The organism is Streptomyces reniochalinae (genome assembly GCF_003323735.1).
GTDB classification, from domain to species: domain Bacteria; phylum Actinomycetota; class Actinomycetes; order Streptomycetales; family Streptomycetaceae; genus Streptomyces; species Streptomyces reniochalinae.
Genome location: NZ_QOIM01000057.1, coordinates 115,343 through 173,013, shown reverse-complemented (window position 1 = coordinate 173,013; position 57,671 = coordinate 115,343). Strand labels below are relative to the sequence as shown.

The 57,671-nt window shown below is 70.8% G+C and carries 41 protein-coding genes (2 of these 41 running past the window's edge); 30 read left to right on the top strand and 11 right to left on the bottom strand.

The annotated features are described in order from the left end of the window. A protein-coding gene (locus DQ392_RS33460; protein ID WP_114019454.1) for a sensor histidine kinase crosses the window boundary here: on the top strand, positions 1-73 show its end. It extends 1,376 nt beyond the left edge of the window; only the last 73 of its 1,449 coding nucleotides appear in the window; its start codon lies beyond the left edge, outside the window; it ends in the stop codon at positions 71-73. On the opposite strand, the gene DQ392_RS33455 is transcribed toward DQ392_RS33460, so the two are convergent. Continuing rightward, positions 52-1,086, bottom strand: coding sequence for a TAXI family TRAP transporter solute-binding subunit (locus DQ392_RS33455; protein WP_114019453.1), 1,035 nt, complete (start codon positions 1,084-1,086; stop codon positions 52-54). The genes DQ392_RS33460 and DQ392_RS33455 overlap by 22 nt on opposite strands. 201 nt (positions 1,087-1,287) lie before the next feature. Here DQ392_RS33455 and DQ392_RS33450 point away from each other — a divergent pair, with 201 nt between their 5' ends. The 3 genes from DQ392_RS33450 to DQ392_RS33440 all read left to right on the top strand — a co-directional run bounded on the left by DQ392_RS33450 (position 1,288) and on the right by DQ392_RS33440 (position 4,388). Continuing rightward, positions 1,288-1,827: an ATP-binding protein gene (locus DQ392_RS33450; protein WP_114019452.1), complete on the top strand. Its 540-nt coding sequence runs from the start codon at positions 1,288-1,290 to the stop codon at positions 1,825-1,827. A 95-nt stretch (positions 1,828-1,922) separates the two neighbouring features. Beyond that, complete coding sequence (miaB, locus tag DQ392_RS33445) at positions 1,923-3,467, top strand: tRNA (N6-isopentenyl adenosine(37)-C2)-methylthiotransferase MiaB (protein WP_114019451.1); 1,545 nt, start codon at positions 1,923-1,925, stop codon at positions 3,465-3,467. A 213-nt stretch (positions 3,468-3,680) separates the two neighbouring features. Further along, entirely contained in the window at positions 3,681-4,388 is a 708-nt protein-coding gene (locus DQ392_RS33440; protein ID WP_114019450.1) for a class III extradiol dioxygenase subunit B-like domain-containing protein, read from the top strand. Positions 4,389-4,590: 202 nt separating this feature from the next. Here the strand turns inward: DQ392_RS33440 and DQ392_RS33435 are convergent, their stop codons facing one another. Both DQ392_RS33435 and DQ392_RS33430 read right to left on the bottom strand, forming a co-directional pair. Continuing rightward, positions 4,591-4,863, bottom strand: a complete 273-nt coding sequence (locus tag DQ392_RS33435) for an antitoxin (protein WP_114019449.1) — start codon at positions 4,861-4,863, stop codon at positions 4,591-4,593. Between the two features lie 45 nt (positions 4,864-4,908). Then, complete coding sequence (locus DQ392_RS33430; RefSeq protein ID WP_114019448.1) at positions 4,909-5,157, bottom strand: hypothetical protein; 249 nt, start codon at positions 5,155-5,157, stop codon at positions 4,909-4,911. Between the two features lie 374 nt (positions 5,158-5,531). On the opposite strand from DQ392_RS33430, the gene miaA reads away from it, so the two are divergent. The 6 genes from miaA to hflX all read left to right on the top strand — a co-directional run bounded on the left by miaA (position 5,532) and on the right by hflX (position 14,670). Then, positions 5,532-6,503: a tRNA (adenosine(37)-N6)-dimethylallyltransferase MiaA gene (gene miaA / locus DQ392_RS33425; RefSeq protein WP_114019447.1), complete on the top strand. Its 972-nt coding sequence runs from the start codon at positions 5,532-5,534 to the stop codon at positions 6,501-6,503. A gap of 339 nt (positions 6,504-6,842) precedes the next feature. Continuing rightward, positions 6,843-7,277, top strand: coding sequence for a hypothetical protein (locus DQ392_RS33420; protein ID WP_342774989.1), 435 nt, complete (start codon positions 6,843-6,845; stop codon positions 7,275-7,277). Between the two features lie 222 nt (positions 7,278-7,499). Further along, positions 7,500-8,384 (top strand): diaminopimelate epimerase, encoded by an 885-nt coding sequence (dapF, locus tag DQ392_RS33415; protein ID WP_114019445.1) that lies wholly within the window; start codon positions 7,500-7,502, stop codon positions 8,382-8,384. Between the two features lie 163 nt (positions 8,385-8,547). Continuing rightward, positions 8,548-11,223, top strand: a complete 2,676-nt coding sequence (locus DQ392_RS35660) for a RelA/SpoT family protein (RefSeq protein ID WP_245982297.1) — start codon at positions 8,548-8,550, stop codon at positions 11,221-11,223. Between the two features lie 151 nt (positions 11,224-11,374). Next, positions 11,375-12,973: a M1 family metallopeptidase gene (locus tag DQ392_RS33400; RefSeq protein WP_114019444.1), complete on the top strand. Its 1,599-nt coding sequence runs from the start codon at positions 11,375-11,377 to the stop codon at positions 12,971-12,973. Positions 12,974-13,170: 197 nt separating this feature from the next. After that, positions 13,171-14,670 (top strand): GTPase HflX, encoded by a 1,500-nt coding sequence (gene hflX, locus DQ392_RS33395; RefSeq protein ID WP_114019443.1) that lies wholly within the window; start codon positions 13,171-13,173, stop codon positions 14,668-14,670. A 143-nt stretch (positions 14,671-14,813) separates the two neighbouring features. Here the strand turns inward: hflX and DQ392_RS33390 are convergent, their stop codons facing one another. Both DQ392_RS33390 and DQ392_RS33385 read right to left on the bottom strand, forming a co-directional pair. Further along, positions 14,814-16,025, bottom strand: a complete 1,212-nt coding sequence (locus tag DQ392_RS33390) for a trypsin-like serine peptidase (RefSeq protein WP_114019492.1) — start codon at positions 16,023-16,025, stop codon at positions 14,814-14,816. Between the two features lie 147 nt (positions 16,026-16,172). Next, positions 16,173-17,396 carry a trypsin-like serine peptidase gene (locus DQ392_RS33385; protein WP_114019442.1) on the bottom strand — a complete coding sequence of 408 codons (1,224 nt, stop codon included), beginning with the start codon at positions 17,394-17,396 and terminating at the stop codon, positions 16,173-16,175. A 289-nt stretch (positions 17,397-17,685) separates the two neighbouring features. On the opposite strand from DQ392_RS33385, the gene DQ392_RS33380 reads away from it, so the two are divergent. The 4 genes from DQ392_RS33380 (at position 17,686) to DQ392_RS33365 (ending at position 25,211) form a co-directional block, all read left to right on the top strand. Further along, positions 17,686-19,914: an IucA/IucC family protein gene (locus DQ392_RS33380; RefSeq protein WP_245982291.1), complete on the top strand. Its 2,229-nt coding sequence runs from the start codon at positions 17,686-17,688 to the stop codon at positions 19,912-19,914. A gap of 40 nt (positions 19,915-19,954) precedes the next feature. Beyond that, positions 19,955-20,944: a GNAT family N-acetyltransferase gene (locus DQ392_RS33375; protein WP_114019441.1), complete on the top strand. Its 990-nt coding sequence runs from the start codon at positions 19,955-19,957 to the stop codon at positions 20,942-20,944. A 249-nt stretch (positions 20,945-21,193) separates the two neighbouring features. Continuing rightward, complete coding sequence (locus tag DQ392_RS33370) at positions 21,194-22,996, top strand: IucA/IucC family protein (RefSeq protein ID WP_425470690.1); 1,803 nt, start codon at positions 21,194-21,196, stop codon at positions 22,994-22,996. Positions 22,997-23,228: 232 nt separating this feature from the next. Next, positions 23,229-25,211, top strand: coding sequence for an ATP-dependent DNA helicase (locus DQ392_RS33365; protein ID WP_114019439.1), 1,983 nt, complete (start codon positions 23,229-23,231; stop codon positions 25,209-25,211). 180 nt (positions 25,212-25,391) lie between these two features. On the opposite strand, the gene lexA is transcribed toward DQ392_RS33365, so the two are convergent. Beyond that, the gene (gene lexA, locus DQ392_RS33360; protein ID WP_114019438.1) at positions 25,392-26,189 is read right to left on the bottom strand and encodes a transcriptional repressor LexA; all 798 of its coding nucleotides are present in this window, start codon (positions 26,187-26,189) and stop codon (positions 25,392-25,394) included. Positions 26,190-26,924: 735 nt separating this feature from the next. Here lexA and nrdR point away from each other — a divergent pair. From nrdR to DQ392_RS33325, 7 genes are all read left to right on the top strand, one after another. Beyond that, positions 26,925-27,548 (top strand): transcriptional regulator NrdR, encoded by a 624-nt coding sequence (nrdR, locus tag DQ392_RS33355; RefSeq protein ID WP_114019437.1) that lies wholly within the window; start codon positions 26,925-26,927, stop codon positions 27,546-27,548. Between the two features lie 188 nt (positions 27,549-27,736). Then, the gene (locus DQ392_RS33350; protein WP_114019436.1) at positions 27,737-30,640 is read left to right on the top strand and encodes a vitamin B12-dependent ribonucleotide reductase; all 2,904 of its coding nucleotides are present in this window, start codon (positions 27,737-27,739) and stop codon (positions 30,638-30,640) included. A gap of 312 nt (positions 30,641-30,952) precedes the next feature. Beyond that, positions 30,953-31,561 carry a YdbC family protein gene (locus DQ392_RS33345; RefSeq protein ID WP_114019435.1) on the top strand — a complete coding sequence of 203 codons (609 nt, stop codon included), beginning with the start codon at positions 30,953-30,955 and terminating at the stop codon, positions 31,559-31,561. A 54-nt stretch (positions 31,562-31,615) separates the two neighbouring features. After that, the gene (locus DQ392_RS33340) at positions 31,616-32,275 is read left to right on the top strand and encodes a histidine phosphatase family protein (protein WP_114019434.1); all 660 of its coding nucleotides are present in this window, start codon (positions 31,616-31,618) and stop codon (positions 32,273-32,275) included. A gap of 12 nt (positions 32,276-32,287) precedes the next feature. Beyond that, on the top strand, positions 32,288-33,412 hold the full coding sequence (locus DQ392_RS33335; protein ID WP_181856681.1) for an ADP-ribosylglycohydrolase family protein: 1,125 nt from the start codon (positions 32,288-32,290) through the stop codon (positions 33,410-33,412). Between the two features lie 167 nt (positions 33,413-33,579). After that, on the top strand, positions 33,580-34,257 hold the full coding sequence (locus DQ392_RS33330) for a ribonuclease HII (protein ID WP_114019433.1): 678 nt from the start codon (positions 33,580-33,582) through the stop codon (positions 34,255-34,257). 108 nt (positions 34,258-34,365) lie between these two features. Further along, positions 34,366-34,989 carry a hypothetical protein gene (locus tag DQ392_RS33325; protein WP_114019432.1) on the top strand — a complete coding sequence of 208 codons (624 nt, stop codon included), beginning with the start codon at positions 34,366-34,368 and terminating at the stop codon, positions 34,987-34,989. A 121-nt stretch (positions 34,990-35,110) separates the two neighbouring features. Here DQ392_RS33325 and DQ392_RS33320 read toward each other — a convergent pair whose 3' ends face one another. Both DQ392_RS33320 and DQ392_RS33315 read right to left on the bottom strand, forming a co-directional pair. Next, the gene (locus tag DQ392_RS33320) at positions 35,111-35,581 is read right to left on the bottom strand and encodes a hypothetical protein (RefSeq protein ID WP_147266622.1); all 471 of its coding nucleotides are present in this window, start codon (positions 35,579-35,581) and stop codon (positions 35,111-35,113) included. 336 nt (positions 35,582-35,917) lie between these two features. Continuing rightward, positions 35,918-38,107: a RecQ family ATP-dependent DNA helicase gene (locus tag DQ392_RS33315; protein ID WP_114019430.1), complete on the bottom strand. Its 2,190-nt coding sequence runs from the start codon at positions 38,105-38,107 to the stop codon at positions 35,918-35,920. A 139-nt stretch (positions 38,108-38,246) separates the two neighbouring features. Between DQ392_RS33315 and DQ392_RS33310 the strand changes: the two genes are divergently transcribed. The 6 genes from DQ392_RS33310 to DQ392_RS33285 all read left to right on the top strand — a co-directional run bounded on the left by DQ392_RS33310 (position 38,247) and on the right by DQ392_RS33285 (position 49,055). Beyond that, entirely contained in the window at positions 38,247-39,452 is a 1,206-nt protein-coding gene (locus tag DQ392_RS33310) for a DUF4192 domain-containing protein (protein WP_114019429.1), read from the top strand. Positions 39,453-39,548: 96 nt separating this feature from the next. Then, complete coding sequence (locus tag DQ392_RS33305; protein WP_181856680.1) at positions 39,549-40,304, top strand: NUDIX hydrolase; 756 nt, start codon at positions 39,549-39,551, stop codon at positions 40,302-40,304. A gap of 123 nt (positions 40,305-40,427) precedes the next feature. Continuing rightward, on the top strand, positions 40,428-43,391 hold the full coding sequence (locus DQ392_RS36365; RefSeq protein ID WP_114019427.1) for an ATP-binding cassette domain-containing protein: 2,964 nt from the start codon (positions 40,428-40,430) through the stop codon (positions 43,389-43,391). A 206-nt stretch (positions 43,392-43,597) separates the two neighbouring features. After that, a complete protein-coding gene (locus tag DQ392_RS33295; protein WP_114019426.1) occupies positions 43,598-44,704 on the top strand; it encodes a FadR/GntR family transcriptional regulator in 1,107 nt (368 codons plus the stop codon). 1,415 nt (positions 44,705-46,119) lie between these two features. Beyond that, entirely contained in the window at positions 46,120-47,739 is a 1,620-nt protein-coding gene (locus tag DQ392_RS33290; RefSeq protein ID WP_181856679.1) for an RNA polymerase sigma factor, read from the top strand. A gap of 482 nt (positions 47,740-48,221) precedes the next feature. Next, positions 48,222-49,055, top strand: a complete 834-nt coding sequence (locus DQ392_RS33285) for a S1 family peptidase (protein WP_245982310.1) — start codon at positions 48,222-48,224, stop codon at positions 49,053-49,055. A gap of 336 nt (positions 49,056-49,391) precedes the next feature. On the opposite strand, the gene DQ392_RS33280 is transcribed toward DQ392_RS33285, so the two are convergent. Further along, the gene (locus DQ392_RS33280) at positions 49,392-49,622 is read right to left on the bottom strand and encodes a DUF7455 domain-containing protein (RefSeq protein WP_114019423.1); all 231 of its coding nucleotides are present in this window, start codon (positions 49,620-49,622) and stop codon (positions 49,392-49,394) included. A gap of 510 nt (positions 49,623-50,132) precedes the next feature. Between DQ392_RS33280 and DQ392_RS33275 the strand changes: the two genes are divergently transcribed. The 3 genes from DQ392_RS33275 to DQ392_RS33265 all read left to right on the top strand — a co-directional run bounded on the left by DQ392_RS33275 (position 50,133) and on the right by DQ392_RS33265 (position 54,659). Next, positions 50,133-52,256, top strand: coding sequence for a DNA gyrase/topoisomerase IV subunit B (locus tag DQ392_RS33275; protein ID WP_114019422.1), 2,124 nt, complete (start codon positions 50,133-50,135; stop codon positions 52,254-52,256). 253 nt (positions 52,257-52,509) lie between these two features. Continuing rightward, positions 52,510-52,974, top strand: a complete 465-nt coding sequence (locus tag DQ392_RS33270; RefSeq protein WP_114019421.1) for a DUF485 domain-containing protein — start codon at positions 52,510-52,512, stop codon at positions 52,972-52,974. Further along, complete coding sequence (locus tag DQ392_RS33265; RefSeq protein WP_114019420.1) at positions 52,971-54,659, top strand: solute symporter family protein; 1,689 nt, start codon at positions 52,971-52,973, stop codon at positions 54,657-54,659. Before DQ392_RS33270 ends, DQ392_RS33265 begins: the two co-directional genes overlap by 4 nt. Here the strand turns inward: DQ392_RS33265 and DQ392_RS33260 are convergent. Beyond that, a complete protein-coding gene (locus DQ392_RS33260; protein ID WP_114019489.1) occupies positions 54,637-56,418 on the bottom strand; it encodes a sensor histidine kinase in 1,782 nt (593 codons plus the stop codon). The genes DQ392_RS33265 and DQ392_RS33260 overlap by 23 nt on opposite strands. A gap of 369 nt (positions 56,419-56,787) precedes the next feature. Beyond that, on the bottom strand, positions 56,788-57,671 hold the 3' portion of the coding sequence (locus DQ392_RS33255) for a ferredoxin family protein (RefSeq protein WP_114019419.1). Its footprint extends 124 nt past the window's final position; only the last 884 of its 1,008 coding nucleotides appear in the window; its start codon lies off the right edge, out of view; the stop codon is at positions 56,788-56,790.

The following is a 57,671-nucleotide window of genomic DNA, read 5'->3' as shown; positions in this document are numbered from 1 at the left end:
GGGGCTGCGTGTGCTGATCACTATCCCGCGGGAGGCGCCGGAGGCGGCGGGTCAGGGTTTGGCCGAACGGTAGTAGCGCCGTGCCCCTTCGTGCAGCGGGACGGGGTCGGTGTAGATGGCGGTGCGCAGGTCGACCTTCTGGGCCGCGTGCACCTCGCGCCCTATCTGGTCCCTGCTCTTGATGACCGAGCGGGTGATGCCCTCCGTCAGCGCGGGGTCGGTGCGGTCCGTGGTCACCAGGAGGTTGGCGATGGCCACTGTCTTGACGGACCGGCCCCGCTGCACCGTCGGGTACGCGTCCGGCGCCATCACAGCAGCGCGGTAGTAGCCCGTTCTGCGCCCTTGTTCGTGCAGCCGCGGGAGCAGGTCCCCGAGCTGGACCAGCCGGATGTCCGTCCGCTCCGCCAGGCGCTCGATGGCGCCCGTCGGCAGTCCGCCCGACCAGAAGAACGCATCGAGCTTCCCCGCGGCCAGCAGGGCGGGCATCCGGTCGATGCCCTCTCGCACCGGATGGACGTCGTGCTCCATGTCCAGGCCCGCGGCCTGGAGCAGCCGGCTGGTCACCAGGGACACCCCCGAGCTCTTCTCACCGACGCCGACACGCATCCCCTTGAGGTCCTTGGCGCTGCTCACCGGGGAGTCCCTGGGCACGACCAGGTGCATGTAGTCGTCGTAGAGCCGGGCACAGGCCCGGATGCGCGAGGCGTCCTTGCCACCCTCCTGCTGGTAGGTGGCCAGTGCGTCGGAGGCGGTGATGGTGAAGTCCGCCTTGCCCGAGGCGACCCGTGCCACGTTCTGCACCGACCCCTGGCTGTGCTGCAGCGTCAGCTCCACCTGGGGCAAATCGCGGGCCAGCCGCTGTTTGAAGAGAGCGCCGTAGCGCTCGTACACGCCTGTCCGCACACCTGTGGCGAAGGTGATCTCGCCGCTGGGAGCCGGCGCGCGGGCGGGCATCAGCCACCATGCCAGCAGTCCGCACACCACGAGCACGGCGGCCGAGCCCCACAGGATGCGGGGGCGGCCGGCAGCGAGCCCGTCCGGACCGAACACCGGGCGGGAGGCGGTCCGCGGACGCAGGCTGGGCATGGAAGGGGATACTGCCAGCAAGTCGGGGGAGAGGGGAGTGGCCGGGCTCACGTGCGCCGCACGCGGACGGCCACCTGTCACGAAGTGCAATTTTCACACTGTCGCTTGCTGAGTGGAACGGTAGGGGCCATAGTGACAGGCAGACGACGTGTCACGGCCCCGCCGCGGGCCGGGACCAGCCCGACGGAAGGCGCCCCCCAGGTGTACGCCGCCCCCGCCCGCAGGGACCCCGCAGCAGCCTCCTCCACCGCTTTCACCGGCGGCTCCGGCAACCCGTCCGTGCCGCCCACGAACTCGTCCGACCCGGGCTGGCAGCTGAGATTTCCCGCACGGGAGCAGAACATCGCACGGGCGCGCGCCGCGTTCACCCGGTGGCTGGGTGAGCGGCACGATCCGCCGATACCCTCCGCGACAGCTGACGACGCGGTGCTGCTGCTCTCCGAACTGGCCACCAACGCCGTCGTGCACACCCGCTGCCTGCCCGAGGCCCAACTGGTCTGCCGTGCGGCAGTGGGGCCGCTTGGCACAGCCGCTCCGCTGCTCCGCCTCGAGGTCCACGATCCGGCCGAGGGCGGCGAGGAGCCACAGCTCCAGCAGGGCGAGGCCGCGGACGAGAGCGGTCGCGGGCTGTGCATCGTGGCCGCCCTCGCCGCCGACTGGGGGGTCCGGGCCTCTTCCCTGACCACCGGCAACACCGTCTGGGCGACCCTGCGGCTGGCGGACGAACCCGTCCCGGAGTGACCGAGCGGTGATCTGCCTCACAGTGTCCCGGCGGTCGCCTGGTGCGCCTGTCCCACCCGGCCGAGGGCGTCTGTGAGAACGCCTACCCTTGTGGCATGAGCAGTAGCGACCGGAGTCAGACAGCGGACGTCCACACGGCCGTCCAGGACGTCAAGGGGACGTACGAGGTGCGCACCTTCGGGTGCCAGATGAACGTCCATGACTCCGAGCGGATGGCGGGACTTTTGGAGGGCGCCGGATACGTACGCGCGCCCCAGGACGCCGACGCCGCAGACGTCGTCGTCTTCAACACCTGCGCCGTCCGCGAGAACGCCGACAACCGGCTCTACGGCAACCTCGGCCAACTCGCTCCGAAGAAGGCCGCGCGTCCCGGTATGCAGATCGCCGTCGGCGGCTGCCTGGCCCAGAAGGACCGCGACACCATCGTCAAGAAGGCCCCCTGGGTCGACGTCGTCTTCGGCACCCACAACGTCGGCAAGCTACCCGTGCTGCTGGAGCGGGCCCGGCTGCGCAGCGAGGCGCAGGTCGAGATCGCCGAATCCCTGGAGGCGTTCCCCTCCACGCTGCCCACCCGCCGCGAAAGCGCCTACGCGGCCTGGGTGTCCATCTCCGTGGGCTGCAACAACACGTGCACCTTCTGCATCGTCCCGCAGCTGCGCGGGAAGGAGAAGGACCGCCGGCCCGGTGACATCCTCGCCGAGATCGAGGCACTGGTCGACGAGGGCGTCACCGAGATCACCCTGCTCGGCCAGAACGTCAACGCCTACGGCTCCGACATCGGTGACCGTGAGGCCTTCAGCAAGCTGCTGCGCGCCTGTGGCCGTATCGACGGGCTGGAGCGCGTCCGTTTCACCTCGCCGCACCCCCGCGACTTCACCGACGACGTCATCGCCGCCATGGCCGAGACGCCCAACGTGATGCCGCAGCTCCACATGCCGCTCCAGTCCGGCTCGTCCCGCGTGCTCAAGGCGATGCGCCGCTCCTACCGGCAGGAGCGCTTCCTCGGCATCATCGAGAAGGTCCGCGCCGCCATCCCCGAGGCCGCGATCTCCACCGACATCATCGTCGGCTTCCCCGGCGAGACCGAGGAGGACTTCGCCGAGACGCTGCACGTCGTCCGTGAGGCCCGGTTCGCCCAGGCGTTCACCTTCCAGTACAGCAAGCGTCCCGGTACGCCCGCCGCCGACATGGCCGGGCAGATCCCCAAGGAGGTCGTCCAGGAGCGCTACGAACGCCTCGTGGAACTCCAGGAGGAGATCTCCTGGGCGGAGAATAAGAAGCAGGTCGGCCGCACCCTGGAGCTGATGGTCGCCGAGGGCGAGGGCCGCAAGGACGACGCCACCCAGCGGTTGTCGGGCCGTGCCCCCGACAACCGGCTGGTGCACTTCACCCGGCCGCAGGAACCGGTGCGTCCCGGCGACATGGTGACGGTCGAGATCACCTACGCCGCGCCCCACCACCTGCTCGCCGAGGGCCCCGCCAAGGCGGTGCGCCGCACGCGCGCGGGCGACGCCTGGGAGCGCCGTACCGCGGCCGAGGCCGCCCCGGGGCAGCAGGGCAGCGGCGTGATGCTCGGCCTGCCCACGGTCGGCGTCCCCGATCCGCAGTCCGCGGCCACCGGCGGCTGCTGCCCTGCCTGAACCGCGGACCGCGTCCGCCTGACCCACGGGCCCGCACCCGCCTGAACCGCCGGCCGCAACCCTCGCTCCGCGCGGGCGAGATGGGGCGCGCACGTCGCTGCCGGGCCGTCCACCCGTTCATGCCGTCACCCGTTCATGGGGTTCTCGCACGCGCGGGTGAGTCTCGGCCCGGGCTGGGTGGGAAGTGGTGTGCGGGCACTTAAGCTGCGCGCCATGCTTGTCGCCGCAGCAGTATGCCCCTGCCCCCCGCTGCTCGTACCCGAGGTCGCGGGCGGTGCCGCCCCCGAGATGGACGCCGCCCGCGCCGCCTGCTACGACGCCATCGGCGTCCTGGCGGCTGCCCGTCCCGACCGGCTCCACGTGATCGGCCCCGCCGAACAGGCCGGTCGGGGTGCCCATCCCCAGGGCGCCCGCGGCTCGTTCGCCGGGTTCGGCGTCAATCTCGAAGTGAGCCTCGGCAAGGGGGAGCCCGCCCGGCGCGACCTTCCGCCGTCCCTGGCGGTCGGCGCCTGGCTGCTGGACCGTACGGACTGGACGAGCTGCCCTGTGGAAGGGCTCGGCGTCGGTGAGCCCTTGACGCGGGCCCGCTGCCAGGAGGCGGGTGAGGAACTGGCGGCGAGCGCGGACCGTGTCGCCCTGCTCGTCATGGGCGACGCCAGCAACTGCCGCACACTGAAGGCCCCCGGCTACTTCGACGAGCGCGCCGCCGCGTTCGACGCAGAGGCCGCACGGGCCCTGGGCGCCGCCGACACCGAGGCCCTGCTCGCACTGGACGAGGAGCTGGCCTACGACCTCGGCGCGGCCGGACGCTCCTCCTGGCAGACGCTCGCCGGTGCCGCGCGGGGATCCGGGCTGGCCGGACGTCTCCTGTACGACGAGGCGCCCTACGGAGTCGGATACATCGTCGCCGGCTGGTCGTGACCACCCCGACCTCTTCCGGGCCCTGCGCCTGCCCGTGGCGGCCGGAAGCGGATCGGAACCGGCCCACACACAGCGCGGCCGAGGGTGCGCTCCACACCCCGGCCGCGCCGCTGTCGTAGTGCTGCGGCAGCCCGTGCGGCCGCTGCGAGGCGCCGGAGCCCGGCCGGTGCCCGTTGGCACCCCGGGGCGCTGGAGGCGTGGCTCAGTGGCCTGTGCTGCTCCCGCCGCCCGTCGGACCGGAACCGCTCCCGCCGCCTGTCGGGCCACCTCCCGAGCCGCCCTGGTCTCCCTGGCCGCGGCCTTCGTCGGCCAGCCGCTGGGCGGCGTCCTTGGCCTTCTGGGTTCCGCTGCTGATCTGGCTGCTGTACTTGCCCTTGGTCCTGGAGTCGGCGGCCTTCGCCGCCTTGTCCAGCCCCTGCTGGACCTTGTCGCCATGCTGGCCCAGCATGCCCTTGACCTTGTCCATGAAGCCCATCGCGGTCACCTTCCTGCCATGCCGTGCGGGCGGGGGCCGCACGGTCTAATTGCGGGCGTTGTCCCCGGTCTCGCTGTCGGCGGCCTCGTCGGCTGACTGCTGCTTGGGGATGCCGACGGTCCCCTCGCTGTTCTCGACCCTAGCCGCCGACCTGCTCTCCCTGCCGTCCGCCGCCGGCTCGTCGCCGCTCGTCCCGGTGCTCTCGGGCGCCGGGGGAGCGGTATGGGCGGAGTTGCGCTCGGGCGGGCTCTCGCGGGAGGACCTTTCCCCCGAACTCTGCTCGCCTTCGGCCACCGCACCCGGTCCCGTCGGCCCGGTGTCGCCCGATCCGGTCCCGCCCGATCCGGTTCCGTCTGGTCCGGATCCGTCCCGCGCTCCGCGCTGAGCGAAGGTGTCTGCTCCGGCTTCCTCCGCGGGGGTGGCCTCGGAAGCGTCCTGTGTTGACTTGGTGGACGAACGACGGAGAATCTTCGCAAACACGCCCATATCTACTCCAGACCATACTCGTGTGGGCGAAATCCCGCGCCTCGCGGAGCGTCCCATTGCGTCGCCCCAGGGCACCGGTGCGGAAACCGGCTGTCGGAACCTCGCATCGGGCAACGACCCCGAAGATGCCGCGTCACGTCGCTCGTTCGAGAAGCCGCAACCAGGTTTGCGAGACTTGACGGGTGAACGTCCATGCCGCCACCCCGCCCACCTCGCCGGTTCCCCCGCAGGACGCGCCGCCCGTCGTCGCCGTCGTGGGGCCCACCGCGGCCGGCAAGTCCGACCTGGGCGTCTTCCTCGCCCAAGAGCTGGGCGGCGAGGTCGTCAACGCCGACTCGATGCAGCTGTACCGCGGGATGGACATCGGCACCGCGAAGCTGACCCTGCCGGAGCGGAAGGGCGTGCCGCACCACCTGCTCGACATCTGGGACGTCACCGAGGCGGCGAGCGTCGCGGAGTACCAGCGGATGGCCCGAGCCGAGATCGACAGGCTGCGCGCCCAGGGGCGGGTGCCCGTGCTGGTCGGCGGCTCGGGCCTGTACGTCCGCGGGGCACTCGACGCGATGGAGTTCCCCGGTACCGACCCCGGGGTGCGGGCCAGGCTGGAGGCGGAACTGGCCGAGCGGGGCTCCGGCGAGCTCCATGCCCGCCTGGCCGCGGCCGACCCTCAGGCGGCCCGGGCGATCCTGCCCGGCAACGGCCGCCGCATCGTCCGCGCCCTGGAGGTCATCGAGATCACCGGGCGACCGTTCACGGCGCATCTGCCGAGCCACGAGTCCGTCTACGAGACCGTGCAGATAGGCGTCGACGTCGCCAGGCCGGAGCTGGACGAGAGGATCGCCCGCCGCGTGGACCTGATGTGGGAGGCCGGGCTGGTCGACGAGGTGCGGGAGCTGGAGAAGCGGGGTTTGCGGGAGGGGCGCACGGCCCCTCGTGCCCTCGGATACCAACAGGTTCTCGCTGCCCTCGCGGGCGAGTGTTCCCTCGAAGAGGCGCGCGAGGTCACCATCCGCGCCACCAAGCGCTTCGCGCGCCGCCAGGATTCCTGGTTTCGCCGCGATCCACGGGTGAACTGGCTCAGTGGTGCGGCTGCCGACAGGCGGGAACTGCCGGGTGCGGCGCTGGCGTTGCTGACGCGCGCGGTTACAGCCTGATCACGTGATGGCATCGGGAAGCCCTGCGCAACCGTCCCGTTACCGCGGGCGTGCCATTATCGTCCATCGTTGGGATCCATAAAACCGGAGTTGGGAGGGCGTGTGGCAATGGAGGCCGGCCCTCGCGACAACTCCTCGGCGGCGGACACCGGGCCTTGTGCCGACCGCGAGTCCTTCGCTGACACCGAGCGGGGCGAGCGGGAACCGGAGGCCGGCCCCGAGCGGTCGCCCGGCCCCGACCGGCCGTCCGCCTCCGACCGGCCGTCCGCTCCCGGCGCACCGGCCGGCTCCGCTCCGGAGAGCGGTACCGACCCCGACCGTGACGCTGACGAGGACCGCATCGCCGTCCCGGAGCGCTCGGCCGTCCCGGACAGCGTCGCCGACCCGGCGCAGGAGGCGACGGGGGAGGACTCCATGGCCGCCGGCCCGCCGGTCGAGCCGCACGAGCTGCGGCCGCAGCGCAAGCTGCGCCTGTGGCAGCTCGCCCCCATCGTGATCCTCGGCGCTCTCGGCTCGCTGATGTTCGCCTTCCCGCTGGCTTTCGAGCCGGGCGGCAGCTCGGGCGCCGTGGTCTCCATGCTCGGGTTCCTGCTGTGCGGCTGCGCGGCGGGCTGGGGCGTGATGGCGGCCCGCAGGGTGGGGCACACCTGGCCGGGGCTCCCGGCGCGCGGCTCGGGCGGACGTCCCGACTGGCGGGTGGTCCTCTGCTACGCCGTGGTGCTGTGCACCCTCGTGGTGCTCGCCGTGTGGCGCATCGACCGTCTCCGCCACTGACCGGGCAGGGCCCGCGCGCCCTTGCGGGGCGTTACCGACCGGGCACGGACCCCGCGGACCCTTGGGGGCCGCCAACGGCTCCGGCACGGCCGCCACAGACCCGCCAGCGCCAGGTACGGCCGGCGACCCGATCCGGCCAGTCCGCCAGGTGACCTGACCTGCGGAAGCACGGCGGCTCGGCCCGTTCCGCGCTTCGGCCACGCCTCCCGTACGATCGGCGGTGTGACCAGCGCACCAGGTGTGCCGTTCCTCAAAGGCCACGGCACCGAGAACGACTTCGTGATCATTCCGGACCCGGACGGCGTGCTCGACCTGTCCCCGCGGGCGGTGGCACGGCTGTGCGACCGCAGGGCGGGCATCGGTGCCGACGGCGTGCTCCGCGTCGTCCGCGCGGCGGCGCATCCGGAGGCCAGGTCCATGGCCGGCGACGCCGAGTGGTTCATGGACTACCGCAACAGCGACGGCTCCGTCGCCGAGATGTGCGGCAACGGCGCCCGGGTCTTCGCCCGCTACCTGGAGCGCGCAGGGCTGGCCGAGCCCGGTGACGTCGCGCTCGCGACCCGCGCGGGTGTACGCCGGGCCCACATCGCCAAGAACGGCGGCGACGTCACCGTCGGCATGGGCAGCGCCGAGCTGCCCGAAGCCCGGGATGGGGCGGACGGCGAGATCACCGTGCATGCCGCCGGGCGCACCTGGCCGGTGCGCAAGGTCGGAATGGGCAACCCGCACGCCGTCGCCTTCGTGGCGGACCTGGCGGAGGCGGGGCGGCTGCTGGACGCCCCCGAGGTGTGGCCGGCGACCGCCTACCCCGACGGTGTCAATGTCGAGTTCGTCGTGGCCAGGGGCCCGCGGCACGTCGCGCTCCGGGTACACGAACGAGGCGCGGGCGAGACGCGCTCCTGCGGCACCGGCGCCTGTGCCGTGATGGTGGCCGCCGCCCGCAGAGACGGTTTCGACCCGCGCGAGGACGGCGCCCCTGTGACGTACACGGTCGAGGTGCCCGGCGGACGTCTGGAGATCACCGAGCGGGCCGACGGGGAGATCGAGATGACCGGCCCCGCCGTGATCGTCGCCGAGGGCCGGATCGACCCCGCCCTGCTGGCGTAAGGGTGGCCGCCGCGAGGCAGGGGCGGCGGTACGACGCCGACCGCGCGGCGTCGCACGATGGGGTGATACGGCTCACCCTGAGCCGGAGTCGGTCAGGGGCGCGTGGTGGGGTCGGTAGCATCACAGCCCCGGCCCGGGGGCGCGGCAGGAGCGGGAGGTGCCCATGAGCGCGGTGCGCGGTCTGCGGAAGCTGAGCAGAGTGGCACTGCTGGGCGCCGCGCCGAGGGACTCCCTGCCGGACGCCATCGAGCACGTCGCCAAGGTGCACAGGGCCCACCATCCGCGCGCCGATCTGCGTCCCCTGCGCAGGGCGTACGTACTGGCGGAGTCCTCCCACCGCGGGCAGATGCGCAAGAGCGGCGAGCCCTACATCACGCACCCTCTCGCGGTCACCCTTCTGCTCGCCCAGCTCGGTGCGGAGACCACCACCCTGACGGCGTCGCTGCTGCACGACACCGTCGAGGACACCGCGGTCACGCTCGACCAGGTGCGCAGCGAGTTCGGCGATCAGGTGTGCTACCTGGTGGACGGCGTCACCAAGCTGGAGAAGGTCGACTACGGCTCGGCCGCGGAGCCCGAGACGTTCCGCAAGATGCTGCTCGCCACGGGCAACGACGTACGCGTCATGTCGATCAAACTGGCCGACCGGCTGCACAACATGCGCACCCTCGGCGTCATGCGGCGCGAGAAACAGGTCCGCATCGCCAAGGTCACCAGCGACGTGCTCATTCCGCTCGCCGAACGGCTCGGCATCCAGGCCCTCAAGAGCGAGCTGGAGGATCTGGTCTTCGCGGTGCTGCGGCCGGAGGAGCATCGCAGCACCCGCGAGTTGATCCGCGAGCACAACACGCGCCCCGACCCGCTGACCGGACTCGCCGCCCAGGTGCGCCGGACGCTGCGGGACGCCGGGGTCGTCGCCCAGGTGCTCATCCGCCCCCGCCACACCGTCTCGGTCCACCGGCTGCGCCTCAAACGCGGCCAGCTCGGCGACTGCGACTTCGCGCGCCTGCTCGTCCTCGTGGACGAGGACGCCGACTGCTACGCCACCCTCGGCGAGCTGCACACCTGTTTCGCCCCGCTGGTGTCCGAGTTCAAGGACTTCATCGCCGTTCCCAAGTTCAACCTCTACCAGTCGCTGCACACCGCGATCGCCGACGAGGACGGCCGGGTCGCAGAGGTCCTGGTGCGTACCCGGCGCATGCACCAGGTGGCCGAGACCGGAGTCATCGCCCTGGGCGACCCCCACGCTGCCGCCACGGCGGAGGCGGCCCATGAGGGAGCCGCAGGGGCCGGTGCCGTGGGGACGGGTTCCGCGGCCGAAGGGGACGGTACGGGGGAGCGCGTCGACCCGACGCGGCCGGGCTGGCTCTCGCGCCTCCTGGAGTGGCAGAGCGACGCCCCCGACCCGAACACCTTCTGGCAGGAACTGCGCGACGAGCTGGCGCAGGATCTGGAGATCACCGTCTACTGCGCGGTCCCCGGCACAGAGGACTTCGGGTCCGGCCCGCTGCCGCTGCCCGCGGGCGCCACCTGTGTCGACGCGGCCTACGCCCGGCTCGGCCAGGACGGACACCGCTGCATCGGGGCGCGCGTCAACGGACGGCTGGCCGCCCTCACCACGGTGCTGCTGGACGGAGACGCGCTCCAGCTCTTCCTGGAGCCCAGCCAGGGCAGCCCGTCGGGGCCGTCTCCGCAGTGGCTCGACCACGTCAGGACGCCGTCTGCCCGGATCGCCATTCGGAAGTGGCTGGCGGCCCACGGCGAGGCGGCGCAGGCCGCCGCGGACGGGACGGCCGCCGAGCCCCGCGTCACCGCCGCCGACGACGTGACGCGTCCTTCCGGCTTCCGTACGGCCGGCAATTCCGGCTTCAGTACGGCCGGTAACTCCGACCGCCGTACGGCCGCCGACTCCAGCCTCCGCACGGAGGCTGACGGGGACGCGCAAGCGGCCCCGGACGCTGCCCCGGGGGCGAGCCAGGACGTGGACACGGCCGCGGGACCCGCCACGGACGCGGACACACCAGTGGGCGTGGGTACGGACTTGGATGCCGCTGTGCACGCGGGGGCGGTCGCGGAGCCGCCGCCGCACGCGGGCGCCACCGACGACGCCGGCATCGGCACCGCCCCCGCCCCGGGCTCCCACTCCGCCGCCGGCTCGGACCCGGAAGCCGCGGCGGACACGGCCCGCGCTGCCGCCCCTGAGGCGAAAGCGGCCTCCCGCACGGGTGTCGGCCCCGCGCCCACCGCGGCGGGGCGAAGCGCGGTCCCCGCCAAAGGCGCCGGGGAGGCCCGTCGTGACGCCACCGCGCAACACACCGTGCGGGGGGCGCGAGGGGAGCGGTCCGGCAGGCGCGCGGGGCACCGGGGCGAGCGGTACGCGGAGAACGTTCCGGTGGTGCCTGGACGTCCGGACACGCCGGTACGGCTGGCCCGCTGTTGCACTCCGGTGCCGACCGACGCGGTGACCGGATTCCCCGTGCGCGGCGGGGCCGTCACAGTCCACAGGGACAGCTGCCAGTCGGTGGCGCGGATGGCCTCGGACGGCCGTCTGCCCCTGCCGGTGCGCTGGGAGCAGGGCGCGGCCGGATGCCGTGTGACACTGCGGGCCGAGGCGTTCGGACGCCCCCGGCTGCTCGCCGACCTCACCGAGACCATCGCGGTGCACGGCGCGGCGGTCGTCGCGGCCGACGTCGAACCGCCGCGCGAACAGCGGGTGCGGCACACCTACACCCTCCAACTCCCCGACGCCGCCGGGCTGCCGGCGCTGATGCGCGCGATGCGCCGCGTGCCCGGGGTCTACGACGTCAGCCGTTCCGCCCGCAGGGCCGTCGTGAACTGACCCGCACAGGGACAGGGCAGGTGGACCGCCCGGCACGCCGTGGCCACCCGGTGCCGCCGTCCACGCTCGCCCGGACTCACTCGCGTCCCCTTTCGGGTGGACGCGGGCGAGGAAGATCATCACGGATGTCGGCCGCTGGTAGCGATGTCGCATGGCCAGTACAGCCCACACAGTTCGCGCCCGTGCCCGCGCTCTCCCACGCCGCTGCGCGGTGGCCGGTACGGTCACCGCCGCCGCACTCGCCCTCGTCGGTGCGACGCTGCCGGCGCCCCGGCCCGCGGGGATCGGCGACCACCTCTTCCCCCACCTGGGAAACCCCGGCTACGACGTACGTGCCTACGACATCTCCTTCGACTACAGCGGCGACAACAGCAAGCCGCTCACGGCGCGCACCCGTATCGACGCACAGGTGACCACCGGGAGCATGGAACGGTTCAATCTGGACTTCGCGGGCGGGAAAGTCAGCTCCGTCGAGGTGAACGGCCTGCCCGCCGAGTACGCACGCGCCGGCCAGGACCTGGTCATCACCCCCCGGACGCCGCCTCGACGTGGCTCCTGGCTGCACGTCGAGGTGAGGCACACCAGCGACCCGAAAACCAAGAACGGCGGCTGGGTCCGTACCAAGGACGGGCTGGCCATGGCCAACCAGGCCGACGCCGCGCACCGCGTCTTCCCTTCCAACGACCACCCCGCCGACAAGGCGATGTTCACCTTCCACGTGCGCGCCCCGAAGGAACTGACCGTCGTGGCGGGCGGGCTGCCCGCGGGACGGACGCGCGCGGGTGACCGAAACGAGGACACCGTCTGGACCTACCGGATGGGCCACCCCATGGCCACCGAGCTCGCCCAGGTGTCGATCGGCCGGTCCACCGTCGTGCACGAGACAGGCCCGCACGGGCTGCCGCTGCGTCACGTCGTGCCTGTCAAGCAGCGCAAGGCACTCGCCCCCTGGCTGAAGCGGACCTCCGACCAGATCGCCTGGATGGAGCGGAGAGCCGGCCGGTACCCGTTCGAGAACTACGGCGTACTGGCCGCCGAGGCGCAGACGGGGTTCGAGCTGGAGACCCAGACGCTCTCCCTGTTCGAGAGCGACCTGCTCGCCAACCCCGCGTACCCGTCCTGGTACAAGGAGTCCCTGATGGTGCACGAGCTGGCGCATCAGTGGTTCGGCGACAGCGTCAGCCCCCACAGGTGGACCGACCTGTGGCTGAACGAGGGACACGCCACCTGGTACGAGTGGGGCTACGCGGCCGAGCGGGGAGGCTTCACGGTCGAGGAACGGGCACGGGCCTCCTACGAGCTGTCGGACTCCTGGCGCAAGCGATACGGACCGCCCGCGGCCCTGCTGCCCGCCCAGGGAGACGGCAAGATCGAGCTGTTCAGTCCGATCGTCTACAACGGTTCGGCGGTCGTCCTCTACGCGCTCCGTGAGCGGATCGGAGAGGACGCCTTCGCCCGTCTGGAGCGTGAGTGGACGCACCGGTACCGCGACGGCAACGCCGATACGGGCGACTTCATCGCGCTGGCCGGCCAGGTCTCGGGCGAGGACCAGAGCGCGTTCTTGAAGAAGTGGCTGTACGGGAAGACCACCCCGCCCATGCCGGGCCACCCGGACTGGAAGCAGAAGTCTCCCGAGGAGCAGCGCACCTCTCTCGAGCAGCGGAAATCTCCCGAGAAGACACCGGGGAAGAGTCCGGTCCCCGTCGACAAGGGCGCCCGGGCGGCCGAGCGTCCCACTGGCCAGGGCTGAGGCCGCAGAGGGACACCGTCCGCCGGGGAGCGTCAAATACGGGTGACGCCGTCGCTGCGCCGTGCGACCATCTGGTGACCGCACGGCGCGGCGGCACGGCACGGCCACGGCACAAGAGCGGGGCCGTCCGGGGAATCTTCCCCGGCGCCGGGGCGTTGTGACGGGTACGGAATCGTCTCTCGACCCTAAGGATCCACTTGACCCTCTCCTCTTCCCTTCCACAGAACGGCCAGCGCATCGCCAAGACGAACCGCCGAGCCGACGCCCTGATGGAAGAGGACGTCGCTCTGAGTCACACGCTCGACGAAAACCGTGACGGTGATCAGTTCGACCGCTCCGAGCGGGCGGCGCTGCGGCGAGTGGCCGGTCTCTCCACCGAGCTGGAGGACGTCACAGAGGTCGAGTACCGGCAGCTCCGCCTGGAGCGTGTGGTGCTGATCGGCGTCTGGACCTCCGGTACGGCGCAGGACGCGGACAACTCCCTGGCCGAGCTGGCAGCGCTGGCCGAAACCGCTGGCGCCCTCGTGCTGGACGGCGTGATCCAGCGGCGGGACAAGCCCGACGCGGCAACCTACATCGGTTCCGGCAAGGCCGAGGAACTGCGGGACATCGTCCTGGAGACCGGCGCCGACACGGTGGTGTGCGACGGCGAGCTGACCCCGGGCCAGCTCATCCACCTCGAAGACGTCGTCAAGGTCAAGGTCGTCGACCGGACGGCGCTGATTCTCGACATCTTCGCCCAGCACGCCAAGTCCCGTGAGGGCAAGGCACAGGTCGCACTGGCCCAGATGCAGTACATGCTTCCCAGGCTGCGCGGCTGGGGCCAGTCGCTCTCCCGGCAGATGGGTGGCGGTGGCTCGGGCTCGGCGGGCGGCGGTATGGCCACCCGCGGCCCGGGTGAGACGAAGATCGAGACGGACCGGCGCCGCATCCGCGAGAAGATGGCCAAGATGCGCCGGGAGATCGCGGACATGAAGACCGGCCGCGATGTGCAGCGGCAGGACCGCAGGCGCAACAAGGTTCCGTCGGTCGCCATCGCCGGCTACACCAACGCGGGCAAGTCCTCGCTGCTCAACAGGCTGACGGGTGCCGGTGTCCTGGTGGAGAACGCGCTGTTCGCCACCCTGGACCCGACCATCCGCAAGGCCGAGACCCCCAGCGGGCGGGCGTACACACTGGCTGACACGGTCGGCTTCGTACGTCACCTTCCGCACCACCTGGTGGAGGCCTTCCGCTCCACCATGGAGGAGGTCGGCGACTCCGACCTGATCCTGCACGTGGTGGACGGCTCGCATCCGGCGCCGGAGGAGCAGCTGGCGGCCGTGCGCGAGGTGGTCAGGGACGTGGGCGCGGCGGATGTGCCGGAGATCGTGGTGATCAACAAGGCCGACGCCGCCGATCCGCTCGTCCTGCAGCGGCTCCTGCGCACCGAGAAGCACGCTCTGGTCGTCTCGGCCCGCACCGGGCAGGGCGTCGACGAGCTGCGGGAGCTGATCGACGACGAGCTGCCGCGTCCCTCCGTCGAGCTGGAGGTGCTGCTGCCCTACACCGAGGGCAAGCTGGTCTCCCGCGTGCACAGCCAGGGCGAGGTCCTCTCCGAGGAGCACACCGAGCACGGCACGCTGCTCAAGGCCCGGGTGCACGAGGAGCTCGCAGCCGAGCTGCGCACCTTCCAGATGTCGACGGCCGGGCAGTGATCCGGCGGCAGCTCGCGGCTTCCGGCTCCTGACCCGCTCGCCACGGCGGGCGGGACGGACGGTGCGGAACTGACAAGCACATGAGGCTGCCCCCTCCCGCCGCGGGAGGGGGCAGCCTCATGTGTGCGTGTGCGGGGTGCCGCTCAGCCCTTCTGGCTTGCCGCGTCGAAGACGGCCTCGGCCGTCTTGCCCAGGCGTGGACCTGCGAGCCAGGTGGCCGGGTGCGGGCCGATGGAGTTGACCGAGATCAGCTCGGGTTTGCCCCCCGCCCCCTTGACCAGCCAGGCGCCGCCCGAGGAACCGCCCGTCATGGTGCAGCCGATGCGGTACAGCGCGGGCTCGGACGGGTCGATCGTCAGCGCGCCCGGCTTGTCCGTGCAGGAGTACATCTTCGCGCCGTCGAACGGCGGTGCGGCCGGGTAGCCGTAGTTGCTGACACCCCGGATGCGGGAGGGCGAGGGCGCGTCGAAGTTGGCCTTCACGGCGTTGCCGACGGTCTCCTCCAGCGACTTGCCGCTCTTGTTCACCGGCTGGACGCTCAGCACGGCGAAGTCCTGCTGGGAGCCGCCGCCACCGGACTTGGCGCCCTTCTGGATCCAGTAGTTGGTGGTCTGCGCCCACTTGACCCACCACTCGCCGTACGGCGCCACCTCCTGCGGCGGGGCGTTGTTGACCGACGGCATGTCCAGCCCCCGGTCGTTGAAGGCCGGAATGAAGGTGATGTTGCGCAGCCAGCCACCGCTGCGGCCCGAGTGGACGCAGTGGCCCGCGGTCGCCACGAGGTTGGACTTGCCCGGGTGGCGCGGGTCCTTCACGACCGTGCCGGAGCAGACCATCGGCCCCTCCGGGGTGTCCATGAAGATCTTGCCCGCGGGAGCGGCGTTACGGGTGTACGGAGTCTTGACGGCCTCCGCCTTGACCGGACGCGGCTCCGCGGTGTCGGCGGCACCGGACGTGCTCTCGATGTTCTCGGGGACCTTCTTCTCGTTGTCGTCGGCCTTCTTCATCCGGCCCAGGTCCCAGTGCCCCTTGAGGTAGGGGTTGATGAAGTCCTTGGCGCCACGCACCCACTGGTCCTTGTCCCAGTTCTTCCAGGCCCCGCCGCGCCACGAGTCGAGGTCCTTGAGCGAGGTGGGAAGGTCCTTCGGCAGCTTGTCGGGGATGCCGATCTTCTCCTTCCCGCCGCCGGAACCGTCCGCGTCCTGTGCCGAGTCGGAGGCGGCGGGCTTGGCGTCCGTCTTCTTGCCGGAGTCGTCGCCCGAGCCGCAGGCCGTGGCGGTCAGAGCCAGTGTCGCGGCGAGCGCCGCGGCGGCCAGGACCGGACGCCCGGTCCCTGTTCTGCGTATGCGTGACATGTTTTCGAGGTCCCCCTGAGAGTCGTGCGAGGAGTGCGCGAGGTGCGCGGAACCCGTCGAGTCCGCAGATCGCGTGGAGTCCGCGTACTCCGCGTCGGTTTTCCCACGGGTGTGGGCCGGTGCGGTGCACCGGCCCACACCCGTCCGTCAGCCTTCCTGGCTGATCGTGTCGAAGACGCCCTTGGCTTCCTTGCCGAGACGTGCGCCCGCCAGCCAGTCGGCGGTGATCGGGCCGATCGACGTCACCGACAGCAGCCGGGTGCCCGAGGAGTCCAGCCAGGGGCCACCGGACGAGCCGGCCGTCATGGTGCATCCGATGCGGTACATCGTCGGCTGTGCCGGGTCGATGGTGAGGCGGCTGGGCTTGTCGGCACAGCGGTACATCTTCGCGCCGTCGAACGGAGGGGCCGCCGGGTAGCCCACGGCCGTCAGGCTCTTGAGGGACTTCACGCGCGGCGTGCTGAAGGACGGCTTGAGCGCGCCGCCCGCCTTCTCCTCGAGCGAGGTGCTGTCCGTCTTGTCCTCAGGCTGGACCTGTAGCACCGCGAAGTCCTGCTGGGCGCCCTTGCCGCCGCGCTCCGCACCGGTCTTGATCCAGTGGTCGGTCGTGCGGGCGCGCTTGGCCCACCAGATGCCCTTGGGTGCGACGTCGCTCTTGGAGGCGCTCGAGAGCTGCTCGTTCGCGAGGCCGCCCGGGTTGTAGTCCGGCACGAAGACGACGTTGCGGTACCAGCCCTTGCCCGCGCCGCCGTGGACGCAGTGGCCCGCGGTCGCCACGAGATTGGACTTGCCCGGGTTCTGCGGGTCCGCGACGACAGCGCCCGAGCACACCATCGCACCCTTGGGGGTGTCCATGAAGACCTTGCCGACGGGCAGGTCGTCCCGCGTGTAGGGCGTCTTGACCGCGGCCGCCTTGACGGGGTCCGGCGTCGGGTCGGTGACGCCCTCGTCCTCGCCGGTGCCGTCCTTGCCGCCGCTCTTACCGTCGTCGATGTCGGAGTCGTCGACCTTGCGGTCGTTTCCGTCCGCGTCCTTCATGCGGTCCGGGTCCCACAGGTCGTCGATGACCGGGTTGAAGAAGTCCTGGGCCTCCTTCAGCCAGCGGTCCCTGTCCCAGTTCTTCCAGGCACCGTTCTTCCACTTCTTCAGGTCGTCCAGGGACGTCGGCAGGTCCTTGGGAAGGTCGTCCGGGAGCCCGAGGTCCTCCTTGAGGTCCTTGCTGGGCTTCTTCTCGGAGGCGGTGGCACTCGGCTTGGCGTCCGCCTTGTCCTCCTCCGGGCCGCAAGCCGTCGCGGTGACCGCCAGCACAGCGGCGACCGCTGCCGCGGCCAGCGCCGGGCGGCGCCGTGCGGGCCTGGCTATCGATGGCATGGCTGAAACTCCCCCTGAAGTGGATCGTCGTGCCTGTTGACTTGTCATGAACCTAGCCGGGTGGGGCGCCCCCACTATGCCCGGTGCTGTTCGGGACGGGCACACCAGGGTGCGCGGTTCCCCGGCGCGTGTTTCGTCCCGACCCGCCCGGCGCTGCTTCACCTCGCGCGCCCATGCGGAAAGAGATCTTCAACCCGCCCGTGATCGGGCGCCGTTCGCTTCGTTGTCCCGTAGGGGGACAGTGGCTCGCTGCCCAGCGCGCCCAGTCGACACCAGCTGAGGAGATCCCGTGAACGCGCGCTCCGGAGCCGACGGCCCGCAGGACGTGGCCGGTATGTGGCCGACCCGCCTGATCGAGCCCATGGTGCCCCCACAGGAGCGTCGCGTCGGCCACCACGAGGACCTGATCCACCGCAGCGACGCCCAACCCTCCGAACCCCTCACCTCGTGCGAACTCTCCGAGCCGCCCGGGCAACAACCGCCGACAGACCAGCCGGGTGTTCTCTCGCCCGGTCCTGTCACGCCCGCCGCTGCCGCTCCCGACCCCCTGCAACGCCGCGACCCGGGCGCAGCCGCCGACGCGGCTGCGGCGGAGAATCTGCTGCGCTGCTGGGTGCGTGAGACGGGCCTCGCCCGTCCCCGGAACGGTGTCCTGCGCGTCCCGCTGCCGGCCAGCGGCACCGCGCTCCTGGTGTCGGTACGCCACTGGTCGCCCGCGGGCTTGCACCGGTTCGACCCTCCGCGCCTCGCCGGCGCTCCCGAGGACGCCGCTCCCCTGGACGCCGTCTGCCTCGCCGCCCTTCTGGGACGAGAGGCGGCTCATGGGACGGGCGTCACGGGGGCCGGAGACCGGGAAGCGTCCTGCCGCACTGAAGCGCACGGGCGGAACGGAGCGCACGTCGCACAAGAGCACAAAAACGTCTCTGTCGAGTCGAACGTCCTCGGGCGACAGGGCCCCACCACAACGGACGGCACCCTTGCGCCGGGAAGCGTCCCCGAGCGCGGACGCGCCCCCGAGCCGGAGAGCACTTCCGCGAGGGGCGACGCACCCGTGCTGGAGGGAGCCGCCCTCGTCGGCCGGGTGGCCGACTCCGTCCAGCGCACCGCACGGTTCCTTGCCGACCGCAGGACCCATCCCGGACCGCCGCCCGGAACCGGACCGTTCCTCGACGGCGAACAGGCCCTCCTCTTCGGACACCCTCTGCACCCCACCCCCAAGAGCCGCGAAGGTCTGTCCGAGACCGAGGAGCGGATGTACTCACCCGAGTTGCGTGGCAGCTTCCCGCTGCACTGGATGGCTGTCCACCCCTCCGTGCTCTCCTGCGACTCCGCCTGGACGGACCGGGGCAAGCCCGTCCCCGCCCCTGACCTCGCGCGGCGTCTCGGGGGTGGGCGGGAGCTGGCCGAACGGCTCCCCGGCGACTGCGTTCCGCTGCCGCTGCACCCCTGGCAGGCCGGTGAGGTGCGGCGGGACGCCGCTGTCCGGGCGCTCCTGGACGCCGGCCTGCTGCACGACCTCGGACAGAGCGGCGGACACTGGCATCCCACCTCCTCCGTGCGTACCGTCTTCCGGCAGGACAGCCCGGCGATGCTCAAGCTGTCGCTCGGGGTGCGCATCACCAACTCGCGCCGCGACAACCTGCGCAAGGAGCTGCTGCGCGGAATCGAGGTGCACCGGCTTCTCCGCGGTGGCATCGGAGCGGCCTGGCGCGCGGCCCACCCCGGCTTCGACGTCGTGCGGGACCCCGCCTGGCTCGGGGTGGACGTTCCTGGTGAGGGACGGCTGCACGGTTTCGACACCGTCATCCGGCACAACCCCTTCGGAGCGGGCGAGGACGCCGTCTGTCTGGCGGGACTGACCGCGCCCGTCCCCGGTCCTCGCGGAGTGCCGGGCCCGCCGCGGTCGCGGCTCGGCGCACTGGTGACCGCGCTCGCGCAGCGCACCGGCAGGTCTCCGGGCGCGGTGGCCACCGAGTGGTTCCTGCGCTATCTCGACGTCGTCGTACGACCCGTCCTCTGGCTCGACGCGCACGCGGGAATCGCCCTGGAGGCGCACCAGCAGAACACACTGGTCCTGCTGGACACGCACGGCTGGCCGCGAGGCGGACGTTACCGCGACAACCAGGGCTACTACTTCCGTGCGTCCCACCGCGACGCGCTCACCCGCCGCCTGCCGGGCGCGGAACTCGGGGTGGCCAGCGACACGTTCGTGGCCGACGACGTCACCGACGAACGCTTCGCCTACTACCTGGGCATCAACAACGTCTTCGGCCTCGTCGGAGCGTTCGGATCCCAGCAGCTGGCCGACGAGCGGTTGCTGTTCGCGGCCTTCCGCCGCTTCCTGGAGCACGCCGCACGGGAGGAGCCCGCCTCCGGGCTGCCGGCGCTGCTGCTGGAGACTCCGGTGCTGCGCTGCAAGGCCAACCTGCTCACCCGGCTGCACGGTCTCGACGAGCTGGTCGGCCCTGTCGACTCCCAGTCCGTGTACGTCGCCCTCGACAACCCACTCGTCCCGTGACCCCTTGGCCTGTGGCCCTCGCAGAAGAGGAGACGTTGCCATGCCGCACCCCCAGCCGGGCTCCGCACCTCTCGCCGGCACCCCCTGTGCCGGCGGTGACCCGGGCGCCGACACCGTCGGCGTGGCGGAGACCGGCTCTCCCAGCAGCGACGAGGACCCGGTCTCCCTGAGCGGCCCCGACGCCGAGGACACCCTCGACCTCGAACTCCCCCACGAGTGGCCCGAACTGATTGCCCAGCGCGCTGCCTACGACCGCGAGCTCGCGCTCGGCCGCGCGTACCCCCGCGACGGCGCACGTGCCGACGAGGGCGCGCATGTCCACGAGGGGGCGCACGTCCGCGCCCGCGCGCACGCAAGCGGCGGTGTGGACGCGCACGATGGCGTGGGCACGCACGACCCCGCTCAGATCGTGCCACGCGCCGCGACGGCGCGGCGCGGTACCGGTGCCCCGTCGGGGGACGACCTGCTCGATGCGCCCGCCCGTTGGCCCGCGGCCGGCACCGGGGCAGGACGGTTCCAGCTCGTTCCCGTCCGGCTCCCTCGCGATCTGCCCCTGATCTGTGCCTGGATGAACGATCCGGCTGTGGCGGCCTTCTGGGAGCTGGCAGGGCCCGAAGATGTCACCGAGGCGCACCTGCGCCCCCAGCTGGAGGGCGATGGCCGCAGCGTTCCCTGTCTGGGCGTCCTCGACGGCACCCCGATGAGCTACTGGGAGCTCTACCGCGCGGATCTCGATCCGCTCGCCCGTCACTGCCGCACTCGCCCCCACGACACGGGGCTGCATCTGCTCGTCGGGGGCGTGGCGCACCGGGGGAAGGGCCTGGGCACGGTGTTGCTGCGCACGGTGGCCGACCTCGTGCTGGCGCAGCGTCCCCGCTGCGCACGGGTGCTCGCCGAACCCGACGTGCGCAACGTGGCCTCCGTCGCGGCCTTCCTCGGTGCGGGCTTCCGCTACAGCGACGAGGTGCAGCTCCCCACCAAGCGCGCCGCTTTGATGGTGCGGGACCGCGCGCTGCGTCACGTGCTCTGAGGCGGCCGGCTCGGGAAGCCCCTTCCCGCTCACGGAGACGGCGCTGTGTGTCCTCCACAGAGCCCTTCCGCAGCCGCTGTCCGTCTTCTGGGAGCGGGGCTGGTCGCCCGAGTTCCTCACGGCGCCTCCCGCGTCCGTCAGCAGCCATCTGCGCGTGACCGGACCGCGTCCGCCCCGGCGTCTCCGCACCCCCCCGCGCTCGTCCGTTTCCGCTCTACTCGTCCTCGCTTCCCCCAAGGAGCAACTCCCGTGTCCCGAAAATCCGCTGTCCCCTCTTCCCCGGACGTGACCCCGCTAGCCGTCCCCGAGGGTCTCGACGCAGGCCCCGACCATTTCCGCCGTGCCTCCCGACGGCTCCTGGCCAAGATGCTCGCCGAGTTCTCCTACGAGGAGATCCTCCAGCCGCGACCCGTGACCGACGCCCCGCCCGGTTGCTATGCCCTCGCGGTGGACGACGACCTGACCGTCCGCTTCCGTGCCCGCCGGGGCGCCTACGGTCACTGGAGTGTCGACCCGGCCTCGCTGGACCCCGAGGTAGACCCCTTGGGGTTCGTCGCCCGCGCTCGCCAACTGCTCGGACTGACCGGCGAGACCACCAGCCACTACCTTCGCGAACTGACCGCCACGCTCACCGCCGACGCCGGGTTGCTGGCCTCCGAACTCTCCGTCCCGGAACTGGCCGACCTCGGCTACGCCGAGCTGGAAGGCCACATGACCGGACACCCCTGGCTGGTCGCCAACAAGGGACGGATCGGATTCTCCGCCCACGACACCGGCCGCTGGGCACCGGAGGCCCGCACCGCCCGGCCCCTCCCGTGGATCGCGGTGCACCGGAGCCTCGCCACGTACCGGGGCGTCCCCCGGCTGGCCGACGCGCACCGGCTGTACGCACGCGAGCTGAGCGGCGAGACGATCGCCGCCTTCCACCAGTGTCTGCGCTCCCGCGCTCTGGCACCGGAGGAGTACCTGTGCATGCCCGTCCACCCGTGGCAGTGGGACGAAACCCTCGCTCCGCTCTTCGCCCCGCAGCTGGCCGCGCAGCAGATCGTCCCGCTCCCCACCGACGGCGACCTGCGCCTGCCCCAGCAGTCGATCCGTACGTTCCTCAACACCAGCAGACCGGACCGGCACACCGTCAAACTGCCGCTCGCCATCCTCAACACACTGGTGTGGCGGGGCCTGCCCACCGAGCGCACGCTCGCCGCGCCGTCCGTCACCGGCTGGGTGCAGGGACTGTGCGAGCGCGACGCCTTCCTCGCCGACGAGTGCCGGGTCATCCTGCTGGGAGAGGTCGCCTCCGTGGCGGTCGCGCACCCGGTGTACGACGCGCTGGCCCAGGCGCCGTACCAGTACCGCGAACTGCTGGGCTGCATCTGGCGCGAGCCCCTCGTCCCCAGCCTCGCGCCGGGGGAGCGCGCCAGAACCCTGGCCTCCTTGATCCATGCCGACGCGCGCGGCCGCTCCCTCACCGCCGAGCTGGTCCGCCGCTCCGGTCTGGAGCCCCGGGTGTGGCTCACCCACCTGTTCGCCGCGCTGCTGCCGCCGCTGCTGCACTTCCTCTACCGCTACGGCACCGTCTTCTCGCCGCACGGAGAGAACGCGATCGTCGTCTTCGACGAACGGGACGTCCCCGTGCGACTGGCGATCAAGGATTTCGTCGACGACGTCAACGTGAGCGCCGAGCCGGTACCGGAGTTCGACTCCATGCCGCCGGAGGTCCGCGAGGTTCTGCTGAGCGAGCCGCCCACATTCCTCACCCAGTTCATCCACTCCGCGCTCTTCGTCGGCGTCTTCCGATACCTCGCTCCCTTGTGCGAAGCCCAACTCGGCGTACCCGAAGAGACGTTCTGGTCACTCGTCCGGGCGCAAATCGATCGCTATCAGGAGCGCTTTCCCAAGCTCAAGTCGCGCTTCGAAACCTTCGACCTGCTGACCCCGCGCATCGAACGGCTCTGCCTCAACCGCAACCGACTGCACACGGACGGCTACCGTGACCGCTCCGAACGACCGCACGCCGCGGTGTACGGAACGGTGCGCAACCCCCTGCACTGAGCGCGGGTGCCGCGGCGGCTCCTTCGCCGTGCCCGAGGGCGGTGTCGCGATCACAACCGAAGGTGGGATTCCGATGGCGTCCGAGCGCGCCACCACGGGCCGTGCCCCGACCGCCCCGGAGGGCGGACGGTGCCTTGACGCGTCCGGAGACGCCGAGGTGACCGCGGGGACACCGTGCGTGGGCCTCGGCGCCGAGCGGAGTGTCAGTGGTGCCGCGTAAGGTGTCGGGTCTATGAGCAAGCCCGCCGTCACCGAACTCCTCCAGGCCGCCGTCGACGCTGTGAAGGGCACCGAACGCCCAGGTCAGGCCGCTATGGCCGAGGCCGTCGCCGAGGCTGTCGACGCCGGCCGCCACCTCCTCGTGCAGGCGGGCACCGGCACCGGCAAGTCCCTCGGCTACCTGGTGCCCGCGCTCGCGCACGGAGAGCGCGTCGTGGTCGCCACCGCGACGCTCGCGCTCCAGCGCCAACTCGTCGAGCGTGATCTGCCGCGCACCGTCGAGGCGCTGCACCCGCAGCTGCGCCGCCGCCCCGAGTTCGCCATGCTCAAGGGCCGTTCGAACTACCTGTGCCTGCACCGCATGCACGAGGGGGTCCCGCAGGAAGAGGAGGACGGCCTCTTCGACCCGTTCGAGAGCGCGACCCCCACCTCCAAACTGGGCAAGGACCTGCTGCGGTTGCGCGACTGGTCGGACGAGACGGAGACGGGCGACCGGGACGACCTCAAGCCGGGCGTGTCCGACCGCGCGTGGGCTCAGGTGTCGGTGTCCTCCCGGGAGTGCCTGGGCGCGAGCAAGTGCGCCTACGGCGCCGAGTGCTTCGCGGAGGCGGCCCGCGAGCGCGCCAAGCTCGCCGAGGTGATCGTCACCAACCACGCGCTGCTGGCCATCGACGCCATCGAGGGCGCTCCCGTGCTCCCAGGCCACGAGGTGCTGATCGTCGACGAGGCGCACGAGCTGGTCTCCCGGGTCACCGGTGTGGCCACAGGCGAGCTCACTCCCGGCGCGGTCAACCGTGCGATGCGCCGTGTCGCCAAGCTGGTGGACGAGAAGGCGGCCGACCAGCTCCAGACGGCGGCCGAGACCTTCGAGCGGCTGATGGAGCTCGCGCTTCCCGGGCGGCTGGAGAAGGTTCCCGAGGACCTCCAGTACGCGCTCATGGCGCTGCGCGACGCAGGCCGTACGTGCCTGAGCGCTTTGGGCAACACGCGGGACAAGTCCGTTCAGGACGAGGACGCGGTCCGCAAGCAGGCCAAGGCCTCCGTCGAGAACGTCCACGATGTCGCCGAACGGATCCTGGACGGTTCGGAGTTCGACGTCATCTGGTACGAGCGGCATGAGCGCTTCGGGGCCTCCCTCCGGGTGGCGCCGCTGTCGGTGTCCGGGCTGCTGCGCGAGAAGCTGTTCGCCGACCGGTCCGTCATCCTCACCTCCGCCACGCTCAAGCTGGGTGGGGACTTCGACGGCGTCGGTGCCTCCCTCGGCCTGGCCCCTGAGGGGCTCGGGGACGAGGAGGGCGACGCGGCCGCCGAGACACCCCCGTGGAAGGGCTTGGACGTCGGCTCCCCCTTCGACTACCGCAGGCAGGGCATCCTCTACGTCGCCAAGCACCTGGCCAACCCCGGCCGCGAGCCCCAGCGCACCGACATGCTGGACGAGCTGACGGAGCTGGTGGAGGCGGCGGGCGGCCGCACCCTCGGCCTGTTCTCCTCCATGCGTGCAGCCAGATCAGCCGCCGAGGAGCTGCGCGGACGGCTGGGCCTGCCGATCCTGCTCCAGGGCGAGGAGACGCTGGGAGAGCTCATCCGGCGGTTCGCTGAGGACGCCGAGACCTGCCTGTTCGGCACCCTGTCACTGTGGCAGGGCGTCGACGTGCCCGGCCCGAACTGCCAGTTGGTGGTCATGGACCGGGTACCGTTCCCGCGCCCCGACGACCCGCTGATGAGCGCCCGCCAGAAGGCGGTCGAGGAGGCGGGCGGCAACGGCTTCATGGCGGTCGCCGCCACACACGCGGCGCTGCTCATGGCCCAGGGCTCGGGCCGGCTCGTCCGTGCGACGGGGGACCGGGGCGTCGTCGCGGTCCTCGACCCGCGCCTGGAGCGGGCCCGCTACGGGGGTTTCCTGCGCGCCTCCATGCCCGACTTCTGGTACACGACGGACCGCAACCAGGTCCGCCGCTCCCTGGCCGCCATCGACGAGGCGGCGAAGCGCGGGTGACCGTCGCCGGCTCCGACAGCGTCGGGGCCGACGACGGCGGGCCGCCGGCCCCTCGCGCGGAGAAGGCTGGCGGCCCGTAGCCTGCGGCCGGTGTGCGTGCGGCCCGAGGGCCGTTCAGTTGTCGTGATGCCGCTGTTTCGATGCCGCCAGTGGGCCCGGAGGGTCCCGCGAGCCGGGGGCTCAGACCCTCCGGAGCACGGCCACGACCTTGCCGAGGATGGTCGCGTCGTCACCCGGGATGGGCTGGTACGAGGAGTTGTGCGGCAGCAGCCAGACGTGCCCGTCCTCGCGCTTGAAGCGTTTGACGGTCGCCTCCCCGTCCAGCATCGCCGCGACGATGTCGCCGTTCTCGGCGACCGGCTGGCGCCGGACGGTGACCCAGTCGCCGTCGCAGATGGCGGCCTCGATCATCGAGTCCCCGATGACCTTCAGGACGAACAGCTCGCCGTCGCCGACGAGTTGGCGTGGCAGCGGAAAGACGTCCTCGACCGACTCCTCCGCGAGAATGGGTCCGCCCGCGGCGATGCGCCCGACGAGCGGAACGTAGGAGGCCGACGGCTTGCCCGCGGTGTCCGTGGCGGCCTGTGCCGCGCTGGGCGTGTCCGAGCCGCGCACCTCGTAGGCCCGGGGCCGGTGCGGGTCGCGGCGCAGGAAGCCCTTGCGCTCAAGGGCCATCAACTGGTGCGCCACCGAGGAGGTGCTGGAGAGCCCGACTGCCTGGCCGATCTCTCGCATGGACGGCGGATAACCGCGCCGCTGGACCGAGTCACGGATCACCTCGATCACCCGGCGCTGCCGGTCGGTGAGTCCCGAACTGTCGGCTCGAATGCCTGGAGGTCGGCCGGGAAGCGAGCGCTTGGCAGGTTGTTCTTCCTGGCCCTCCGCGTTCGCGGACTCGTTCACCGGCTGCATTTCGTCCATTGCCTGAGCTGAGCGGTTCTGGGAGGTGATGGTGGCGCTGTCAGCGGTCGTGGTCACGTCGGCCCCTCTCGAGAAGTTCTCCCTAGCCGGACAACGGTAGTTGGTTTCGAAAGGTTGCGCCAAACACACGTTCGAGTGAAAATCCGCAGTTCTCCGGACTCCTTCGGCGCCGGGGGTGTATAAGTCGCGCGTCGCTCGTACCGCCGGGTTTCGCAGAGCCTTCCGGAATCCGTGCGCGCCCTTTTGTCCCGTCTTTCCGAGCCCACCGCACTTCCGTGCGAGACGGTGGCGCGTACAGCTGTGTGGGCGCCCCTTCCGGCGGTGCGGCGCCGATCACTGTGCTCCGCCACTGCCGGTTGCTCTCTGTAACTATTTACTGTTGATCTGACCGTCCGGAACGCCACCCGGGTGCTCCGTCGGGCCCCTACCCGGTCGACGCCGTCCTCCCGCACTCCGGCGCCGCGTGTCGCGCTCCGCCATCGTGCCGCCGAGGCGCCGCCGACGTGCCGCACAGTCTTGCAGGCGTGCCCCGGGACCTGCCCGCCGCCCCGCCTCGCGTAGGCTCGTGGCCCGCGCCGAGGGCGACACGCGTATGGGCCGCCTTCCGCTAGTGGCTACCAGATCTAGTGGTTTGATGAGCGCACGCCACCACAAGTTGTGGTCCCCGGGTGCTCACACCGGGAATCTTGGCCTATGCTGGTGGCCCGTCGAGGGGCCCCTGTGACGGGGGTGCCCAGGCGTGTTCTGTCATGCACGGTGAGGGCTCACCAGGGCCCTGGGAGGGTGGAAACGATGCGCTGTCCCTTCTGCCGGCATCCCGACAGTCGCGTGGTCGACAGCCGTACGGCCGACGACGGCGCGGCCATCAGGCGTCGTCGTCAGTGTCCTCACTGCTCGCGCCGCTTCACCACCGTGGAGAATGCATCACTCACGGTAATCAAGCGGAGCGGTGTCACCGAGCCGTTCAGCAGGGACAAGGTGATCGCCGGCGTCCGTAAGGCCTGCCAGGGGCGCCCCGTCACCGAGGACGCTCTCGCCCAGTTGGGGCAGAGGGTGGAGGAGGCCGTCCGGGCCACCGGAAGCGCGGAGCTGTCCACGCACGACGTCGGGCTGGCCATACTCGGCCCGCTGCAAGACCTCGACCTGGTCGCCTACCTGCGCTTCGCCTCCGTCTACAAGGCCTTCGAGTCGCTGGAGGACTTCGAGTCGGCCATAGCCGACCTGCGCGAGGCGCACCCCTCCGCTCCCGTCCCCGGGTCCCGGTCGAACGACGGGCACCCGGCCGGCGACGGTGAGCGGGCCGATGGGGCCGACGGGGTCGGTGGCGCCGGCGAAGTGACCGGTGACGAGTCCGGCGGGGACGGAGCCGGGGCCCGCGGGGCCGACGGCGCCCCCGCGTCAGCCGCCGCCGACTGAGCGGCCCCGGCACCGCCCGCGCGCGGGGCCGGCAAAGCCGGAGGCGAGACCGGCGACAGGCCGGGGGAACCCGGCACATCACAGAGACCTGGCCTGGGCACGCACCGTGTCCGGGTCACCAGACAGGCACAGTTCTCGGGGAAGAACCGGGGCATGTTGGGGTGTTATGCCCCATACAGGGAGGCGGAATGACAGAGACGACGAGCGGCCCGGCACGCGGCTCCCGCGCGAAGGGCGGCAAGGCGAACAAGGGGCTGCGCATCGAGCGCGTCCACACGACCCCCGGCGTGCACCCCTATGACGAGGTCACCTGGGAGCGCCGCGACGTCGTCATGACCAACTGGCGCGACGGCTCGATCAACTTCGAGCAGCGCGGCGTCGAGTTCCCCGACTTCTGGTCGGTGAACGCGGTCAACATCGTCACCAGCAAGTACTTCCGGGGCGCCGTGGGCACTCCGCAGCGGGAGAACAGCCTCAGGCAGCTGATCGACCGGGTGGTGAAGACCTACCGCGCCGCCGGTGAGGACAACGGCTACTTCGCCTCTCCCGCGGACGCCGAGATCTTCGAGCACGAGCTGGCCTACGCCGTGCTGCACCAGATCTTCGCCTTCAACTCCCCGGTGTGGTTCAACGTGGGCACCAAGCAGCCGCAGCAGGTCAGCGCCTGTTTCATCCTGTCGGTGGACGACTCCATGGAGTCGATCCTGGACTGGTACAAGGAAGAGGGGATGATCTTCAAAGGCGGCTCCGGCGCCGGTCTGAACCTCTCCCGCATCCGCTCCTCCAAGGAGCTCCTCTCCTCCGGCGGCAACGCCTCGGGCCCCGTCTCCTTCATGCGGGGCGCCGACGCCTCCGCCGGCACCATCAAGTCGGGCGGCGCCACCCGCCGGGCCGCCAAGATGGTCGTCCTCGACGTCGACCACCCCGATGTCGAGGCCTTCATCGACACCAAGGTGAAGGAGGAGGAGAAGATCCGCGCCCTGCGCGACGCGGGCTTCGACATGGACCTGGGCGGGGACGACATCACCTCCGTCCAGTACCAGAACGCGAACAACTCGGTGCGCGTCAACGACGCGTTCATGAAGGCCGTCGAGTCCGGCTCGAAGTTCGAGCTGCGCGGCCGGATGACCGGTGAGCCCGTCGAGGAGGTGGACGCCAAGCAGCTCTTCCGCAAGATGGCGGAAGCCGCTCACGTCTGCGCCGACCCCGGCATCCAGTACGACGACACCATCAACCACTGGCACACCTCGCCGGAGACGGGCCGCATCACCGCCTCCAACCCGTGCAGCGAGTACATGCACCTGGACAACTCCTCGTGCAACCTCGCCTCGCTCAACCTCATGAAGTTCCTGCGCGACGACGACAAGGGCAACCAGTCGTTCGACGCGGAGCGCTTCGCCAAGGTCACCGAGCTGGTCATCACGGCGATGGACATCTCCATCTGCTTCGCCGACTTCCCGACCGAGAAGATCGGCGAGACCACCCGCGCCTTCCGCCAGCTCGGCATCGGCTACGCCAACCTCGGCGCCCTGCTGATGGCCACGGGACACGCCTACGACAGCGACGGCGGCCGCGCGCTGGCCGGTTCCATCACCTCCTTGATGACCGGCACCTCCTACAAGCGCTCCGCCGAGATCGCGGCGGTCGTCGGCCCGTACGAGGGCTACGCCCGCAACGCCGACGCGCACAACCGCGTGATGAAGCAGCACAGCGACGCCAACGACGTCGCCACGCGCATGGACGACCTCGACACCCCGGTCTGGGCGGCCGCCACCGAGGCGTGGCAGGACGTGCTGCGGCTCGGCAAGAAGAACGGTTTCCGCAACGCGCAGGCCTCCGTGCTGGCCCCGACCGGCACCATCGGTCTGATGATGGACTGCGACACCACCGGCGTCGAGCCCGACCTGGCCCTGGTCAAGTTCAAGAAGCTCGTCGGCGGCGGCTCGATGCAGATCGTGAACAACACGGTCCCCAAGGCCCTCAAGCGCCTCGGCTACCAGCCCGAGCAGATCGAGGCGATCGTCGAGCACATCGCCGAGCACGGCAACGTCGTGGACGCTCCCAGCCTCAAGCCCGAGCACTACGAGGTCTTCGACTGCGCCATGGGCGAGCGCTCCATCTCCCCGATGGGTCACGTCCGCATGATGGCCGCCGCCCAGCCGTTCCTCTCGGGCGCCATCTCCAAGACCGTGAACATGCCCGCGAGCAGCACGGTCGAGGACGTCGAGGAGATCTACCTCCAGGGCTGGAAGCTCGGCACCAAGGCGCTGGCCGTCTACGTCGAGAACAGCAAGGTCGGCCAGCCGCTGTCGGCCAAGTCCAAGGAGGAGAAGAAGGCCGAGGCCCCCGAGCCGGAGAAGGTGGTCGAGTACCGCCCGATCCGCCGTCGGCTGCCCAAGGGCCGCCCCGGCATCACCACCTCCTTCACGGTGGGCGGCGCCGAGGGCTACATGACGGCCAACTCCTACCCGGACGACGGCCTGGGCGAGGTCTTCCTCAAGATGTCCAAGCAGGGCTCGACCCTCGCAGGCATGATGGACGCCTTCTCCATCGCCGTCTCCGTGGGCCTCCAGTACGGCGTTCCGCTGGAGACCTACGTCTCGAAGTTCACCAACATGCGCTTCGAGCCGGCCGGCATGACGGACGACACCGATGTGCGGATGGCACAGTCGATCGTCGACTACATCTTCCGCCGCCTGGCCCTGGACTTCCTGCCCTTCGAGATCCGGTCGGCACTCGGCATCCACTCGGCCGCCGAGCGCCAGCGGCACCTGGAGACGGGTTCCTACGAGGCGAACGAGGAGGAGTTCGACGCGGACGCCCTGGCACAGTCGGCTCCGAAGGCCGGGCAGGACTCGCAGGCCGCCTCGCACGAGGAGGCTCCCGACAGCAAGGACACGCAGCGCACGGTGGCCGAGTCGGAGGCACCCGCCCCGGCACCGAGGGAGGCCCACAACTCCACGGAGCTGCTGGAGATGCAGCTCGGCCTGAACGCGGACGCTCCGCTGTGCTTCTCCTGCGGCACCAAGATGCGCCGGGCGGGCAGCTGCTACCTGTGCGAGGGCTGCGGCTCGACCAGCGGTTGCAGCTGAGCCGTCAGGAGGGTCTACGCGAGAGCGGGTAGGGCCGCGCGAGGGCGGGGCAGACCCGCGTGAGAGCGGGCCCCGTGCGAGAGCGGGGCGGCCCCGCGGGACAGCGGAGGTGAGACCCGCGTGAGAGTGAGGCGGGGGACGGTGATGGCGCCGTCCCCCGCCTCCGCGCGTGTCGAGACCGCTGCCGGGCGGCCCGTGGTGTCGGGCCCGGTTCTGTGTACCGGACATGGCTGGTAGCACTCCAGTGCGAGACCGCCGCCGGTGGGCTGTCGCCGGGGCCGGGGGTCGCTGGAATGGCCGTACGATGGCGCGGTGCTGGTCAAGTGGATGCGCTGCACCGTCGTCGACCGCCCGGGCTTCGCACGGGCACAGCGGAAATGGGCGGGACTGCTCGGAGAGCCGGGCTTCCGTGGGCAGGGCGGCGGGTGGAGCCGGGCCAGGAACGGCGTCGTCCACCTCTTCGGGTTCTGGGAGAGCCGGGCCTTCTACGACTCCTTCATGGCCCGATCCCACGACCGCCTGCACGCCTCGCAGGTCGGCACCTACAAGGAGATGCAGGTCAGGCTCTTCGAGTACCGGTTCGACGTCAAAACCGGCTTCCGTCCCGTGTTCACCGACGCCGACCTGCTGCGCGTGGCCCACTGCCGGGTGCGGCCCGACCGGATCGAGCACTACACGCTGATGCAGGAAAAGGTGTGGAACCCGGCCATGGCGGGCTCTCCCGGCATGCTGCGCGGCGTGTTCGCGCAAGCGAACACAGAGGACGAGTTCCTGGTGCTTTCCATGTGGGACTCCACCGCCGAGTACGGGAAATACCGGGTCGAACGGGTGGAACGCCTCGCGCTGCGGGCCCAGACCGGTGCCGACGTCACCCACGTCGCCGGTGACGTCATCGACCTGGAGCCCTCATGGACCGTCTGAGCGTGCTGCCGTCCGGCCGTCTGACCTGGAACCGACTGGCCTAGGGTGGGGCCCATGGCGCGTCCACGTCGCATCGTCCTCCTCCGCCACGGAGAGTCGGAGGGAAACTCCGACGACAGCATCTACGAACGCGTGCCCGATCACGCACTGCCACTGACCGAACGCGGCGCGCGGCAGGCCGATGAGGCCGGCAAGCAACTGCGCGAGCTGTTCGACGGCGAACGCGTCTCCGCCTACGTGTCGCCCTACCGTCGCACTCGCGAAACCCTCGCCGCACTCGGCATGGGGCCGGCCCAGATGCGCGTCCGCGAGGAGCCACGGCTGCGCGAGCAGGACTGGGGCAACTGGCAGGACCGTCAGGACGTGCGGCAGCAGAAGAAGTACCGCGATGCCTACGGGCACTTCTTCTACCGCTTCGCCCAGGGCGAATCCGGCGCCGACGTCTACGACCGTGTCGGGGCCTTCCTGGAAAGTCTGTGGCGCAGCTTCGAAGCCCACGACAATCCGCCCAACGTCCTCCTCGTCACCCACGGGCTGACCATGCGGCTGTTCTGCATGCGCTGGTTCCACTGGACCGTCGAGGAGTTCGAGTGCCTCTCCAACCCCCGCAACGGTGAGATGCGCACCCTCCTCCTCGGCCCGGAGGGCCGCTACCACCTCGACCGGCCCTTCGAGCGCTGGCAAACGCCTCGCCCGTACGGGAGTTCCGGCTAGCATCGGCAAGACATGAGCGATCGAATTCCCGATCCCGCAGCCGCCGAGCGGATCTCCCGAGCCCTCGCCAGCCTGCGCGGCCTGGCCGTCGGCGATGCCCTGGGCTCGCAGTTCTTCGTACCCGGCAATCTCCCCTTCCTCCGCCGCCGCGAGCTGCCGCCGGGGCGGTGGCGGTGGACCGACGACACCGAAATGGCGGCCTCCCTGGTGGCTGTGCTCGCCAGCCACGGAAGTGTCGACCAGGACGCGCTGGCCACCTCCTTCGCGGCCCACCACGACTTCGACCGCGGCTACGGCCCCGCGGTGAACAGGATGCTGCGTCTCATCCGCCAGGAGGGCGGAGACTGGCGCGAGCCGGCCTCCTCGCTCTTCGACGGGCAGGGCTCCTGGGGAAACGGTGGCGCCATGCGCGTGGCCCCCCTGGGCGCCTGGTTCGCCGACGACCCGGACCGGGCGGCCGACGAAGCGGCACGCTCCGCGGAGGTCACCCACCGACACCCCGAGGCCGTCGCGGGCACCCGAGCCGTCGCGGCTGCCGCGGCCCTTGTCGCCGCCGACGGCCACGACCGTCCTGCCACGGTCGCCCCTGCCACCTCCGCCTCCGTCTCGCGGCCGGTCCACGGCAATGGCCCCGACTCCGCTCCCGAGGGACAGGTCGCAGGCGTGGGCCGGACCCCCGAAGGGCAGACGTCCGGCAGGCAGACGGCTCAGGTCGACACGCCCGCCGTCCTTGGGCAGCGCGCAACCGGCTCGATCTCGACGGCACCTCTCAGCGCCGAGACCCTGCTGCTCGAAGCCCTGAAGCGCGTCCCCCGGAGCGCCGTGCACGCGGGACTGCGCCGTGCCATCGACCTGCTCGACTACTCCGACGTCGGCACGGTGGCAGCCGTCCTCGGCTGCGGCCGGCGCACCAGCACACAGGACACCGTCCCCTTCACCCTGTGGGCCGCTGCCCGGCACCTGGGCGACTTCCGTGCTGCCGTGTGGACCACCGCCGGAGCCGGCGGGGACGTGGACACCACCTGTGCCATCGTCGGCGGCATCGTGGCGGCGGGCGGTCCTGCCGCCGCCCCACCCGAGGAGTGGGACGAGCGGACCGAGGGCTTTCCGTCCTGGCTCGCGGAAAACCTGGGGTGACACCTCCGGTAACCCACTCCGGCGGGACCCTCCACCCCATTCCGCGGACTCTCCGTCACCAATGCGTCCCATTCCGCGAGCGAGGCTTCCTTCCACCCTTACTCGCGGCCTCAAAACGGGAGTCCCGTGAACTCGCCGCGCCCCCAGCGGATACGCTTGGTATTGCCATGCCGTACGAGTCCCCAACCCATCGCGTCGAGCGCTCGATCCGTGCCACCACGGGTGCCAAGATCGTTGCCGGAGTGGACGAGGTCGGTCGCGGAGCATGGGCCGGACCCGTCACGGTCTGCGCCGCGATCACAGGCCTTCGTCGCCCTCCAGTCGGCCTGACCGACTCCAAACTCATTCCCGAGCCGCGCCGCAGCGAGCTGGCCGAGGAACTGGTCGACTGGGTCACCGCCTACTCCCTCGGCCACTCCACCCCGGAGGAGATCGACACCCACGGCATGACCGCTGCTCTCCGGCTCGCCGCCATCCGCGCACTGGACGGCCTGCCCGAACGCCCCCACGCCGTGATCCTCGATGGCAAGCACGACTACCTCGGAGCACCCTGGCGGGTCCGCACCGTCATCAAGGGTGACCAGTCGTGTGTCGCTGTCGCCGCCGCCTCGGTCATCGCCAAGGTGCGCCGAGACGCGCTCATGGCCGAACTCGCGCCCGAGCACGAGGAGTTCGCCTTCCAGGACAACGCGGGCTATCCCTCGCCCGTCCACAAGGCGGCCTTGGAGGAGATCGGCCCCACCCCGCACCACCGGCTGTCCTGGGCCTACATGGACGCCCTGACCCGTTGGAAGCACCTCAAGCGCAACCGGATCGAACCAGTGGAACAGATCGGCCTCTTCTGAACCCGCCGCAGGGCGGCTCCGTAGCGAAGTCCGGTCCCGATCCGGGAATAGCCCGGCATACCGAACCCGCTGACACTGCTGTTTCTTGCATTTGATAGACAACATCCCATGCCTCTCACTCCCGAGGAGTCACAGATTTACGAGAGCGTCCCGGACACCCGCACTTCCGCGGGAGCGTCCCGAACACCACAGGCACCACGCACCGCGAACCCCATCCCCGGTCCGCGTTCCGCTCCGCGCCCCGCACCGCCGCGATCGGACAGCAAGGGCCCCAGCACCCCCGGTCGCCCCGGTGTCCCCCGCCAGGGCTCCCCGGCCGCCCCGTCCGGCCCGAAGGCGCCGTCAGAGTCCGGCACGGCGCAGATCCAACTGGTCGCAGCGAGCGACGCCACCGCCGTGGAGGTCGCCGACGAAACCGTCGACAAGCTTCTCGACGAGGGGCGTGCGCCCGGCCAGATCCTGCTGCTGACCACCGGTGCTCAGCATCCGTGGGCCGAGCATGAGCTCTCCTTCGGTGAGGACGCGTACTGGCGCCAACTCGCCGCCGGCGAAGACGTCTTCTGCGCACACACCTCCTCTGTGTCCCGCACCAGCCAGCGCCCCGTCGTGCTGCTGGCCGTCAATGGCGGCACCGACCCGGAGGCCGCCGCCGCGCTGCCCGCCGCGCTGGAGAAGGCCACGGAAAAGCTCATCGTCTGCGGTGACCCCGAGCGTCTGCGCGCCTTGCTCTGATCCTGTTCGCGGTGCTGCTCCCGGCCACGGGCCTCCTGCCTCCGCCTGCCGGGTGCTCACGGCCACGGGGACGCCGGACCTGCGAAGCGGAGCTGCGGACCGCGGGCTCCGCCGACCGGCTTCAGGCCGCGCCGGAGCAGTCGCCGAGAAGCCCCGGCGCTGTCGTGGCGCTGGGCAACCGGCCGCCGTGGTGCGTTCCGAGAATCCGCCACCCGGACGGCGTCAGTGTGATGTAGGCACCGCAGCGCAAGCCATGGAGCGTGCAGGCGTCGCGCAACCCCCACATCCAGGCACCGTCCACCGTGGTCCATCCGGGCTCCCCGAACCGACTGCACAGCAACACCGCCGTGCGGGCGGGGACCCGTCGGCGCAAATCGTGCGGTGTGATCCGGCGAAGCCGATCCAGTAGTGCGTTGCGGTACTCCCATCCGTCCGGCCGCGAGCGCTCGAGGCTGAACGACGCGCTGGCGACGAGCCGTTCGTCATACCCGAGCACTCCCAGCACGGCGGTCGGCGGGTGCGGGAGGTGACGTGTGCACAACCCGTTCACCAAAGTCTGCGGATCTTCCGGTAGCGGGGTGGCGGCGGCCACCCACTCCGGGAGCCGCACCACGCGGTGGGCATGCGGCGCAGAGTCACAACCGGGACGCGGACCGGGCGCTGAAGCAGAACCGAAGGTCACCCTCTCTCCTCCGCTCGTGCTGTTCCCCTCTGTAGCGCTGGGCGGGGCGGCGACGAACACGGAGCGCACCACCGGTGCCTCCTGCGGCTGTCTTCTCCGCTTATTCCCGCTGAGCCTCCTGTCTCCCCTCCTGTGTCTCCTTTCCTCGAACGAGTGAGGAGGGTGCTGTCTTCGACAGCCGGTGGGTCGCGTCCGCCTGTCGTTCGGCTCTCCCTGGCCGGCGGCCCGGGGGAGGGCTGCTCTTCCTCACTGCGTCGCCAGAACCAGTGGCAGCACCTCCTTCGCGCCGGCCTCCCGGAGCATGCGGGCGGCCACGGTGAGGGTCCAGCCGGTGTCGGTGTAGTCGTCGATCAGGAGCACCGGGCCGTCCACGGCCGCCATGGACGCGGCCAGCTCCGGTGGCATCGTGAGCGCGTCATGTACTGCACGCAGGCGCTGGGCTCCGTTGCTCCGGGGGCCGTTGAGCAGGCCGAACTCGTCGGCGCAGGCCACCGCCCCCAGAAGTGGCATGCGGCCGATGTCGGCGATCCGCTCCGCGAACGACCGCACAAGCTGTGGTCGGGTGCGGGATTCGACGGCGACGATCCCCGCAGGGCGCTCCAACGCTTCCGGCCCTTCTGTCGCCCACCCACCTGGTGCCTTCGCCCAGTCCGTAAGCACCGTCACCGCACCCTGCAACACGTCGTCGGGTACGGGGCCGTCCCCTGCCTGCTCGGACAGCAGAGGGCGCAGTCTGTTTCCCCAGCCGATGTCGGAGAGCCGTCCGAGCGCCCGCCCGGGTGCCGCTTGCTGCTGCGCGGGGATGCGGCCCTTGAGGTCCATGCCGACCGACGGCATGCCGGTCGGCCACATACGGCGGGGCTCGACTCGTACCCCCGGCCTCCGCAGCTCACCCTTGGCGGCCACGACCGAGGCCTCACCGACCGTCGCACTGAACCGGGCGCCGGCGCAGTTGTCACACCTGCCGCAGGGAGCTGCCTTGTCGTCGTCCAGTTCTCGGCGCAGGAACTCCATCCGGCAGTCGGTTGTTTCGGCATAGCCACGCATCGCGCGCTGCTCGGCCAGTCGCTGGCGCTCCACCCACTGGTACCGGTCGGTCTCGTACTGCCAGGGTGCCCCAGTGGCGACCCAGCCACCTTTGACCCGCCGTACCGCACCGTCGACGTCGAGAACCTTCAGCATCATCTCCAGCCGTGACCTGCGTAGCTCGACGCGGGGCTCCAGAGCGGGCAGGGACATCGGGCCGTCCGAGGCAGCGAGCACGTCGAGCGTGCGCCGTACCTGTTCCTCGGCGGGAAAGGCGAGTGAGGCGAAGTACCGCCAGATCGCTTCGTCCTCCTGCCCTGGCAGCAGGAGCACCTCCGCGTGCTCGACGCCGCGGCCGGCGCGGCCCACCTGCTGGTAGTAGGCGATGGGGGAGGAAGGCGAACCGAGATGGACGACGAAGCCGAGGTCCGGTTTGTCGAAGCCCATGCCCAGGGCCGACGTCGCGACCAGCGCCTTCACGCGGTTGGCCAGGAGGTCGGCCTCAGCGGCTTCGCGATCCGCGTTCTCCGTCCTGCCCGTGTAGGAGGCGACCTCGTGTCCGCACTGGCGGAGGAAGGCCGTGACCTCCTCGGCGGCGGCTACCGTCAGGGTGTAGATGATGCCCGAGCCCGGCAGAGTGGTGAGGTGTTCTCCCAGCCAGGCGAGCCGGTGGGCGGCATCAGGCAAGCGCAGCACGCTGAGGCTCAGGCTCTCCCTGTCGAGCGGTCCGCGAAGCACCAGCGCGGGTGTGGAACCGGTGGACGCGCCTCCGTCTCCGCCAGCACCGCCCGTGCCGAGTTGCTCGGCCACATCAGCTGTGACGCGTGCGTTGGCTGTGGCGGTTGTCGCGAGCACGGGAACGCCGGACGGCAACTCTGCGAGCATGGTGCGCAGCCTGCGGTAGTCGGGGCGGAAGTCGTGGCCCCAGTCGGAGATGCAGTGTGCTTCGTCCACGACCAGGAGGCCGGTGGAAGCGGTCAGGCTCGGAAGGACGTTGTCCCTGAAATCGGGGTTGTTGAGGCGCTCGGGGCTGACCAGCAGCACGTCGACCTCCCCGAGGCCCACTTCCGACTCGATCGCCCGCCACTCCTCGGGGTTCGACGAGTTGATGGTGCGGGCACGGATACCGGCTCGCGCGGCTGCCTCCACCTGGTTGCGCATCAGGGCCAGCAGGGGGGAAACGATCACTGTCGGTCCCGATCCGCGTTTGCGCAGGAGAGCCGTCGCCACGAAGTAGACGGCGGATTTGCCCCAGCCCGTGCGCTGTACCACCAGTGCGCGTTGATGCTCCGCAACCAGCGCCTCGATGGCCCGCCACTGGTCCGGGCGCAGTCTGGCCGTGCCTTCTCGGTCGCCGACGAGATCGGCCAGCACCGCGTCGGCGTCTCGTCGCAGCTGTGTGTCGCTCATGCGTCCATGCAACCCGATGCGCGAGGTCTTCGGAGAACCGGCCTGTGGATAACTCGCCATTAGTATGAAAAGGCGATGAGTCGCCATACCTGTGGATAACTTTCGACCACGGATCCGGGTTCTCCGTCACGGTCGACGCATGACACATCACGACCACGCAGAGCAAGGCGACGAGCCCACGACCTCCGAGTCCGGCAAGATCAGTGTCTCCCTTCGCGAGCCGGCCGAGCTGGCCGAGGCTCTGCCGTACCTCCTCGGTTTCTATCCCGACGACTCTCTCGTGGTCGTCGCTTTGCACGGCGAGCGCGGCCGCTTCGGAGGCCGGCTCAGGATCGGCATTCCGGACACGGAAGGCGGTCGGGCAGCTCTCGCGCCACAGGTCGCGGAGTGCCTCGGCGCCAGCTCCAAGGCGCGAGGAGCCCGACCCGATGGTGCCTTGGTCTTCCTTTGCCAGGAGCCGGGTGAGGGACACAGCGGCAGGGACGTCATGGAACGGCTGCGCCCGCTCGTCCGGGACCTGCGTCTCGCCTGTGGCGAGCGTGACATGCCCGTTTACGAGGCTCTCTGCATCTCGGAAGGGAGGTACTACTCCTACTGCTGTCCCGACCAGCGCTGTTGTCCACCGGAGGGCGTTCTGCTGGCGGGTACGGGCACATCCGTCATGGCCGTCGCCGCGGCCTATGCCGGTATGCCGATGCATGGATCGCTTCGCGAGATGGAGCAGCGGCTGGTCCCTCTCGGGCCCCCGTTCGCCGACGAGCAGAAGCGGACGCTGGACGCCGCGAGCCTGCGGCTCACCCCTCGCATGCTCAAGGACGACGACCGGGAGCGGGTGCGCGCCGAGACATTGGCACTGCTCGGGCATCTGATGGAGCGCTTCCAGCGCTGCACACCGCCTGTGGCCACCTGGACGAGCGAGGACGCGCACGACGACGGCTTGCTCGGTCATGACGACTGTGCAACGGCGATTATCGGCCTTCAAGACCGCGATACGCGAGATCAGGCGGCCGAATGGATGGAGGGAGTGGATCCCGCTCCCGCCGTGCGCCTGTGGCGTGCGCTGGCCCGTCGCTGTACGGGGCCCTACAGGATCTACTCGGCGCCCCTGCTCACACTCGCGGGCTGGGTCGCATGGTCGGGCGGGGACGTGCCGACGGCCCGTGTCGCCCTGGGGCTCGCTCTTCGCACGGATCCCGATTATCTGTTCGCACAGCTCTTGCACCACGCGTGCAACGAAGGCCTCGATCCCGAGGAGGTGCGCCGTTGCCTGCGAGGGGAGCGCCCCGGTCTGAAGGAAGGCGGCGAAGGAAGGGAGCCGGATGCCCCCGCGGACGCCACTTCCTGACCGCCACTCTCATCAGCCTCGGACCAGGGGGTGTCAGGTGAGGCCGGTGCTGTTGAACGGCCTGTTTATCGTCAGGGAGACGACTATGATCACGCCATGCCCTATGATCCATCGGCCTTCCCGCCCTTTGCCGTCACCGTCGACCTCGTGGTGCTCACTGTGCGCAAGGACGCGCTGTGTTCCCTGGTCGTGCGTCGGGGGGAGCCTCCCTATCAGGGCAGGTGGGCGTTGCCCGGCGGGTTCGTCCGCGATGACGAGGGCTTGGAGGCCGCGGCTTCGCGGGAACTCGCCGAGGAAACCGGGCTCCGCTCCCAGGCCGCCGAGGGGCATCGAGGGGGAGCTCATCTCGAACAGCTCGCCACATACGGCGCGCCACAGCGGGATCCCCGGATGCGGGTGGTCAGTGTGGCGTATCTCGTGCTCGCACCCGATCTGCCCTCGCCCGTCGCCGGCGGAGACGCGCGCAGTGCCCGATGGGCGCCGTCGGACGCTCTTCTCGACGCGTCGGAGGGGCTGGGACGGGATGCCGAGCAACAGGCGCCACTGGCTTTCGACCACGGACAGATCCTGCAGGACGGCGTGGAGAGGGCGCGATCCAAGATCGAGTATTCCTCGCTCGCCACCGCTTTCTGCCCGCCCGAGTTCACCGTGGGAGAACTGCGCCGCGTGTACGAAGCGGTGTGGGGGGTGGCGCTCGACCCGCGGAACTTCCACAGGAAAGTGACGGGGACGCCCGGCTTCCTGGTGCCGACCGGCGGGACGACGACCCGCCAGGGCGGGCGGCCCGCACAGCTCTTCCGCACCGGAGAGGCCACGGTTCTCAATCCGCCCATGTTGCGGCCGGAGGCGTAACGACGGCTCCCGGCGGCGAACTGCTTGACCGGGCGGGGATCGATCGAGCAGGTTACCCGGAAAGTCGGAAATGTCGCGTTATCTTGCAGGGATGCGTCCGCCACGCGTTCTGTGGGAGAAGCGATGATCCAGGCCATCGGACTCACCAGCACGGCCCGGCGCAAGCGCCAGCCGCAGGTCGACGACCTCACGTTCGAGGCTCGCTCGGGCGAGGTCACCGTACTGCTGGGACCGACGGGTTCGGGTAAGAGCGAGGCACTGCGGCTGATGCTGCAACTCCTCCCGGGGAGGGGAGTCGCGCTCTTCCGAGGCCGTCCCGTGCAGCGGATCCCGCACCCGGCGCGGGAGATCGGCGTTCTGCTCGGCGACGTTCCGGGGCACCCCGCACGCACCGCGCGAGGGCATCTGCGCATGCTGACGGCCGTCGCCGGGGTACCGGTCGAGCGGGCGGACGAGGTGTTGGAGGTGGTCGGCCTCAGCGGCCTTGCCGACCAGCGGCTGGGTGATTTCTCACTCGGGATGGACCGGCGGCTCGGGATGGCGGCGGCGCTGCTGGGTGACCCGCACACGCTGGTTCTGGACCAACCGACGCAGGGGCTGTCGCTCCGGGAGGCGAGTTGGCTACAGGGCCTGCTGCGAAGCTACGCGGAGCACGGTGGCTTGGTACTCGTCACTGCGCGAGACCCGAAAGAAGCCGCACGGATCGCCGACCGGGTCGTGTCCATCAACGGCGGGAGGCTGGTGGCCGATCAGCAGGCCGCCGACTTCTCCCGCACCAGGCTCCGCCCGCGGGTGGCGGTGCGGACGCCGCACGCGGAGCGGTTCGCCGCGGTCCTCTCCCAGGAGGCCAGGAGCGGGGAGCGAACCCGCAAAGGTCGAGGCGCTGTTGAAGTGGTGTGTGAAGGGGGGAGCCGAGTGTCGGTCTACGGGAGCGACTGCGCGGCGGTGGGGGAGTTGGCGCACCGCCACGGGATTCTCGTGCACCAACTGAAGGATGAGATCGGTGACACGGGGGACGGCTCGCGGCCGAGCGTGTTGGACAGGGCGGACGGTCGAGCATCCGACGCCCTTCGTCCAACCGGTCAAGAAACGGAGGCCACGGCGGGAGAGCAAGCGGAAGAGGGGGCGGATGATGGCCGAAAGAGACAGAGTGTGGAGTCCGGTTGGGGAGACGGGCCGCACGCAGCCGTACGTGGAGAGGGCACGAGCGCAGCAGGAGCCCAGCCCGCAGCTCCCGGGCACGCAGCCGTTCCCGCCCCTCACACCTACGTACCGGGGCGTGGAGGCACGGGGACGCCAGGCGCGACTGTGGAGTCGGCGGATCAGGACTGTTCCGGTGTGGGTGCCGACGGAACAGGCTCTGCCTCCTCCGGCGTGGGTGTCGGGGCGGAGGGTGAGTTGGACCCGGCTGCCGGTGAGGGAGGGCCTGAGAGGCCGGCTTCCCGCGAGGCACGTGCCGAGGCGGCGCAGGAGCCGACGGATTCGGACAGGGCGTCCGGTGAAGGGGCGCTGGTCCCGGCGGCGTCGGACGACACCGGCGCGGCGGACACGCCCGATGAGAGGCGTGGGCAACAGCGGCGGCCGGTAGGCAGAGCCGCGACCTCGACGCCCCGGGGAAACCATGGTCGGCTGGCGGAGAACGATTTGCGGAGCGCGAACTCGGGTGAGGAACGTGAACCGGTATCCGGCCAACCGGACGAGGCGGAGAACGCCGGCCCGCACGAGGCGTTGCCGGTATGCGTGTCGCCGGACGACCGGGTCTCGGACAACGGGGGAACGCGAACGGAAGAGAGGCCACCTGCCGCGCGCTCGACACCGGTTTCGGCCGACGTCCCGGGCAGAACCGCACCTTCGACGCACTCCGACAACGGCACCTCCGCCCGCGCCGTTGCACCGCACCCCACCTCCTCTTCACCCGCTTCCGTGCGTTCGGCTGTCGTCGGCGCGGCGTCCGTCTACGGCGCACCCGCTGACGCGGCGAGGGGCGGCGATACGGCGCGAGCGGGCCGGCAGGTTGCCGACGCACCATGGACGGCCAAAGTCGTGGCCTCCGCCCGTGACCGGCTGCGGACGCGACGAAACGGGGAGGAGGTCAGCGCGAGCGCTGGTGCTCGGGAGGCCGCCGGCCGGGGCGGAACCACGACCGGGGGTGGCGAGATCACGGCGGCCACGTTTCCCGTGTCTCCGGTGGTGCGACGATCCGGCCCGGTAGCGCCGGTGCAGTACGAGTTGCGGCGGCTCTTCGGTGTGCGGACTCCCTGGGTGGTGGTCGCGCTGACACTGCTGGCGGGGTTGGCTATCTCGCTCACGGTGGTCCGCGCGGGCGCCGGGGGCACAGTCGACGCGGCGACAGGTATCGCTCCAGGCATGAAACTTTTGATGGGGTGGCCGCCGGGGTCACCGTTCATGGTGCCGCCCGCCGCAGTGGCGGCCGGTTTCTTGGGGGCCACCGCCTTCGGCCAGGAATTCCGGTATCCGGCGCTGGTCCCCGCGCAGGTGCCCGTACCGCGGAGACTGGGACTGCTGGTGGCGAAGCTCGTCGTGACCGCGGGCGCGGCCGTGGGGCTGTGCGCGGCGACAGCTCTGTGCAACGCAGCCGTGCTCACGCTCTTCTTCGGCCCCGACAGCGGTGTACTGGCCTTCCCCGGCCGGACCCTCGAACTGGCCGGGCTGACCCGACTTTCCGTGCCCGGCGGGGACGGAACCGGCCACATGGTTCCCTCATTGGGGGTGCAGGTGCTCGCGGTCCTGGTGCTGTGTGTGGGGTGCGCATGGGCCGGGCTGCTGGCCGCGGGGGTCTGCCGTTCAACAATGGCGGGTCTGATCGCGGTTGGGGCGGTCCCGTCGCTGGTGGCGCCCCTGGTGGCGCGAGCCGCTGTGGGCGCTGACGGTCAGTCGGTGGACGGGATGCCGGAACGCCTGAGATCAGTGCTGCTCTTTCCTTGGCCGTCGACCATCGAGCAGTGGGGCTCGGTGGCTGGGGAGATCGCGACACAACCAGTGGGCCGTGCGCTTGCGCTGTCGCTGACCGTGCTGTTCGGGGCCTACGGCATCACATCGTTGCGAGGACGGCCGAGACGGCAGTGATTGGCGTGAGGGGGCTCGCGGATCGCCGCCGTGGAAGCCTCAGTTGATACCTGGTTTCCCGATCGCCCCAGGTTCGGCGGGGCGTTCGTACCGCGGTGACACCAATCCGTGAGTCAGAGGGGAGAGATGGCTCTGACCACCGGTGATGTGGTCGGTTCTTTCCGATAAGGCGTCAATTGTAAGGAAGTCAGCGATCACCCTTTCGTGTGCTTTTCACCAAAGCTCTCAAGAAAGCCCTCAAGACCGGCCGGAGCACGGCCGACACAAGATGCGTGACTACCCTTGCGCACTCCATGATGACCGCGGCTCGCCCCGTTGACACAGGCCTCGTCGGCCCGGGCGAGCTGGACCGCTACGCATACGCCGAGTCCACGGGGACAGCGCGTACCACAACGAACGCCTCGGCGTGGGAGGGTTCCGAGGCCGACATGAACCGTGTGAACCGACGTACATCAGGCAGCCGCGGCAGGGGTCTGCACGGACAACTGGTGCAGCAGCTGGGGCAGATGATCGTCTCGGGAGACCTGGGTGCTGACCGCCCGCTCGTCCCCGAGGAGATCGGCCAGCGATTCGAGGTCTCGCGGACGGTCGTACGCGAGTCTCTGCGCGTTCTGGAGGCCAAGGGGCTCGTGAGCGCCCGGCCGAACGTCGGCACTCGGGTCCGGCCGGTCAGCGACTGGAACCTGCTCGACCCCGACATCATCGAGTGGCGGGCGTTCGGACCGCAGCGGGAGGGCCAGCGCCGAGAGCTGTGGGAGCTGCGCTGGACGATCGAGCCCCTCGCCGCCCGCCTCGCCGCAGGGCAGAGCCACGACGACGTACAGCAGCGCCTGGCCGACATGGTCGAAATCATGAACCACGCGCACGCCCAGGGTGACAGCCTCACCTTCTCCCGGGCGGACGCCGAGTTCCACGGCCTGATTCTGCAAGCAGCGGGCAACCGGATGCTGGAGCACCTTTCCGGCATCGTCTCCTCGGCACTGCAGGTATCCGGCGGCCCCTCGGCGTGCTGTGAGCACCCCACCGAGAACGTGGTCGCTCACCACCGCCGGGTCGTGGAGGCGCTCGCCGCGGGAGAGGCCGCGGTGGCCGAGACCGCCATGCGCCAGGTGCTCGGCGCCCCCAGCGAGTCGGTGCCCGCGGGGCAGAGCGCGACAGGGGCTGCCGCTCCCGCGCAGGCCGGCCAGGCGGGTCAGGCCGCGCAGGCGGGTACGCACGGTGTGCCCACGGGTGCGGGGCAGCCGGCGCAGTCGGGTGGCGCGGCTGCACCCGGCGGCGCGGACCACGTGGTGCCGGCACCCCGCGAGCACTGACGTTCCCGGGGGCGTCCGTCGGCGCCCCTCCGGGAGCGCTCACGACCGTGCCGGGACCTGGCAGGCGGGACCTGACAGGCCGGGCCTGGCAGATACGCCTGTGGGCGCGGGCATCGTCGTGGACCTTTCGTGTGGTGCCGGCTCGCTTCGGTGGCGGATCCACCACTTCGCGGTCCCGCACGTGCCCGGCCCGCCCACCGGTCGACACTCGTCGGCCCGGTGCGGTGGCAGGGGCGGATAAGCGGATGATGCCGGGGCGCGGCAACCTGCTGGACGGTGTCGGTGTTGGCCTGCCTGCCCGGTTGCCCAGTTGCCCGTCGGTCCGGTTGCCCGGCGGCCCGTGGCCCTCGGTGCCTGCTCGTGGCGGCCGGCCCCCGTCGCACCCGACCGCTGCCCCCGGCGGAGCCTGAGCGCGCCGCGAGGCGGGTAGGTCTCCCGGTCGCCGTCGGAGCGGTCTCGGGTGGCCCTGTGGGTCCGTGCTTGCCTCCGGTTCGGTGCTGCGCCCGGCTCGATTGCGGCGACGGTCCTCAGAGAACCGCTGTGCTTCGGCTCTCGTCGTCGCTCAGCAGTCGCTCAGCAGTCGCTCAGCAGTCGCTCAGCAGTCGCTCAGCAGTCGCTCAGCAGTCGCCCGGCAGTCGCCCGGCAGTCGCTCGGCGGGGCGACAGGGGTGGCTCAATGGCCCGGATGAGCTTCCGTCCGCTGCGGACGGAAAGGCTTGTCCGTGTGAAGGGGCGACGTGCTCTCCACCTCAGTGGTGAGGCCGCGCGGTACTCGTACGCGCAGTCCGGTCGCGCGGTTCCCGCCCTCCGGTGGCGGAACCTGTGCGATGCCTCCCCGTGCTGCGGCGAACCGTCCGTGCCCGACGGCACGGACGTGCGGCCTTGCGTAGCGGCGTCGTCCCGTCGTCCTCGCAGGGAAGCGTCGCGAGGCCGCGATGCGTCATGATGCCGGCCGTACGGTCTCCTTACTCGTACCGCGGGCCGTACGGTCACCACTCTCGTCATGCGGCCGGACAGCTCATGCGGTGGCCGCCCGGCCGGACGGGCGGCCACCGCATGAGCCGTCCGGGAGTGGATCAGCACTCGACTCGGTGCGTCGCCTGTGGTGGCAATCCGTACCGCACCGTCCCATGTGAGGAGAGTGTGCGCTCGGGTCCGTCGCCGCGTCGTCACGGGCGGTGCTTTCGCCCGGTTCTGTACCGGTATAAGTGGGTACTAGATGTGACTCGGGCCACGTGAATTGGGCGTAACGCTTCCCGTCCCAACGCGATGACTCAAGAGGTGACAGCCGAGGAGGGAATACGGGCGCTCCATTCGGAGCTTGTGTCTGCACCGTTGTTTCTCCACTGCTCCGCCCGCGCCGTCGGTTCATCCCCGCCGGCGGTCCGCCGTTTCCATCGTTCCGAGAGGTTGTTCGTGTCGGCCAGCACATCCCGTACTCTCCCTGCGGAGATCGCCGAGTCCGAGTCCGTGATGGCGCTCATCGAGCGGGGGAAGGCTGAGGGGCAGATCGCCGGCGACGACGTGCGTCGGGCCTTCGAGGCTGACCAGATTCCGCCGACCCAGTGGAAGAACGTTCTGCGCAGCCTCAATCAGATCCTCGATGAGGAGGGTGTGACGCTGATGGTGAGTGCAGCCGAGGCGCCGAAACGCACCCGCAAGAGCGTCGCAGCGAAGACCCAGACCAAGCGCACCGCTACCAAGCCGGTCGCTGCCAAGACCGCGTCGGCCAAGAAGGCCGCCCCCACTCGGACGGCTCCCGCGGCGGCCTCGGCCGCCTCCGCACCCATCGCACCGGGCGTCGCGGCCGGAGCGGTGGCCGGGCAGGAGCCTGCCGTGGACTCCGAGGAGAAGCCCGCGAAGAAGGCCGCCGCCAAGAAGACGGCGGCGAAGAAGGCGACCGCCAAGAAGGTGGCCGCCCCGAAGAAGACCGCCGCCAAGAAGTCCGTCGTCGACGAACTCCTCGAAGGCGACGACGAGATGGTCGAGGACCTCCCGGCCAAGCCGTCGGGCAAGCCCGGTGCCGAGGACGGTCCTTCCGCCGAGGGCAAGAACGAGAACGAGGGTTTCGTTCTGTCCGACGAGGACGAGGACGACGCCCCGGCTCAGCAGGTCGCCGCCGCGGGGGCGACGGCCGACCCGGTGAAGGACTACCTCAAGCAGATCGGCAAGGTCCCGCTCCTGAACGCGGAGCAGGAGGTCGAGCTGGCCAAGCGGATCGAGGCGGGCCTGTTCGCCGAGGACAAGCTGGCCACCGAGGAGAAGCTGGCCCCCAAGCTCCAGCGGGAGCTGGAGATCATCGCCGAGGACGGCCGCCGGGCCAAGAACCACCTGCTGGAGGCGAACCTCCGCCTCGTGGTGTCCCTGGCCAAGCGCTACACGGGCCGCGGCATGCTCTTCCTGGACCTGATCCAGGAGGGCAACCTGGGCCTGATCCGTGCGGTCGAGAAGTTCGACTACACGAAGGGCTACAAGTTCTCGACCTACGCGACGTGGTGGATCAGGCAGGCCATCACTCGCGCCATGGCCGACCAGGCCCGCACCATCCGTATCCCGGTGCACATGGTCGAGGTCATCAACAAGCTGGCCCGTGTGCAGCGCCAGATGCTCCAGGACCTGGGCCGCGAGCCCACCCCGGAGGAGCTGGCCAAGGAGCTGGACATGACGCCCGAGAAGGTCGTCGAGGTCCAGAAGTACGGCCGGGAGCCGATCTCGCTGCACACTCCGCTGGGCGAGGACGGCGACAGCGAGTTCGGTGATCTGATCGAGGACTCCGAGGCGGTCGTTCCCGCGGATGCGGTCAGCTTCACGCTTCTGCAGGAGCAGCTGCACTCGGTGCTCGACACTCTCAGCGAGCGTGAGGCGGGTGTCGTCTCCATGCGCTTCGGTCTGACCGATGGCCAGCCCAAGACGCTCGATGAGATCGGCAAGGTCTACGGCGTGACGCGTGAGCGTATCCGGCAGATCGAGTCGAAGACGATGTCCAAGCTGCGGCACCCCTCGCGTTCCCAGGTGCTGCGCGACTACCTCGACTGAGCCTCCGAGCCTCCAGCTGAGGCCCCCGAGCGGTTCGTCTGTCCGAGGCGGCCGCCCCGGGGGGGAGCACACGAGAGTGACACGAAGGCCGGTGGGCCCGCTGAGGGCGGGTCCACCGGCCTTCGCCGTGTGTGGTCGACCGTCCTTCGCCGTGTGGTCCGTCGACCTTCGCGGTGCGGTGTGACCAGTCTCCGCAGCGGGATCGTGCCGTCTTTCCGGTGTTCGTGCGTGTGTTCATACGCGCGTGCCGGCGTCCGTGCGTGACACACCTGATTCCGTACGTGTCTACCAGCGTCCGTACGTACATACGAGTGTCAGGCGCTCGTCATGGTCGTCTCGGGATGCGCGCAGCGTGCGGGAGGAACACCCTGGGTAGTCAGGTAGTTCCGCACGGTGCAGGAGGTCGGTTCATGCGAGGGATGCGCTGTAAGCGAACACGCGCTGTCCGCACTCCCGGGAGCCCGGGAAGTCGCCTTTTCGTCCTGGGGGTGGCGCTCATAGCGGCGCTCCTCGCCCCCACCGCCTCGCCCGCCGCGGCGCACGGCCAGGACCCGGGCGACCGCGCCGTGATCGGCGGAAGGCCGGTGAGTGCCGAGAGCCATCCGTGGGTGGCGGCGCTCTCCAGCCGCTCGCGGTTCGGGCCGGAGCGTTCCGGGCAGTTCTGCGGCAGTGCGGTCGTGGGTCCCCGTACGGCCGTCACGGCGGCGCACTGCGTCAGTCGCGAGGTGCTGGGCACCGATCCGTCGCAGGTCGACGACCTGCGCGTCATCACGGGGCGGGGGGATCTCACGCAGACGACGGGCAAGGAGGTCGCCGTCGAGTCGTGGAAGGTCAACCCGGAGTACGACCCCAAGACCAACAAGGGGGACGTCGCGGTCCTGCGGCTGGCCTCCGCGCTGCCGCAGGACGACATCCTTCCGATGGCGCAGAAGGGTGATTCCGGGTACCAGGCGGGCACGGCGGCGACGGTCTACGGCTGGGGGGACACCACTGGGCGCGGGGACTACGCGGACACCCTGCACGCGGCGGGCGTCAACGTGCTGCCGGACGCGGACTGTGAGCGCGCGTATCCGGGGTCGGCCGAGGGTACGTACGACCGCGGCACGATGCTGTGCGCCGGTCTCAAGCAGGGGGGCAAGGACGCCTGCCAGGGGGACAGCGGCGGCCCACTGGTCGCCCAGGGCAAGCTCGTAGGACTGGTCTCGTGGGGGATCGGCTGCGGGCAGCAGGGGCGTCCGGGGGTGTATACGCGGATCTCAGCGGTGCAGTCCGTCATCGGGGCCCAGGAGGGCGCGGCTCCGGCCACGGGATCCTGAGCAGCACGCTGGCGGCGCGCAGAGGTCTTGCAGGCGTTTCCGGGGCCCCCAGTGCCCCGGTGGCGGTCCGCCGAATTGGATCGGCCGCAGGCACGCCCGGGCTCCGGTCGACCGACCACGGCGCAGAATCGGCCATGATCCCGTTCCGTGCTCTCGGTCGGCGCAGCGCACCGGCGCGAATGGTGGGAGACGGGCCGAGACGACGAGGGCAGCCGGGGGCGGCCGGGAAACGACGAGGGCGGACGGCTCTCCCGCTGGTGGGAGGGCCGTCCGCCGATACCGGCCTGTGCCGGGGTAGCTCGTCGGATGCGGACGCGAAGGCGTCAGCTCAGCAGGTCACCGTTCGTCCTCGCCCGCAGTGGCAGGAGTCGCGGTGAGCTTCTCCGTCTCGTCCTGTATCTCCGCGGCGATCTTCTTGAGCTCCGGCTCGTACTTACGGCCGTGGTGGGCGCAGAACAGCAGCTCTCCGCCACTCACCAGGACAACGCGCAGGTAGGCCTGGGCGTTGCAGCGGTCACAGCGGTCGGCTGCAGTCAGCGGGGTCGCGGGGGTCAGAACTGTAGTCACGTCGCCTCTTCTCTAGCTCGACGAGCTGTCGTACCAGGGTCAACATCCAACCAGGCCGAAAACGTTCCCGCTCTGGCCTTCATTCCCGGACTTTTTTGGCCGGGAGGCCGGATTGTTGCCGGGTGGCGGCGAATGGGCCGTATTGCAGGGGTTGGGGTTTCCGTCTGTTGTGTTCGGTCTGTCGTGGAATTTGTGACGGTGAGTGGTGGCCGGCTCCTGCCAGTGGCGCTGGCAGGCTTCCGTCGTGCCGTTGGGTTGTCGTCCGACTCCGGGCTGTTCCCTCCTCCGTTGTGAGGGACGTGCCCGGAGCCTAAACGGTTCATGCCTGGATGGGAACGTGATGTGTGAGTCACCCAGGCGGGTTATCGAACAGGATATCGAATATGAGCTAGCATGGCGGTTCTCCTTATCCCCGGCCTGGGTCGTGCGTCACGCGCCGTCCTGGGCCTCGGTACCCTCTGACGCGGCAACCCAGCCGTCTCAAGCAGAATTCAGCGAGGAGCGAACCGCGTGACCGCCGACATGTCCGTGCCGTCCACCGCACTGCTGACCGGGGCAGACCGTGAGGGCGGTTCCAATTACACCGCGCGGCATCTGCTCGTCCTGGAGGGTCTGGAGGCCGTGCGCAAGCGGCCTGGCATGTACATCGGCTCGACCGACAGTCGCGGCCTGATGCACTGCCTGTGGGAGATCATCGACAATTCCGTTGACGAAGCCCTGGGGGGCTACTGCGACCGGATCGAGGTCATCCTGCACGAGGACGGCTCGGTCGAGGTCACCGACAACGGCCGGGGCATCCCCGTCGACATCGAGCCGAAGACGGGTCTTCCCGGTGTCGAGGTCGTGATGACCAAGCTGCACGCCGGCGGCAAGTTCGGTGGTGGCTCGTACGCGGCCTCCGGCGGTCTGCACGGTGTCGGCGCCTCCGTGGTGAACGCGCTCTCCTCGCGTCTGGACGTCGAGGTCGACCTGAACAGTCGGACCCACACCATCAGTTTCCGCCGCGGTGTGCCCGGCATCTTCACCGAGCCGGGCCCCGAGGCGCCCTTCGACCCTTCCAGCGGGGTACTCAAGGGCAAGAAGATCCCGAAGACGCGAACGGGCACCAGGATCCGCTACTGGTCCGACCGGCAGATCTTCCTCAAGGACGCCAAGCTCTCCTTGGACACGCTGTACGCGCGTGCCCGTCAGACCGCGTTCCTGGTGCCCGGGCTGACCCTGGTCGTGCGGGACGAGCGGGGCCTGGAGGGTGAGGACGTCTCACAGGAGACGTTCCGCTACGACGGCGGCATCAGTGAGTTCTGTGAGTACCTCGCCCCCGACAAGCCGGTCTGTGACGTACTCAGGCTGCAGGGCCAGGGGACGTTCAAGGAGACCGTGCCGGTTCTCGACGACCGCGGGCACATGACCCCCTCGGAGGTCCAGCGGGAGCTCGGCGTGGACGTCGCGCTGCGCTGGGGGACCGGGTACGACACGACGGTCAAATCGTTCGTGAACATCATCGCGACGCCCAAGGGCGGCACGCACGTCGCAGGCTTCGAGCGCGCTGTCACCAAGACCGTCAACGAGGCGCTGCGCACGAACAGGCTGCTGAAGGTCGCCGACGACGACGTCGTCAAGGATGACGCCACCGAAGGGCTCACCGCCGTGGTGACCGTCCGGCTGGCCGAGCCGCAGTTCGAGGGGCAGACCAAGGAGGTGCTGGGGACCTCCGCGGCTTCGCGCATCGTCGCGCAGGTGGTGGCCAAGGAACTGAAGTCCTTCCTGACCTCCTCCAAGCGGGACGCCAAGGCGCAGGCACGGTCCGTGCTGGAGAAGGTCGTCGCCGCGGCCCGGACGCGGATCGCCGCGCGGCAGCACAAGGAGGCGCAGCGCCGCAAGACCGCGTTGGAGTCCTCGGCGCTGCCCGCCAAGCTGGCCGACTGCCGTGCCGACGACATCGACCGCACCGAGTTGTTCATCGTCGAGGGCGACTCCGCGCTCGGCACCGCGAAGGTGGCCAGGAACTCCGAGTTCCAGGCGTTGCTGCCGATCCGCGGCAAGATCCTCAACGTGCAGAAGTCGTCCGTCTCCGACATGCTCAAGAACGCCGAGTGCGGCTCGATCATCCAGGTCATAGGAGCCGGCTCGGGACGGTCGTTCGACATCGACCAGGCCCGTTACGGCAAGGTCATCTTCCTTGCCGACGCCGATGTGGACGGCGCCCACATCCGCTGTCTGCTGCTCACGCTCTTCCAGCGCTACATGCGGCCGATGGTCGAGGAGGGACGGGTCTTCTCCGCGGTACCGCCGCTGCACCGGATCGAGTTGATCAACCCGAAGAAGGGCCAGGAGAAGTTCCTGTACACCTACTCGGACAACGAGTTGCGCCAGACGCTGCTGGAACTCGAGCGCAAGGGGACGCGTTACAAGGAGTCCATCCAGCGCTACAAGGGGCTGGGCGAGATGGACGCCGACCAGCTGGCGGAGACGACGATGGACCCGCGGCACCGCACGCTGCGCCGCATCAACATCAGCGACCTGGAGGCGGCCGAGGAGGCGTTCTCCCTGCTGATGGGCAGCGAGGTGGCGCCGCGCCGCGAGTTCATCAGCTCCTCCGCCGCCACGCTGGACCGCTCCCGCATCGACATCTGAGCCATGAGCCGGAACCTGACCTGCCGTGACCTGCCTTAAGGGGGCGCGTCCGGCGGCTCGCGGGCCCTTCCGGCGGCCCGCGTCGCTGTGCGGGTGCGAGTGCGGGCTGGCCGTTCGGTCCCGCTGTGCGAACGCGGGCCCGGCCGCTCGCGTCCGGCCTTCCCGGTCGCCCCAAGCCTGCTCGTTCACCTGAAGAGGTGAACGAGCAGGCTTGGGGCGAACAGGAGCACAGCGGTGCGCCCATTCTGACGGCATGCGCATCGACGATCCCTGGTACGACTCCCTCTCCATGGGCGGCTCCCGGCCCGGTTGTGCCCCTCCTCCGGGCCCGGTCCGGCCCCCCGGGGTCCGCACCGGACCGGTGCGGACGGGCACGCGAGAGGCGTACCTGACGGTCCAGAGCAGTGCGGCCTTCCGCGAAGTGCGCGGTCGCTACCGGAGTTTCGTGTGGCCGGCCGGTGCGGCGTTCCTGCTCTGGTACCTGGCCTATGTGGCGCTCGCCGTCTCCGCGCCCGGCCTGATGGCCGGTGAGGTGGCGGGTGTGCTCAACGTCGCGATGGTCGCCGGGCTCGCGCAGTTCGCCGCAACGTTTCTGCTGACCTGGTGGTACGCGCGCCATGCCCGGTTGCGCAGGGACCGGCTCGCCTTCGAACTGCGCTGGAGAACTCAGGACGCGGTCCGGAGCGCGCGGACGGCGGCTCGCGAGGGCGCCAGGTGAGCGGCGGTGACCAGTCGCTGATCCTGGTGCTGTTCGGCGCCGTCGGCGTGGCGACGCTGGCCATCACGCGCTGGGCCGGCGGCGGGCGTCGGGTGGGCGGTGGGCGCCGCGGCTCGTCGGAGGAGTTCTTCGCCGGGGGCCGGCTCTTCTCCCCGCTGGAGAATGGTTTCGCCATCGCCGGGGACCACATGTCGGCGGCTTCCTTTCTCGGCGTCTCCGGGCTGGTCGCGCTCTACGGCTACGACGGCATGCTGTACGCGGTGGGCTTCCTGGCGGCGTGGGTGGTCGTGCTGTTCTTCGTCGCCGAACCCCTACGCAACTGCGGCCGTTTCACCCTCGCGGACGTGGCCGCCGCGCGCCTGCGGGAGCGGCCGGTGCGGATCGCACTGGGCACCTCGTCTGTGACGGTCTCCGTGCTGTACCTCGTGGCGCAGCTGGTCGGCGCGGGCAGTGTGGTCGCACTGCTGCTCGGCGATCCCGGCGGAGCGGCGTACACCTGGACGGTGCTCGGTGTCGGTGCCCTGATGGTCTGCTACGTCGCCTGTGGCGGGATGCGGGCGACCACCTGGATCCAGATCGTCAAAGCCGTGCTGCTGGTGGGCGGTGCGCTCGGTCTGAGCGTGCTGGTGCTGCTGCGCTTCGGCGGTGACCTGACGGACCTGCTGACCAGCGCGGCCGAACACAGTGGACACGGCGCGCACTTCCTGGCGCCCGGGTTGCAGTACGGGCACAGCGGGTGGGCCGCCAGGCTCGACGTCGTCAGCCTCGGACTGGCACTCGTTCTGGGAACGGCCGGACTTCCGCACATTCTGGCGCGCTTCTCCACCGTGCCCACGGCGCGGGCCGCCCGAAGGTCGGTCGTGTGGTCGACGGTTCTGATCGGCGGCTTCTACCTGATGGCGCTCGTCCTGGGCACCGGCGCGGCGGCCCTGGTCGGCACGGAGGCCGTACGCCGCTCCAGCCCCGCGGGGAACACGGCCGTCCCCCTGTTGTCCTTCGAGCTGGGCGGAGGGGCGGGCTCCACCGGCGGTGCCGTCCTGTTCGCACTGGTCGCCGCCGTCGTCTTCGCCACCATCCTGGCGGTGGTCGCGGGGGTCACGCTCGCCGCTTCGGCGGCCGTGGCCCACGACCTGTACGAGTCGTCGGGCAGGCGGAGACGGCAGGGGAAGGCGGCCCGGCGGCAGACACTCCAGGACGGGACAGACCGGCGGGACTGCGGGCAGGAGGCAGAGGGCGGCCAAGGCAGCCGGAGCGAGGTGGCGGTGGCCCGGCGTGCGGCGCTGGCCGTCGGGGCGCTGGCCGTGGGGGTGAGCCTGCCGGCGCGGGAGCTGAACGTGGCGTTCCTGGTGGGCCTCGCCTTCGCCGTGGCCGCCTCGGCCCATCTTCCGGTGCTGCTGTTCACGCTGTTCCGGCGCCGCTTCACCACCCGTGGGGCCGTGTGGGCGGTGTACGGGGGCCTGCTGTCCTCGATGGCGCTCGTGGCGCTCTCGCCCGTCGTCTCCGGTGCCCCACGCGCCCTCTTCCCCGGTCTCGACTTCGTCTGCTTCCCGCTGGAGAACCCCGGCATCGTCTCGATCCCGTTCGGCTTTCTGTGCGGCTGGCTCGGCACGTCCCGCGAGCATCCCGACGAGGGTCGCTACGCCGAGACGGAGGTGCGCTCGCTCACGGGCGCGGGCGCTGTCTGAGACCCTCGCTCCCCTCCGGTGGCTCCCCGGTCCCGTGCGGGTGCCCGGTTCCAGGACGAAGGGTTCCGCTCGGAGGACGAAGAGTTCCGCTCCGAGGGCGAGGGGGATCGCCGTGCGGGGGTGGGGAATCGGTGTGAGGGCGAGGGGAATCGGTGTGAGGGCGAAGGGGATCGCCGTGCGGAGCAGGGGGATCGGTGCGAGGGTCCTCAGGGTGCAGCGCTTCGGGGAGGGCCACGGTGAACTCCGCGCCTCCTTCCGCGCTCTCGCCGACCCGGGCGGTGCCACCGTGCCGCTCAGCGAGCCGCCGCACCAGGGCGAGGCCGAGCCCGCGCCGGCCGTGCGCGGGTGGCTCCTTGGTGGACCAGCCCTCCGTGAACACGGTCTCCCGGTGCCGCGCCGGGATGCCAGGACCGTTGTCGCTCACCCGCAGTGTGACGCCGGTCCCGTGCGGCCCCGCGGTCGTGGCGAGGGCCACCTCCACCTTCCCGCCTGCCGTGCCGGCGACCGCGTCGAGAGCGTTGTCGACCAGGTTGCCCAGCACCGTTGCCAGTTCCGGCGGATCCACCAGGCGGTCGGGCAGCAGCGTGCCCGCCGCGATGCGCAGGGCGGCCCCGCGCTCCGCCGCCACTGTGGCCTTGCCGACCAGCAGCGCGGCGAGCATCGGATCACGTACGTGTCCTGATATCTCCTCGGCCGTCGCCCGGTGTACCCCGACGGTTTCGCTCAGGTACGCGACCGCGTCCTCCACCATGTCCAACTGGAGCAGCCCGAGCAGGATGTGCAGGCGGTTGGCGTGTTCGTGGTCCTGGGCGCGCAGGGCGTCGATCAGTCCGTGGGAGCCGTCGAGTTCCCGGCCGAGCAGTTCCAGTTCGGTCCGGTCGCGCAGGGTGGCCACCGCGCCGCCGTCGTTCGTGGGCATCCGGTTGGCGACCAGCACCCTGCCGCCGCTGACGGTCAGCAGGTCGGCGCCAGGCACCTCGCCCGCCAGCAGCCTGGCCGTACGCCCCGTGCCCAGCGCCTGGTGCGGGGACAGGCCGATGTGGCGGGGCGACAGGTCCAGCAGACGCTGTGCCTCGTCGTTGACGAGCCTGATCCTGCCCGTGCCGTCCAGGGCCACGACGCCCTCCCGGATGCCGTGCAGGATCGCTTCCCGCTCGGCCAGCAGCGCGCTGATGTCCGAGAACTCCAGAGCGTGGGTGCGCTTTTGCAGCCGGCGGAAGAGGAGTAGCGCGGCCAGTGCACCGACCCCGAGCGCGCCGCCCGCGTAGGCGAGCAGGCCGGGTACGGCGCGGAGGAAGCGGTCGCGCACGCTGTCGTAGGCGATCCCCACCGAGACCGCTCCGACGACCCGCCCCCGGTCATCGCGCAGCGGCACCTTTCCGCGGGCCGACCTGCCCAGTGTTCCCTCGTCGATGTGGTGCACCTCGCCCCCCGCGAGCGCGGGTCCGGGATCGGTGGACACGCGTTCGCCGGTCCGGTCCGGTTCCGCGTGCGACCAGCGGATGCCCCGGGTGTCCATCACCACGATGTAGCTGGCGCCTGTGGCGCGGCGCACCCTCTCCGCCAGCCGCTGGACGGGGCCGTCGCGGGAGGGGCCGCCGCCCTCGGTCAGCAACGTGGGCAGATCCGGCTCGGCCGCGGCGGCCTGGGCGATGGCCAGCGCACGCCGGGACGCCTGGTCGTCGAGTTGCGCGCTGAACGGTGCGAGGAACAGCCCCGTCGCCAGGGCGGTCACCCCTGTGACGACCGCCAGTTGCATGAGCAGCACCTGGGACGACACGCGCCGGGGCCACCCGGGCAGGCCGACACGGAAGTGCCGTCGCCCGGAGGACGTGCGCCGCGCCGAGCGGCTGCCGGCGGACCGGAGCAGGGGCGGACGGCGGCTGGGCGCCGTGTCCGGACGGTGGCTGGAGGACGTGCCGGGGAGGGACACGGGGCGACCTCGCGGCGGGTGAGGGGACGAACGGACGCGCACCCGTACACGTGCACGAGACGGACGCAGGTGCCATGACAGTAGGAGGCGGGGAAAGGGGACGGGGAACGCGGGACGGGGGCGGACAACGAGGACGCGTACGGGTGAGGGACGGCGCGCCCGTACGCGGCACGTTTCCGCGGGGCGGCCGCGCGCTCAGCCGGAGTCTGCCGCAGCCCCCTCGGTCGCCTCCAGTGCGTCGCTCTCTTCGATCCCTGCGGCTCTTTGCCCCTCTTCGAGCGCCTCGACGTCCAGGCGTACCGTGCCTGCGGGCTCCGCCCCGCAGCTCGCCGGCACGGCAGGACCCCCGGTGTGCTCCCGCAGGACGACCCGCCAGCGCCGGCCGTCCACGTGGGCGACCGTCACGATCCGGCGCGAGCCGTTTGTGCCGGTCCGTACCGCGCGGACGGAGAGCGCCTCCGCCCGCAGTTCGCCGGTCCGCTCCCGCACCGCGAGATCCGCGGCCTGTCCCGGCCGGTCCCACGCCGAGCGGCCCCGGCAGCCCTCCAGAGACATACGGCCGTCCCGCACGGCGTCGAGCACGCTCTTGGTGCCGGCGGCGTCCAGACGCCCGTACGCGTAACCGTGCGGGAGCACCAGGAGTGTCGGCGCGAACCGGTGGCCGCCGAGGTGGGTGATCTCCCAGACGTTCGCACCGCCGGAAGCGGCGAGCTCGGCAGCCAGAGGTCTGCCGAGCAGGGCGCAGCAGCGGTCCCGTTTGCCGTTGGTGCACACGAGTGCGAGAGGCTCACCCTCGTACGGCTCCCACCGCGGCCGGGCGGCGGCGCCGCGCGCACCGGCTGCCGGATCGTCGAAGGCCGCGAAGTCCAGGTCGCGCAGCGCTTCCAGGCCGCCGTCGCCGGGCAGCCGTGCCGTGAGCACCCAGGAATCGCCGGGCACGGTCCGGGCCAGGTAGACCCGGTGGCCGGCGGCGGGGGAGTGGTCGGCGTGCCGCCCCGGGCGCCGGATCAGGGCGACACGGGCGCCATGGGCGCTCGCCGCGGCGTCGAGCGCCTGGCCGAGTCCCGGATCGAGGCGGC

Excerpts from the sequence above, each read along its gene's own strand:
- DQ392_RS33455 (WP_114019453.1), bottom strand. The coding sequence starts at position 1,086 with ATGCCCAGCCTGCGTCCGCGGACCGCCTCCCGCCCGGTGTTCGGTCCG.
- miaB (WP_114019451.1), top strand. The coding sequence starts at position 1,923 with ATGAGCAGTAGCGACCGGAGTCAGACAGCGGACGTCCACACGGCCGTC.
- DQ392_RS33440 (WP_114019450.1), top strand. The coding sequence starts at position 3,681 with ATGCTTGTCGCCGCAGCAGTATGCCCCTGCCCCCCGCTGCTCGTACCC.
- DQ392_RS33435 (WP_114019449.1), bottom strand. The coding sequence starts at position 4,863 with ATGGGCTTCATGGACAAGGTCAAGGGCATGCTGGGCCAGCATGGCGAC.
- DQ392_RS35660 (WP_245982297.1), top strand. The coding sequence starts at position 8,548 with ATGAGCGCGGTGCGCGGTCTGCGGAAGCTGAGCAGAGTGGCACTGCTG.
- DQ392_RS33400 (WP_114019444.1), top strand. The coding sequence starts at position 11,375 with ATGGCCAGTACAGCCCACACAGTTCGCGCCCGTGCCCGCGCTCTCCCA.
- DQ392_RS33390 (WP_114019492.1), bottom strand. The coding sequence starts at position 16,025 with ATGTCACGCATACGCAGAACAGGGACCGGGCGTCCGGTCCTGGCCGCC.
- DQ392_RS33385 (WP_114019442.1), bottom strand. The coding sequence starts at position 17,396 with ATGCCATCGATAGCCAGGCCCGCACGGCGCCGCCCGGCGCTGGCCGCG.
- DQ392_RS33375 (WP_114019441.1), top strand. The coding sequence starts at position 19,955 with ATGCCGCACCCCCAGCCGGGCTCCGCACCTCTCGCCGGCACCCCCTGT.
- DQ392_RS33365 (WP_114019439.1), top strand. The coding sequence starts at position 23,229 with ATGAGCAAGCCCGCCGTCACCGAACTCCTCCAGGCCGCCGTCGACGCT.
- nrdR (WP_114019437.1), top strand. The coding sequence starts at position 26,925 with ATGCGCTGTCCCTTCTGCCGGCATCCCGACAGTCGCGTGGTCGACAGC.
- DQ392_RS33350 (WP_114019436.1), top strand. The coding sequence starts at position 27,737 with ATGACAGAGACGACGAGCGGCCCGGCACGCGGCTCCCGCGCGAAGGGC.
- DQ392_RS33340 (WP_114019434.1), top strand. The coding sequence starts at position 31,616 with ATGGCGCGTCCACGTCGCATCGTCCTCCTCCGCCACGGAGAGTCGGAG.
- DQ392_RS33335 (WP_181856681.1), top strand. The coding sequence starts at position 32,288 with ATGAGCGATCGAATTCCCGATCCCGCAGCCGCCGAGCGGATCTCCCGA.
- DQ392_RS33330 (WP_114019433.1), top strand. The coding sequence starts at position 33,580 with ATGCCGTACGAGTCCCCAACCCATCGCGTCGAGCGCTCGATCCGTGCC.
- DQ392_RS33325 (WP_114019432.1), top strand. The coding sequence starts at position 34,366 with ATGCCTCTCACTCCCGAGGAGTCACAGATTTACGAGAGCGTCCCGGAC.
- DQ392_RS33315 (WP_114019430.1), bottom strand. The coding sequence starts at position 38,107 with ATGAGCGACACACAGCTGCGACGAGACGCCGACGCGGTGCTGGCCGAT.
- DQ392_RS33310 (WP_114019429.1), top strand. The coding sequence starts at position 38,247 with ATGACACATCACGACCACGCAGAGCAAGGCGACGAGCCCACGACCTCC.
- DQ392_RS33305 (WP_181856680.1), top strand. The coding sequence starts at position 39,549 with ATGCCCTATGATCCATCGGCCTTCCCGCCCTTTGCCGTCACCGTCGAC.
- DQ392_RS36365 (WP_114019427.1), top strand. The coding sequence starts at position 40,428 with ATGATCCAGGCCATCGGACTCACCAGCACGGCCCGGCGCAAGCGCCAG.
- DQ392_RS33270 (WP_114019421.1), top strand. The coding sequence starts at position 52,510 with ATGCGCATCGACGATCCCTGGTACGACTCCCTCTCCATGGGCGGCTCC.
- DQ392_RS33260 (WP_114019489.1), bottom strand. The coding sequence starts at position 56,418 with ATGCAACTGGCGGTCGTCACAGGGGTGACCGCCCTGGCGACGGGGCTG.